This is a genomic window from Granulicella sp. L46, assembly GCF_009765785.1.
Taxonomy (GTDB): Bacteria; Acidobacteriota; Terriglobia; order Terriglobales; family Acidobacteriaceae; genus Granulicella.
On record NZ_LMUT01000012.1, the window covers coordinates 73,754 to 131,424 of the forward strand.

The 57,671-nt window shown below is 56.1% G+C and carries 53 protein-coding genes and 2 pseudogenes (1 of these 55 cut by a window edge); 29 read left to right on the top strand and 26 right to left on the bottom strand.

Going from position 1 to position 57,671, the window contains the following annotated elements:
• Positions 1-235: 235 nt before the first annotated feature.
• The 12 genes and pseudogenes from GSQ80_RS23865 to GSQ80_RS09625 all read right to left on the bottom strand — a co-directional run bounded on the left by GSQ80_RS23865 (position 236) and on the right by GSQ80_RS09625 (position 11,829).
• Positions 236-622 carry a response regulator gene (locus GSQ80_RS23865; RefSeq protein WP_158787439.1) on the bottom strand — a complete coding sequence of 129 codons (387 nt, stop codon included), beginning with the start codon at positions 620-622 and terminating at the stop codon, positions 236-238.
• 208 nt (positions 623-830) lie between these two features.
• Positions 831-3,149 carry a xanthine dehydrogenase family protein molybdopterin-binding subunit gene (locus tag GSQ80_RS09575; protein ID WP_158787440.1) on the bottom strand — a complete coding sequence of 773 codons (2,319 nt, stop codon included), beginning with the start codon at positions 3,147-3,149 and terminating at the stop codon, positions 831-833.
• 15 nt (positions 3,150-3,164) lie between these two features.
• Positions 3,165-4,148 carry a xanthine dehydrogenase family protein subunit M gene (locus GSQ80_RS09580; protein WP_158787441.1) on the bottom strand — a complete coding sequence of 328 codons (984 nt, stop codon included), beginning with the start codon at positions 4,146-4,148 and terminating at the stop codon, positions 3,165-3,167.
• A gap of 34 nt (positions 4,149-4,182) precedes the next feature.
• The gene (locus GSQ80_RS09585) at positions 4,183-4,869 is read right to left on the bottom strand and encodes a (2Fe-2S)-binding protein (RefSeq protein ID WP_158787442.1); all 687 of its coding nucleotides are present in this window, start codon (positions 4,867-4,869) and stop codon (positions 4,183-4,185) included.
• Between the two features lie 869 nt (positions 4,870-5,738).
• Positions 5,739-6,032, bottom strand: coding sequence for a putative quinol monooxygenase (locus tag GSQ80_RS09590; RefSeq protein ID WP_158787443.1), 294 nt, complete (start codon positions 6,030-6,032; stop codon positions 5,739-5,741).
• A 100-nt stretch (positions 6,033-6,132) separates the two neighbouring features.
• Complete coding sequence (locus tag GSQ80_RS09595) at positions 6,133-6,852, bottom strand: SDR family oxidoreductase (protein WP_254059688.1); 720 nt, start codon at positions 6,850-6,852, stop codon at positions 6,133-6,135.
• A 74-nt stretch (positions 6,853-6,926) separates the two neighbouring features.
• Complete coding sequence (locus tag GSQ80_RS23300; RefSeq protein WP_158787445.1) at positions 6,927-7,505, bottom strand: TetR/AcrR family transcriptional regulator; 579 nt, start codon at positions 7,503-7,505, stop codon at positions 6,927-6,929.
• A 366-nt stretch (positions 7,506-7,871) separates the two neighbouring features.
• Positions 7,872-8,915, bottom strand: a complete 1,044-nt coding sequence (locus GSQ80_RS09605) for a hypothetical protein (RefSeq protein ID WP_158787446.1) — start codon at positions 8,913-8,915, stop codon at positions 7,872-7,874.
• 3 nt (positions 8,916-8,918) lie between these two features.
• The gene (locus GSQ80_RS09610; protein ID WP_158787447.1) at positions 8,919-9,536 is read right to left on the bottom strand and encodes a PadR family transcriptional regulator; all 618 of its coding nucleotides are present in this window, start codon (positions 9,534-9,536) and stop codon (positions 8,919-8,921) included.
• 772 nt (positions 9,537-10,308) lie between these two features.
• Positions 10,309-10,713: a nitronate monooxygenase family protein gene (locus tag GSQ80_RS23025; protein WP_254059556.1), complete on the bottom strand. Its 405-nt coding sequence runs from the start codon at positions 10,711-10,713 to the stop codon at positions 10,309-10,311.
• A gap of 31 nt (positions 10,714-10,744) precedes the next feature.
• A pseudogene (locus tag GSQ80_RS23870) lies at positions 10,745-11,281 on the bottom strand (NAD(P)H-dependent flavin oxidoreductase); the annotation flags it as partial.
• A 53-nt stretch (positions 11,282-11,334) separates the two neighbouring features.
• Positions 11,335-11,829, bottom strand: a complete 495-nt coding sequence (locus GSQ80_RS09625; RefSeq protein ID WP_158787450.1) for a heme-binding protein — start codon at positions 11,827-11,829, stop codon at positions 11,335-11,337.
• A 204-nt stretch (positions 11,830-12,033) separates the two neighbouring features.
• Here GSQ80_RS09625 and GSQ80_RS09630 point away from each other — a divergent pair, with 204 nt between their 5' ends.
• Together GSQ80_RS09630 and GSQ80_RS09635 are read left to right on the top strand one after the other, a co-directional pair.
• The gene (locus tag GSQ80_RS09630) at positions 12,034-12,882 is read left to right on the top strand and encodes an enoyl-CoA hydratase/isomerase family protein (RefSeq protein ID WP_158787451.1); all 849 of its coding nucleotides are present in this window, start codon (positions 12,034-12,036) and stop codon (positions 12,880-12,882) included.
• 41 nt (positions 12,883-12,923) lie between these two features.
• Positions 12,924-13,868 carry an aldo/keto reductase gene (locus tag GSQ80_RS09635; protein WP_158787452.1) on the top strand — a complete coding sequence of 315 codons (945 nt, stop codon included), beginning with the start codon at positions 12,924-12,926 and terminating at the stop codon, positions 13,866-13,868.
• A 12-nt stretch (positions 13,869-13,880) separates the two neighbouring features.
• Here the strand turns inward: GSQ80_RS09635 and GSQ80_RS09640 are convergent, their stop codons facing one another.
• The 6 genes from GSQ80_RS09640 to GSQ80_RS09665 all read right to left on the bottom strand — a co-directional run bounded on the left by GSQ80_RS09640 (position 13,881) and on the right by GSQ80_RS09665 (position 22,897).
• Complete coding sequence (locus GSQ80_RS09640; RefSeq protein WP_158787453.1) at positions 13,881-16,646, bottom strand: PAS domain-containing sensor histidine kinase; 2,766 nt, start codon at positions 16,644-16,646, stop codon at positions 13,881-13,883.
• Between the two features lie 317 nt (positions 16,647-16,963).
• Positions 16,964-17,617 carry an alpha/beta hydrolase gene (locus GSQ80_RS09645; RefSeq protein WP_254059557.1) on the bottom strand — a complete coding sequence of 218 codons (654 nt, stop codon included), beginning with the start codon at positions 17,615-17,617 and terminating at the stop codon, positions 16,964-16,966.
• Positions 17,574-18,341: a sensor histidine kinase gene (locus GSQ80_RS09650; protein ID WP_158787454.1), complete on the bottom strand. Its 768-nt coding sequence runs from the start codon at positions 18,339-18,341 to the stop codon at positions 17,574-17,576. Before GSQ80_RS09650 ends, GSQ80_RS09645 begins: the two co-directional genes overlap by 44 nt.
• A gap of 182 nt (positions 18,342-18,523) precedes the next feature.
• Positions 18,524-18,838 (bottom strand): hypothetical protein, encoded by a 315-nt coding sequence (locus tag GSQ80_RS09655; protein ID WP_158787455.1) that lies wholly within the window; start codon positions 18,836-18,838, stop codon positions 18,524-18,526.
• Positions 18,839-19,229: 391 nt separating this feature from the next.
• Complete coding sequence (locus tag GSQ80_RS09660; protein WP_158787456.1) at positions 19,230-19,862, bottom strand: response regulator transcription factor; 633 nt, start codon at positions 19,860-19,862, stop codon at positions 19,230-19,232.
• Positions 19,863-19,864: 2 nt separating this feature from the next.
• A complete protein-coding gene (locus GSQ80_RS09665) occupies positions 19,865-22,897 on the bottom strand; it encodes a sensor histidine kinase (RefSeq protein ID WP_158787457.1) in 3,033 nt (1,010 codons plus the stop codon).
• A gap of 556 nt (positions 22,898-23,453) precedes the next feature.
• On the opposite strand from GSQ80_RS09665, the gene GSQ80_RS09670 reads away from it, so the two are divergent.
• The 7 genes and pseudogenes from GSQ80_RS09670 to GSQ80_RS09705 all read left to right on the top strand — a co-directional run bounded on the left by GSQ80_RS09670 (position 23,454) and on the right by GSQ80_RS09705 (position 29,013).
• Positions 23,454-23,828, top strand: a complete 375-nt coding sequence (locus GSQ80_RS09670; protein WP_158787458.1) for a response regulator — start codon at positions 23,454-23,456, stop codon at positions 23,826-23,828.
• Between the two features lie 82 nt (positions 23,829-23,910).
• Complete coding sequence (locus GSQ80_RS23875; RefSeq protein WP_158787459.1) at positions 23,911-24,084, top strand: LuxR C-terminal-related transcriptional regulator; 174 nt, start codon at positions 23,911-23,913, stop codon at positions 24,082-24,084.
• A gap of 1,512 nt (positions 24,085-25,596) precedes the next feature.
• A complete protein-coding gene (locus GSQ80_RS09680; protein ID WP_158788639.1) occupies positions 25,597-26,337 on the top strand; it encodes an MBL fold metallo-hydrolase in 741 nt (246 codons plus the stop codon).
• Positions 26,338-26,442: 105 nt separating this feature from the next.
• A complete protein-coding gene (locus GSQ80_RS09685; protein ID WP_158787460.1) occupies positions 26,443-27,255 on the top strand; it encodes a type 1 glutamine amidotransferase domain-containing protein in 813 nt (270 codons plus the stop codon).
• Between the two features lie 129 nt (positions 27,256-27,384).
• Positions 27,385-27,873, top strand: coding sequence for a VOC family protein (locus GSQ80_RS09690; RefSeq protein WP_254059559.1), 489 nt, complete (start codon positions 27,385-27,387; stop codon positions 27,871-27,873).
• Positions 27,874-28,028: 155 nt separating this feature from the next.
• Positions 28,029-28,765 (top strand): annotated as a pseudogene (locus tag GSQ80_RS23880) (alpha/beta hydrolase).
• Positions 28,766-28,779: 14 nt separating this feature from the next.
• On the top strand, positions 28,780-29,013 hold the full coding sequence (locus GSQ80_RS09705; protein ID WP_158787463.1) for a hypothetical protein: 234 nt from the start codon (positions 28,780-28,782) through the stop codon (positions 29,011-29,013).
• Between the two features lie 88 nt (positions 29,014-29,101).
• Here GSQ80_RS09705 and GSQ80_RS09710 read toward each other — a convergent pair whose 3' ends face one another.
• From GSQ80_RS09710 to GSQ80_RS23310, 3 genes are all read right to left on the bottom strand, one after another.
• Complete coding sequence (locus GSQ80_RS09710) at positions 29,102-29,671, bottom strand: HAD family hydrolase (RefSeq protein WP_158787464.1); 570 nt, start codon at positions 29,669-29,671, stop codon at positions 29,102-29,104.
• A gap of 90 nt (positions 29,672-29,761) precedes the next feature.
• The gene (gene egtD / locus GSQ80_RS09715; RefSeq protein WP_254059560.1) at positions 29,762-30,697 is read right to left on the bottom strand and encodes an L-histidine N(alpha)-methyltransferase; all 936 of its coding nucleotides are present in this window, start codon (positions 30,695-30,697) and stop codon (positions 29,762-29,764) included.
• A 73-nt stretch (positions 30,698-30,770) separates the two neighbouring features.
• A complete protein-coding gene (locus tag GSQ80_RS23310) occupies positions 30,771-31,481 on the bottom strand; it encodes an SUMF1/EgtB/PvdO family nonheme iron enzyme (protein ID WP_254059561.1) in 711 nt (236 codons plus the stop codon).
• A gap of 906 nt (positions 31,482-32,387) precedes the next feature.
• Between GSQ80_RS23310 and GSQ80_RS09725 the strand changes: the two genes are divergently transcribed.
• Positions 32,388-33,332, top strand: coding sequence for an aldo/keto reductase (locus GSQ80_RS09725; RefSeq protein ID WP_158787466.1), 945 nt, complete (start codon positions 32,388-32,390; stop codon positions 33,330-33,332).
• A 63-nt stretch (positions 33,333-33,395) separates the two neighbouring features.
• Here GSQ80_RS09725 and GSQ80_RS23885 read toward each other — a convergent pair whose 3' ends face one another.
• Both GSQ80_RS23885 and GSQ80_RS09730 read right to left on the bottom strand, forming a co-directional pair.
• Positions 33,396-33,617: an ATP-binding protein gene (locus GSQ80_RS23885; protein WP_371315701.1), complete on the bottom strand. Its 222-nt coding sequence runs from the start codon at positions 33,615-33,617 to the stop codon at positions 33,396-33,398.
• Positions 33,618-33,656: 39 nt separating this feature from the next.
• Positions 33,657-34,355: an RNA polymerase sigma factor gene (locus GSQ80_RS09730; RefSeq protein WP_158787467.1), complete on the bottom strand. Its 699-nt coding sequence runs from the start codon at positions 34,353-34,355 to the stop codon at positions 33,657-33,659.
• 262 nt (positions 34,356-34,617) lie between these two features.
• Here GSQ80_RS09730 and GSQ80_RS09735 point away from each other — a divergent pair, with 262 nt between their 5' ends.
• The 4 genes from GSQ80_RS09735 to GSQ80_RS09750 all read left to right on the top strand — a co-directional run bounded on the left by GSQ80_RS09735 (position 34,618) and on the right by GSQ80_RS09750 (position 41,593).
• Positions 34,618-36,042: a TolC family protein gene (locus GSQ80_RS09735; protein ID WP_158787468.1), complete on the top strand. Its 1,425-nt coding sequence runs from the start codon at positions 34,618-34,620 to the stop codon at positions 36,040-36,042.
• Between the two features lie 24 nt (positions 36,043-36,066).
• Positions 36,067-37,362, top strand: coding sequence for an HlyD family secretion protein (locus GSQ80_RS09740; protein ID WP_158787469.1), 1,296 nt, complete (start codon positions 36,067-36,069; stop codon positions 37,360-37,362).
• A 39-nt stretch (positions 37,363-37,401) separates the two neighbouring features.
• Positions 37,402-38,973 (top strand): DHA2 family efflux MFS transporter permease subunit, encoded by a 1,572-nt coding sequence (locus GSQ80_RS09745; RefSeq protein ID WP_216850250.1) that lies wholly within the window; start codon positions 37,402-37,404, stop codon positions 38,971-38,973.
• Between the two features lie 109 nt (positions 38,974-39,082).
• The gene (locus GSQ80_RS09750; RefSeq protein WP_158787471.1) at positions 39,083-41,593 is read left to right on the top strand and encodes a glycogen/starch/alpha-glucan phosphorylase; all 2,511 of its coding nucleotides are present in this window, start codon (positions 39,083-39,085) and stop codon (positions 41,591-41,593) included.
• A 20-nt stretch (positions 41,594-41,613) separates the two neighbouring features.
• Here GSQ80_RS09750 and GSQ80_RS09755 read toward each other — a convergent pair whose 3' ends face one another.
• Complete coding sequence (locus tag GSQ80_RS09755; protein WP_158787472.1) at positions 41,614-42,000, bottom strand: DoxX family protein; 387 nt, start codon at positions 41,998-42,000, stop codon at positions 41,614-41,616.
• A gap of 289 nt (positions 42,001-42,289) precedes the next feature.
• Between GSQ80_RS09755 and GSQ80_RS09760 the strand changes: the two genes are divergently transcribed.
• The 3 genes from GSQ80_RS09760 to GSQ80_RS09770 all read left to right on the top strand — a co-directional run bounded on the left by GSQ80_RS09760 (position 42,290) and on the right by GSQ80_RS09770 (position 43,897).
• Complete coding sequence (locus GSQ80_RS09760) at positions 42,290-42,496, top strand: hypothetical protein (protein ID WP_158787473.1); 207 nt, start codon at positions 42,290-42,292, stop codon at positions 42,494-42,496.
• Between the two features lie 104 nt (positions 42,497-42,600).
• The gene (locus GSQ80_RS09765; RefSeq protein ID WP_158787474.1) at positions 42,601-43,506 is read left to right on the top strand and encodes an NADP-dependent oxidoreductase; all 906 of its coding nucleotides are present in this window, start codon (positions 42,601-42,603) and stop codon (positions 43,504-43,506) included.
• A 94-nt stretch (positions 43,507-43,600) separates the two neighbouring features.
• Complete coding sequence (locus GSQ80_RS09770; protein ID WP_254059689.1) at positions 43,601-43,897, top strand: UBP-type zinc finger domain-containing protein; 297 nt, start codon at positions 43,601-43,603, stop codon at positions 43,895-43,897.
• An 89-nt stretch (positions 43,898-43,986) separates the two neighbouring features.
• Here GSQ80_RS09770 and GSQ80_RS09775 read toward each other — a convergent pair whose 3' ends face one another.
• Positions 43,987-44,862 (bottom strand): N-acyl homoserine lactonase family protein, encoded by an 876-nt coding sequence (locus GSQ80_RS09775; RefSeq protein WP_216850252.1) that lies wholly within the window; start codon positions 44,860-44,862, stop codon positions 43,987-43,989.
• A 275-nt stretch (positions 44,863-45,137) separates the two neighbouring features.
• On the opposite strand from GSQ80_RS09775, the gene GSQ80_RS09780 reads away from it, so the two are divergent.
• A complete protein-coding gene (locus GSQ80_RS09780; protein WP_254059562.1) occupies positions 45,138-45,740 on the top strand; it encodes a cytochrome P460 family protein in 603 nt (200 codons plus the stop codon).
• A gap of 87 nt (positions 45,741-45,827) precedes the next feature.
• Positions 45,828-46,454 carry a DNA-3-methyladenine glycosylase gene (locus GSQ80_RS09785; RefSeq protein WP_158787476.1) on the top strand — a complete coding sequence of 209 codons (627 nt, stop codon included), beginning with the start codon at positions 45,828-45,830 and terminating at the stop codon, positions 46,452-46,454.
• Between the two features lie 27 nt (positions 46,455-46,481).
• On the opposite strand, the gene glgX is transcribed toward GSQ80_RS09785, so the two are convergent.
• Entirely contained in the window at positions 46,482-48,527 is a 2,046-nt protein-coding gene (gene glgX / locus GSQ80_RS09790; RefSeq protein WP_158787477.1) for a glycogen debranching protein GlgX, read from the bottom strand.
• A 524-nt stretch (positions 48,528-49,051) separates the two neighbouring features.
• On the opposite strand from glgX, the gene GSQ80_RS09795 reads away from it, so the two are divergent.
• The 10 genes from GSQ80_RS09795 to GSQ80_RS09840 form a co-directional block, all read left to right on the top strand.
• The gene (locus GSQ80_RS09795) at positions 49,052-49,960 is read left to right on the top strand and encodes a class II fructose-bisphosphate aldolase (RefSeq protein WP_158787478.1); all 909 of its coding nucleotides are present in this window, start codon (positions 49,052-49,054) and stop codon (positions 49,958-49,960) included.
• A gap of 69 nt (positions 49,961-50,029) precedes the next feature.
• Complete coding sequence (locus GSQ80_RS09800; protein ID WP_158787479.1) at positions 50,030-50,257, top strand: hypothetical protein; 228 nt, start codon at positions 50,030-50,032, stop codon at positions 50,255-50,257.
• A gap of 82 nt (positions 50,258-50,339) precedes the next feature.
• Positions 50,340-50,888 carry a YceI family protein gene (locus GSQ80_RS09805; RefSeq protein ID WP_158787480.1) on the top strand — a complete coding sequence of 183 codons (549 nt, stop codon included), beginning with the start codon at positions 50,340-50,342 and terminating at the stop codon, positions 50,886-50,888.
• 45 nt (positions 50,889-50,933) lie between these two features.
• A complete protein-coding gene (locus GSQ80_RS09810) occupies positions 50,934-51,086 on the top strand; it encodes a hypothetical protein (protein WP_158787481.1) in 153 nt (50 codons plus the stop codon).
• Positions 51,087-51,184: 98 nt separating this feature from the next.
• Positions 51,185-52,063 carry an enoyl-CoA hydratase/isomerase family protein gene (locus GSQ80_RS09815; protein ID WP_158787482.1) on the top strand — a complete coding sequence of 293 codons (879 nt, stop codon included), beginning with the start codon at positions 51,185-51,187 and terminating at the stop codon, positions 52,061-52,063.
• A 104-nt stretch (positions 52,064-52,167) separates the two neighbouring features.
• Positions 52,168-53,847, top strand: coding sequence for an FAD-dependent oxidoreductase (locus GSQ80_RS09820; RefSeq protein WP_158787483.1), 1,680 nt, complete (start codon positions 52,168-52,170; stop codon positions 53,845-53,847).
• Between the two features lie 147 nt (positions 53,848-53,994).
• Complete coding sequence (locus GSQ80_RS09825; RefSeq protein ID WP_254059563.1) at positions 53,995-55,263, top strand: MFS transporter; 1,269 nt, start codon at positions 53,995-53,997, stop codon at positions 55,261-55,263.
• A gap of 400 nt (positions 55,264-55,663) precedes the next feature.
• The gene (locus GSQ80_RS09830) at positions 55,664-56,386 is read left to right on the top strand and encodes an SDR family NAD(P)-dependent oxidoreductase (RefSeq protein WP_158787484.1); all 723 of its coding nucleotides are present in this window, start codon (positions 55,664-55,666) and stop codon (positions 56,384-56,386) included.
• Entirely contained in the window at positions 56,380-56,880 is a 501-nt protein-coding gene (locus tag GSQ80_RS09835; RefSeq protein WP_158787485.1) for a RidA family protein, read from the top strand. The genes GSQ80_RS09830 and GSQ80_RS09835 overlap by 7 nt, the downstream gene beginning before the upstream one ends.
• Before the next feature lie 130 nt (positions 56,881-57,010).
• On the top strand, positions 57,011-57,671 hold the 5' portion of the coding sequence (locus tag GSQ80_RS09840) for an alpha/beta fold hydrolase (RefSeq protein ID WP_158787486.1). It continues 203 nt past the right edge of the window; 661 of the gene's 864 nt are visible here — the first part of the coding sequence; the start codon lies at positions 57,011-57,013; its stop codon lies beyond the right edge, outside the window.

The window sequence follows — 57,671 nt, forward strand, 5'->3', positions numbered from 1 at the left end:
ACGCCTTTGTTATTGGACATGGTGTTCTCCTTTTTTTTGACCTGTGCTTCTTCAGGCACATACATATGAGTAGACCAGTCGGTCTATAGATTCAGACTTTCTATCTTTTTCTCAGGAGTCCAGGGCAACTCATTGTGCATAGCTCTTTCTAGTCCATTCCCGTCCGGCAACTTCCTCTCTAAGTATGTCGTCTGATATTTCTACTTAGGGGGACACAGAATGCAGATCAACGGTGTCAGCTGCACTTTCCATCACATGGGGATACGCACATCAGAAAAGAGGCCGGGGGAGCGCTACAGCCAGATGTTCGGGATGGCGTAGCGCCAAGTTCGAATGCGTCGATCGTAACTTCTTCACCCAGCGCTCCCGAAAGAATGATGACGGGGATATCCGGACGGATGCTCCTTGCGAGTTTCAACGCGGACAGGCCATCGAAGGATGGACGGGAGGAATCCGCGAAAATCAAATCAGCAGTGTCCTTTTCAAGGAACGCCAAAAATGCGGGCTGACTATCGACCCTCGTGAACTCGCAGGAAATGCCATCTGCCTCAAACGACTTGTGGAATATCTCAGTGTCGCGAGGGTCGTCTGCCAGGTGAAGAATCTGCAATGGTTGGCGCATGCTCACTTTCTGAAGGATTGCCGGGAAACGGCGTCGATGATTGCGCCGACGCCAGGATCCTCGAATGCGTTGAAGGATGAAGAAGAACGAAAGTTGGATTTTATATAGAAACGGGCATTGATGGAGAACGGCGACAGGGCACGTCCGGTGGCTTCACCCCATCCTTTGAGCGCCCACATGCCGTCGGGCTGGTGTAGAGGCGTGCGTGTTATGTGTCACGACGGTTAGTAGAGGCCGCTAGCAAATCCTCGATACGGACGGGTAGCTCGCGGACGCGGACACCGGTGGCGTGATAGACGGCGGCGGTGATGGCTGGAGCTACTCCGGCGAGGCCGATCTCGCCGATGCCCCGGGCGCCGTAGGAACCCATAAGGGGGTCGGGGATGTCGAGGAAGTGGACGCCGATCAGGGGTGCATCGGCGCTGGTGGGGACTATGTAGTCGGCGAAGTTGGAGTTGATGGGAGCGCCGTTGCGGGGGTCGTAGACGGTCTGCTCGAAGAGGGTCATGCCGACGCCCATGACAGCGGCACCGGCGCACTGGTTGGTGGCGGCGCTGCGGTTGATGATGCGGCCTCCGTCGATAACGGTGACGATCCGGCTGACGCGGAGGTGCGCGATGCCGGGATCCCACTGGACTTCGGCGAACTGCGCTCCAAAAGAATGCATCGAGTATTTGGCGGCGTTGGGGTTGCCGGTGGATTTGCCTTCGCCGCGAGCGCTGGCGAGGTTGGCGGCGCGAAGAATGTCGCCGAACGGAGTTCCTGAAGAAGAAGGCTGGGTCTTGACGTGGACACGGCCGTCCGTGAGCGTGAGGGTATTGTCGTCCAAGCCATTGAAGGGAGAGTTGGGCACGTGGACGGCGATGGCGAGGAGATTCTTTACGGCCGCCTCCACACCGTCGACGATGGAGGGCAATACGCTGGCGGTAGCGGTAGAACCTCCGGACATTGGGCCTGGGGGGAGAGAGCTGTCGCCGAGAATGACGTCGACTTTGTTGATGGGAATGCCGGTCTTGTCGGAGACGACCTGTGCAATGACGGTGTAGGTGCCGGTGCCAATGTCCTGAGTAGCGGAGCTAACGCGCGCCGTGCCGTCTGGAAGCAAGGCGACGGAGCATTGCGAGGGGCCGCGCCCGGCACCCCAGGAGGCGCAGGCAACACCCCAGCCGAGGATGAGATCGCCGTCCCGCATGGAGCCTACTTGCGGGGTGCGCCTGGACCAGCCGAATTTCTCGGAGCCTAGCTGGAGGCATTCTTTGAGGTGGCGCGAGGAGAAGGGCTTACCACTCTCCTCGTCGGTGAGGGTGTCGAGCCCAAGGCGGAGCTGTACGGGATCCATGTTGAGCTTAATGGCGAGCTCGTCCATGGCGGACTCGATGGCAAAGAGGCCGGGGACGGCGCCGGGGCCGCGCATGGGTGTGGGGGTGCCAACGTTGCGGCGGACGAGGCCCGAACTGACACGGAGGTTCGCGGTGCTGTAGAGGAAGGGCGTGGCTTCGCCGCAGTTCTCGCGTATGTCGTCGAACTGGGAGGTGTGGTTGAGGTAGTCCTGCGAGAGGGAGAGGAGTTTACCGTCGGGGGTGGCGCCGAGGCGCACGTGTTGCTGGGTGCGGGGGCGGTGTCCAACGTCCGAGAACATCATCTTGCGGGAGACGACCAGCTTGACGGGACGGTTGAGCTGACGTGCCGCGACGGCGCATAGGGCAGAGTGGGGCCAGGGGAAAAGCTTGCCGCCGAAGCCGGAGCCGATGTAGCGGGAGATGATCTCGATATTTTCCGGTGGAAGTCCGAGAACCTCGGACATGACGCTGTGGTGGTTGACGACGCCCTGGGAACTCTCGTAGAGGGTGACGCGCGGGCCACGCCAGACGGCAGTGGTGGCGTGCATCTCCATGGGATTGTGGGTTTCGACGGGGGTGCTATAGGTGTAGTCGATCTTGACGGGTGCGGACGCGAAGGCAGCGTCGGGATCGCCGCGATGGCTCTGGATGTGCGGGCCACCGGGAGCTCCGATCGCGGGCATGGGATCGGAAAGGTTGGTGCTGACGTTGGATTTTTCAGCGACGTACTGGACGCGCACCGCGGCAGCCGCGGCGTTGGCCTGTGCGAAGGTTTCAGCGACCACGACGGCGACGTATTGCCCCCAATAGCTGACGATGTTGTCCGAGAGCGGCGGGCGGTTCTCGCTGGCGCGGCCGCTACCCGGGCCGTTGCGATAGATGCCGCTGACATTTCCGTGATGGAGGACGAGGACAACGCCCGGAAGTTTTTCGGCGGCAGAGGCGTCGATGGATCGGATCTTGCCGTTCGCGATCGTGGAACAGACAGGGACGGCGTAGACCATGCGCGGGAAGTTGTAGTCGCCGGCGTACATCGCGGTACCGGTGGTCTTGAGCGGGCCGTCGATGCGCGGAACGTTGGAGCCGATGATGGCGGAGGGGTCAGTCTCAACGGATTTCTGCGGCGGCGCGGCTTTGCCATTTCCTTGGGCGGCATCAATGAACGCAATATATTCGCTGAAGTGCATGGGTCTCTCCGGGAACTAAGCGGACTTGGTAGCGAGGGTGAGGGCGCGGACGAGGCAGCGCTGGGACAGGTCGACTTTGAATGCGTTTTCGGATTGCGGGTGCGCTTCGCGAATGGCTTCCTGCGCGGCGTGGCGGAAGGTAGCGAGGTCGACCGAGTGGCCCTCCAGCGCACGTTCCGCTTCGAGCGAGCGCCAGGGCTTGGTGCCGACGCCGCCAAGCGCTACGCGCGCGAAGGTGATGCGATTGCCCTGGGTGCCAAGCTGGACGGCGGCGGAAGCCAGGGCGAATTCGTAGGCTTCACGGTCGCGAAGCTTGAGATAGACGCTGCGAATGCCGGCGCGCGGCGGAGGGAGGGTGACACCGGTGATGAGGTCGCCAGGCTGGAGGACGGTCTCGATCTGCGGCGTGGTGCCGGGCACCACGTAGAAGTCGTGGATGGCGATGTCGCGCTTGCCCGATGGGCCCTGCACGTGGATGGTGGCTTCGAGAGCGGTGAGCGCAACATTCTGGTCGGAGGGGTTGGTGGCGATGCAATCCTTGCTGGTGCCGAGAATGGCGAGGTTGCGATTGAAGCCCTCGATCGCGGAGCAGCCGGAGCCGGGTTCGCGCTTGTTGCAGGGGAAGGCCGTGTCGCGGAAGTACACACAGCGGGTGCGCTGCAGTAGGTTCCCGGCGGTGCTGGCCATGTTGCGAAGCTGCGGGCTGGCGCCGGAGAGGATGGCCTGCGAGAGGACCGGGTAGTCGCGCAGGACGGTGGGGTGGTGGGTCGCTTCGGAGTTACGCGAGAGTGCGCCGAGGTGGAGGCCACCGCCGGGCGTGGGGGTGATGGCAGAGAGCTGGAGCTCGTTGATGTCGATGAGCGTAGAGGGCCGCTCGACGTCAAGTTTCATCATGTCGATGAGGTTGGTGCCGCCGGCGACGAAGCGGGCGGCGGCGCCTGCGTGGGCGTGGATGGCCTGCTCGGGGGTGGTGGCGCGGGTGAATTGGAAAGGCTGCATGTCGGGAGCTCCGGGGAGGCAAAGGGTTCGCGGATTAGGACTGGTGGCGGACTTGTTGCACAGCGGCGACGATGTTGGGGTAGGCTCCGCAGCGGCAGATGTTGCCGTACATGGCGTGCTTGACGTCGTCGTCGGTTGGGCCGACGGGTTCTTTGAGGACAGCGACAGCCGACATGATCTGGCCGGAAGTGCAGTAGCCGCACTGGTATCCGTCGTGCTGGATGAAGGCGGCCTGCATGGGGTGCAAGTGATCCGGCTGGCCGATGCCTTCGATCGTGGTGATCTGGTCATTGGGGTGCATGACCGCGAAGGACAGGCAGGAGTTTACGCGGCGACCGTTGACGTGGACGGTACAAGCTCCGCATTGGCCGTGGTCGCATCCCTTCTTCGTGCCGGGGAGATTGAGGTTCTCGCGCAGGCAGTCGAGCAGGGTGGTGCGCGGATCGAGGTTTAGCTTGTGGGGTTGGCCATTAACGTTCAGGGTTAAGGGAACGGTTCCAGCGGAAGCCTCAGTCGCCGGCTCCTGAATAGCGGAGGGCGTGAGAGTGGCGGAGGCGAGTACAGGCGCGGTGGTGGCGGCGATCCCCGCGGCTCCCAGATGGGAGAGGAACGAACGACGACTTACCCGGCCGAGAAGCGAGCTAGCTTGTTGCTTTGGGCTGGCGGGGTCGGCGGCCGTTGCCTCCTCTGTATCATCCAACGCTACGGTTTCTTTCGCCATGGTTACCTCTTCGGGTGGGATTTGGATGTTGGATGCGGCTGCCGTGGAGCGATTGCGCCCCTGGTAATAGGACGCGCGGCGACGCCGGGAAGTCGCAGGAGGCTGGTTTGGGCTACTTGGTGCGGTCGTTTAGTTGGTTGAGGGTGTGCTTGAGTGCGTGAAGCTTCTGGCCCGACCTCGGACATCTTTTTATCCCTTGGAATAGAAGCTGCAACGCCGCGATTAAAGGTTGCTGTTGTCGCCTCAGCTGTTGTCCCAGAAGCAAGAGGGAAGAGGAGGTACGCCAAAAGGCTGTGGGGACTTTTGTGGGTACAGTCCTTCAAAATGACGGGTTACACCGAGTAATGCTGATGCTCGTGGAAATCCGATGGTTCCGATAAGTCTTGTCTTTGGAGTGATGTATAACACCATTGAACAATGGTGGGAAAGGCAAATCCTGAGCTGTTAGCCGAAGGGTTGTAGGTTCGAATCCTACCTCAGGAGCCAACAACATCGTGAGAATCAATAAGTTATAAGGGTCACCTGAGAGGTGGCCTTCTTCGTTTTGCTCCGGGGGCTCTTTTGGTGGCTGTTGGGATTGAGATGGCCTAGGAATATTTTCGGGGGCGCCAGATCCAGGACGCATCTGCAAGCCAATTCGGGGCAGACGGATTCTTAGACTAACGACAGTGACCTGCTCATAGAAAGACATCTTTCCAGACAGTTCGCGGATGGCTTCCGGCTTGCCGGCCGCTCGCGGCTGGCAGTAACTTCCTACAGGCCGACTTAGCGGTAGTGATCTGAGAGCCTTTAGGCTCGAGTGCTGCAACGTAGGAGACGAGCCTGCCTCAGATATCTGAGGCAGGCTGAAAACGGCATGCGCATTTACGCTATTTTGTTGCGAGGAGGTCGGCCATGTTGATCTGTGGTTTCTCGGCAAAGAGTTCCTCTGCATTTGCGAAAAGTGCTTTAGCAACTTCGCCCGTAAGGTGGGCGTCGCGTCCATCCTCGTCAGCGAAAGTATCGAAGATACCGAAGCTTGTTGGACCTGTCTGGAAGGCAAACCAAGTCGAAGTTCCGACTTCTTGCAGAACAAGTGGCCGAGCAGATTTCAAGAATGAGGCGACTTTCTGCTCTTTGCCTGGCTTCGCCTCAAGGATTGCCAAAATGCCGAATCGATCCATAGGTATTTCTCCTTCTTATTGCTTTCTACTTGAAAACTTGTAGGGACACACCGCTGCCGTGTGCAAACAGAGTATCTGCCAATCGAACGGCGAGTGAGTGCTACAGGCTCGCCATGCCGCCGTCTACGAACAATTCGATTCCAGTCACGTAGGAAGACTCGCTCGAAAGAAGGAACAGTGCTGCCTTCGCGATGTCATCCACGTGTCCGATCCGCTTGAGTGGATTTCTCTGAATCATGTCAGCGGCAAAACCTTGAACCACTTCTGCCGGCAAACCAAGTTTCCCGAAGATCGGCGTTTCAATTGGTCCAGGGCTGATCGTGTTGACGCGGACCTTCGGAGCCAACTCAGACGCAAGGCTGCGTCCGAAAGACCGGAGCGCGGCTTTGGTGGCGGAGTAGACACTTGCGTTGGATTCCGCGATGCTCGTCACCATCGACGCCGTGAACAGAATGGCCCCGCCGTCAACCATAAGCGGAGCTCCGTGCTTCGCTGTGAAGTATGCGCCGCGCACATTGACGTTGAACTGCTCATCGAACATTTCTGCAGATGATTGATCCATCGGGGCAAACTTCGCCACACCGGCATTCACGAAGAGCGCGTCGATCTTCTTGTAACGCTCCTCGATGGTCTTGAAGAGTTGCTCGACTGCTTTGAGATCGCTGGTATCGGCGGCAATCACATCCGCGCCAGCGCCCAATGTCTTCTTAGCCAGCTCGAGTGTTTCCGGATTGCGGCCGGTCACGATGACCTTCGCGCCCTCTTTGAGGAAGAGTTGCGCTGTGGCGAGACCGATGCCTGTGGTTCCACCCGTAATCACTGCAATTTTGTTATCTAGCTTTCCCAATGTGTTCGTCCTTTCTGGAACGAGCGTTCAAGTTTAGAGCAAATGAATTAGCGCAGCGCCGCCAAGGTGACGGACACTACGTTATCGATCATTGCTTTTGTGGGTCGTGTCTTCGCCATCAGGCGGAGACCGAAAAACGCATTGACCAGGAACTGCGCCAACGCAGAAACAGACGATGAACTTTTGAGCTCGCGAGACTCTTTCGCTTGCAGCAGACAGCGCTCGAATACGCCTTCCATTCCGTCACGCCCGATCCGGATTCTTTCTCCAACTTCCTCATCCGAACTAGCCAGTTCCGCAGCAGAGTTCGCGGCAAAACATCCGCGAGCGTCGCAGACCGTCTGCGATGCGCAGCCCTCAAAGATTTCTCGGATAAGCGGCAAACCGCCTTTCGGATGCCTGCTCATGAGGCCGAAAAGCTGATGACCCTCCAGCACCTGATAGCGCATCAAGCTTTGCATGAAAATCTCGTGCTTCGATCCGAATGTATCGTAGAGGCTCTGGCGCTGGACGCCCGTGGCGTCTACGAGTTCCTGGATCGACGTGGCTTCGTAGCCTCGCTCCCAAAACAGGTGCATGGCGGCATCGAGAGCCTGTTCCTGATCGAACTCTTTTGTACGCGCCATGGAACCGTTATACGGTTTCTGGAACGACTGGTCAAGTATGGGCGAGGCGAATCGACCGAATACGTTGGCTCGCGATAGGTCCTGGGAAACGCGCCAGTGTCCGCTTATACTGCTCCCCTCGATTAGATTCCAGGACACTGGCCGACACCTCGGTACTAATCCGAACCTCAACGAGCGATTTATCGCGAATTGAATAAGCGACGGAGCAAAAGGCACAACGTCGTAGTTGCTCAAAACCTGTTTTGCGGGATTTAGTTGAGCGGCCTTGATCACTTGGAAAGGTGGATGGCGCCCCGTGCATGAGTCAGAGAATCCCGACGCACAAACTCGCTTCGGTTTGAATCGCGGGGAAAGTAGTCACAAGCCCTACGTGTGATCGGCGGCCTCTCGTCGCCAGACCTTTCTCGCCAGTAGCACCAGCCCCACGACTGCCAACAATTGGAAGACGAATTTTGCGACAAGGTCGAGGTGAGTCCAGCCGGCGGCGTTGGCATCGCCCAGCGCCATGCTTCCAAGAACGGCCCCAAAGGAGATCGCCCAACGGTGCACGTCACGCCAACCGCGTGCGGTCGACCAGCAGCGAATGAGCGCAAACGACAAGAGCGCCCAGACAACACCGACGCTGATCGGAACCCAAACCGCAAAGCCGTGGCGGGAAACGAAGAGCAGGCCGATGAGCCAGAACCATGGTGTGCTCAAGACGAAGGCGGCCACTCCAGCAAGCAACGGACGTGGGGGCTGGCGGGAAGTGACCTGGCCGGAATGGCCGTGACCGCGCAATAGCCACGCCAAGGCGATGAGAATCGCTATCAACGCGATGCCCACCACGATCGCGAGCATCGGGAGATGGTAGGGGGCCGCATGAAGTTTTGGGCGCGCCTTCTGGGTCCAGCCGAACCAGGCAATGCGGCAGCCCACCAGGAGTGCGATGCAAGTGGCGATCAAGCCGCGATTGCGGAGCCAGGGCTGTTCGCGGCGATCGGGAAAAAAGAGCTCCGTGACCTGCACCGGTACCAGGACGACCCATACACTTTCAAATCCGAGCATGAAGAGAAAATAGAGCCAGTTCACGCCGTAGCAGCGGCCAAAGCTGGCATCCACTCCCGGGAACGGGAGTGGAGCGATTGAAGTTTGCTGGATGAGAAATTCTTCCGCGACTGAGAGAGCGAGGCCAAGCATCAGCAGGCTTGTCGCACCGCCGCGCCAGCGACGAACCAATTCGCGGCAGAGCAGCGCGCCGCAACCCCACACCATCACCTCAGGGATCAAAACGAAAAGGAAGCTGAGGCGCGTGGATCCGCTTAACACCTCTGCGATGAACGGCGCCAGGATGAGCAGGGTCCAGATGGCCCCCCGGTAGCGCGGGTTGGAATTGGACGGTGAGTTCGGACTATGGACTTCGAGCCGCATGGATTATTCCTCCAGATGCCCGGCCGCTGTTGCGCTGGTGCGGGAATCTCGAACAGCTGTTTTGAAATCCCAACTGAATGTTTCGTCTCGCATCTCAGCGATGAGGTTGCGAACCCATGTGAGTTCGGCCTTGAGCATCGCGACGAGGTATTCGCTTTCGACGAGATTGATTCGCGCAACACGCTGGGTTACAGCGGCCACCGAACTGCTGAATGCAGTGATTTGTTCCTCGAGATGATGGCAGCGCTCTTCGAGGCGCGGAATCGCTTCTGCAGGCGTCAGATGAACGAGGAAACTCATCGCCGCCATGAATTCAGAAGATTCGCGCTGCGGAACTGCGACGATCTGGCGGAGGGCGCAAATGAATTCTTTGCGGCCGGCAGGCGTAATCGCGTAGGTAGTGCGCTCAGGGCGTCGGCCATTGCGGCTGGTGTCTTTCGCAAGGATAAGTTCGGCGCGCATGAGGCGTCCGATGGCGTGGTACAGCGAACCCTTTTTCAGTGCAAGAATTTCGTCCTTGTGGCGTTCGCTGAGCAGGCTCTGCATCTGGTAAGGATGCATAGGGGCTTCGCGCAGCAGAGCTAGGACGGCGATTTCCCAGATTCCGAATTTCTTCGTCATATAGTTCACATGAACTATATCGAATGATGTAACCGGGAGCAAGTGTGAATTGTGTCGGACGGAGAGGACCACGAGTTATCGGCAAGGAAACAAGTTGCATCATGAGCCCGACTTATCGTGGTTTAGGTCGGTAGGCTCCTGAAAGTCGGGTTAGCGTCAGCAATCCGTTGATTCCCCAATCACCCCGATTGCGACGATAGCCATCGGTTGAGCGGGAATCGAGGCATCTGGGTGCAGCACAGAAACCTCTGCCGAACCCCGGGCACGGGATTCCCCTCGCCATGCCGACATCTCGGTACTAATCCGGACCTCGATGAGTGCGCTGACGATTTAGCATGACCCGACATGGGACGGATAAGCGTCATACACTTTGTCGTTTCCAAGACCACGTTTTGGGGGAGTGCTGCCCGAACAACTGGCTCGCGGCGTAAGCCGGAAATCTCTAATCCTTCGGGGGTATTGCCAACGCGGCAGGCTGGACGGAAAGAAGCTCCTGCGTCGGACTTTGCGTGGTACTGTGGAAGCCAGTTTCCGGGTTAGATATGTAACCACCTCAGGACGCGCGCATGGACAAGAAAGACGAAACCGCGGAACGATTGTTTTGGGAAGCGGTTGGCTTGCCGCGCGATCGGCGAACGGCTTTCCTGGTCACGCCTGTGCGGGCGAACCTGCTCTGCGTCGGGTCGTAGAAGATCTGCTGGATTCGAACGATCGGCTCAGCGGCTTCCTCAGTGAGCCTGCTTACGCGCAGGCAGGCGACGGGGTGAGGGCGTCACAGACCGTGGTGCTGGCCGCCGGTGTGCGCCTGGATGGGGTAAGGAAGAACCGTAAGGTTGGCCGTCTCTAATTCATCCATCAAGCGATTTCTGATTGCTCGCGCGAGTCCGCCGGTAAAGGTCTTGGTGAGATCTGTATATGCGCCGTTGCGGCCGAAGAGAGCGGCTCGATGCTGCGCGCTGGCTCCGGATTCATCACACGCGAGGAAGGCCGTTCCGATTTGTACGGCTTCGGCGCCGAGCGCGAATGCTGCCACCATGCCTCTGGCATCGGCAATGCCGCCGGCTGCGATCACGGGAGTTCGAACGGCATCGACCACTTGAGGAATGAGAGAAATTCCTCCGGTTAGAGATCGCTCGGGAGGAACGGATGAAAGAGCCGCGATGGCCGCCAGCTTCAAATCCGGAAGCGACGATAAGATCGACCTTTGCAGCATCGAGGGCCATGGCCTCTTCGGGTGTCGTCGCCGTCCCCATCGTAACGATACCGAGGTGTTTGCATTCGTCGAGGATTTCCCTCGGAGGAACTCCAAGAATGAAACTGAAAACCGCTGGCTTGGATTCAAAGACGGCGCGAATCTGCTCGTCGAAATTTTGTGGTTTGAACTCTGGTGCCGCGGGCGGGTCTACACCGAGTTCGACGTAATATCGGCTGAGGGCGGCGACGCTTTCCTTGATGGTTTTGCGCGAAACGCTCTCGGCGCCATCGTCCGCCATCGATAGCCAGAGGTTGATGGCAAATGGTTTCTTCGTTAGCGCTTTGATCTCGCTTACGATATCTTTGATTGCTGCGCCGGACTGTCCGTGAGCACCATACGATCCAAGACCGCCTGCGTTGGAAACGACGGCAGCGAGCAGTTGGGTTGAGAATCCACCCAACGCTCCCTGAATGATTGGATACTCGATGCCGAGGAGAGCAGTTGCTCTTGTGGATGTCCAACGCGGGGCGGGTTCGTTCGCGGCATTCATTCTGTATCTCCCCTGAGATTTTAGATCCCGCTGCGAGACCAACTGTCTCTGCGTTACGAGATGACAGCCGCGCCTGCTTTGCTGACGACTTCGTCCTGGGAATCTGTGCCTCCCGAACAGCCGACTGCGCCGATGATTACACCTTGATCAATCAGTGGAATGCCACCTCTGGATGCAATGATTCCGTCGAACGCGAGCAGGTAGTTGAGGTGCATGAGTTGAACACCGTCTTCGAAGATTTTCGTCGGACGCCGAAAGGTCGCAGATGCGCGCGCCTTGTGCTCTGCAATCTTGATCGAGGCAAGCATTGCGCCGTCCATGCGTTGAAAGGCAACAAGGTTGCCGCCGGAATCGGCCACAGCTACATTCATCTTCCAATTCCTCTTCTTCGCCTCTGCCACAGCGGCGCTGATGACTGCCTGGGCACGGTCCAACGATATCGGCAGGCCGTAGGGGACGTCGAAGGGGATTTCGTTCGGGATGGCATCGAGGGGGTTCATTTCAACTGGCTGCGCTTCCGTGGACACTGCTGTTTTCTGGTTTGGCATGCGTCGTCCTTTCAGTTCTCAATCACATCGCAATCAGAGCAGGAGAGCACGGACGGAACAATCAGACGAAGGTATTGCCAACACCATCGTCCAATAGCGCAGGCCAAGGGGTTCTGGCAAATTGGATGCATTGCGAACTGGCCGACGGCAACGACATCCCCGATCAACCGATTTCAGTGACTAATAAATACAACGGAGAATCTTATGACAACTTTGATTGCACCCACAGAAACTGCACAGATTCGCCTGACGAAGCAGACACCCGCCTACTGGCGTGTCACGATCGACAATCCGCCGATCAACGTCATGGGACCGGAGATGGTCAAGCAGTTCCAGAAAGTCATCCAAGCTCTTGAAGCTGACGAGCAGGTTAGGGTCGTGGTGTTCGACAGCGCCGTCGACGCATACTTTCTGAACCACTCCGATTTTCTGGCCAAGCTTGAGGATTTGACCTCGCTGCCGGAAGGGCCTACAGGTCTGACCCCATGGCCGGACTTTCTCGTGCGTCTGACCCGCTTGCCGGTGGTCTCCATCGCTCTTATCCGCGGCCGTGCGACGGGTAATGGTAGCGAGATTACGCTTGCCTGCGACATGAGCTTTGCGAGTCGCGAGAAGACGATCATTTCGCAATGGGAAGTTGGCGTGGGAATGGTCGCCGGTGGCGGTCCAATGGCGCGGCTGCCTCAACTGATTGGCAGGAACCGCGCCCTCGAGGTGCTGCTGAGTTCGGAGGATCTGAGGGCAGATCAGGCTGAAGCGTACGGCTACATTAATCGCGCGCTGCCCGACGCTGATCTGGATGCGTTTGTGGAATCGCTCGCGAATCGGATTGCCAGGTTCGACAAGTGGGCGATCACCCAAACCAAGCGCCTGGTCAACACCAGCCTGCCGCCGGACGTCGAGCTCGGAGCGGGATGGGATGCGTGTATTGCTTCGCTCGGACGACCTGCCGCGCAGGAGGGAATCAAGGCGCTGATCGCGCGCGGCTTCCACAAGCCTGGAGACGTAGAGGATCGGCTCGGATACTATTTGGGTGAACTCGCCGCGCAATAAGTCGGAAGCCGTGGATTGGCAGATAGTACTGAGGAGACATCGTGATTGCATCTTCTGATTTGCGGACTATGAGGATATCGCTGAACCACGGAGCCGGCCAGATGCCGGCTCTTGGTTTTGGCACCCTGATCCCTGATCCAGCTGAAACGAAGCGCGCCACAACAGACGCGCTGGAAGCAGGATTCCGGCACTTCGATTGTGCAGAGCGATACCGGAACGAGAGCGCGGTAGGTGAGGCCTTGCAGGCAGGACTTGCTGCCGGGAGGCTTACTCGCGAGGAGCTCTTCGTCACCACAAAATTGTGGAACACGAATCACCGGCCCGACCGCGTCGAACCCGCTTTCGAGGCAAGTCTTGGGAGACTTGGACTCACGTATCTGGATCTCTATCTCATCCATACGCCGTTTGCGTTTCAGCCGGGAGACAATCAAGATCCGCGGGACCAAAACGGCAATGTCATTTACGATTCGGGCGTGACATTGGTCGAGACCTGGAGGGCGTTGGAGAGTCTTGTGGATGGTGGCAAGTGCCGGGCCATCGGATTGTCTGACATCACGTTGAAGAAACTATTGCCTGTTTATGAAGCGGCGAGAATAAAGCCGGCCGTGATTCAGGTTGAAGCGCATCCGTATCTTCCCGAGACGGAGCTTCTAGAATTCTGTAAAGAGAAGGATATTGTGCTCCTGGCTTTTGCGCCCCTGGGTCATGGAGCGAGACCTGGACCGCTCGAAGATCCAGTGATCACCGCGATCGCGACGCGGGTCGGAAAGACGCCTGCACAGGTGTTGTTGGCTTGGGCGGTACAACGCGGCACCGCCTTGCTTACGACTCCCCGGACAGCGGACCGCGCGAAAGAGAATTTCAACATCTCCGCGCTTCCACAAGAGGCGCTGGAGGAGATTAATCGCATCCAGATCAGGCAGAGGCTCAATGACGTTGTGAATACTGGCAGCCCGGGTTTCATTCCGCGAGTGAACCCAGCTTGAAAATCAACGCGGCTACTGAGAGTCGTGGCAGCAGGGAATTGAGAAGGCAAATGTAGAGCCCGGGCCGTCGTTTCTGGCCGCCCATAGTTGGCCATGATGCGCCTCGACAATCGAGCGACTCACGGAGAGACCTATACCCATTCCTTCTTCTTTGGTCGTAAAGAATGACTGAAAAAGCCGGTGCTTCATTTCGGGATCAAAGCCGACTCCGGAATCCTGTATCGAAACGCGAACAAGATCTCCATCCGCGTCCGTATGGATGATCAGTTGTCTTGGCCTGTCATCCACTATTGTCATGGCGTCTGATGCATTGCGAAGCAGGTTGAGAATGACCTGTTGTAGTTGAACGCGATCTCCCATGACGCGGGGTAGATTTTCACTGAAGCGAAGCTGCAGAGCCACTCCGTCCTTCTGCAACTCGCCCAACAGGAGTGCGACCACCTCTCGAGTGGCTTCATTCATGTCCACCGATTCGGGGTTGATCTGTTTCGTGCTGTAGAGCGTTCGCAGTCGAGTGATTACGTCTGTGGCACGATGTCCATCGCGAATTGTGCGTTGCGTCGTTTCTCGCGCCCCGTCGACATTCGGAGGATCGCTGTTCAACATGCGGAGACAGGTGCCTGCGTTGTTGATTATTCCCGACAGCGGCTGGCTCACTTCGTGCGCGATCGAAGCGGTCAATTGGCCCATGGTCATTACCCGCATCATTCTGGCGAGTTCTGATTGTGTGTTGCGTAGCTCTTCCTGGGCCTGCTTCCAATCATGCATGTCCACCACAGTGCCGTGCCACTTCAAAATGTGGCCATCATCATCGTGTAGAGGAAGCGCGCTTGTTACACACCAGCGATACGTTTGATCGGCAGCATGAATCGTACGAACTTCAACCCGGTAGGGCGTGCCACTCTCGACACAAGACTTCCATGTCTCCGCTGCAGGCCCGACATCGTCGGGATACAGAAGTTTCATCCAGCCGTCGCTCATAATGTCTTTGTGGGAAAAGCCGGTGTATTGGAGCAAGCGACCATTGCAGTAATCGATGGCACCATCCGGCGTCGCACTCCAAAGCATCTCCGGTATGGTCTCCGTTACCTGCAGCAGGTTGAGTTCACGTAGACGCAGCGCTTCCTCCGCTCGCTTGCGGTCGTCGATATCGGTGTTAGTGCCGTACCATTTGACGATGTTGCCTGCGTCGTCGCGCAAGGGGTTGGCACGGAACAGGAACCATCGATACACCCCATCGAAGCGGCGCATGCGTGCTTCCACGTCAACATCGGTGCCGGAAACCATTGCCGCTTGCCAGTAATTCAAAAGCCTTTTCGCGTCCTCCGTATGAATCGCAGCAGCCCAACCCCACCCGGCGCCTTCTTCCGCAGACATGCCGGTATAATCGAGCCAACGTTGATTGAGAAACTCAACGAAGCCGTCCGGACCGGTAGACCATGCAAGCATCGGAATCGTATTGATAATCAGATCGAGGTTGCGGGTGCCTGCTTGTACTGCCTCTTCGGCACGCTTCCGGTCTTCGATGTCGACGATGAGACAGTACCAGCGGATGATTGCGCCTTGCGTGTCCTTCACAGGAAGAGTGTGAAACTGAAACCAGCGATATACCCCGTCGGCACAACGATAACGGACTTCAATGTCGTAGGGAGTTCCGGTCGTCATGGCGTGTGTGAATTTCGCGATCACACGCGGAAGATCTTCTGGATGGACCGAACCGTTATCGCCTTCCCACATGTTCAATTGCTCAACCGTCATGCCGAAGTATTCGGTAAGTGGCTGATTGGCAAGCTCGATCAGACCCGCCGGATTTAGCGTACATACCTGCCCGGGGATGCTGTTGAGAATCTGACGCAGCTCTTCCTCGCTTGCTCGCAACTTTTCGGCACGCTTCTGGTCGTCGATGTCGGTGGTCGTGCCGACGTATTTGAGGACGTTTCCCTGGGAGTCGCGCAAGACCACAGCTTGATTCAGGTGCCAGCGATATAACCCGTCTTGAGCGCGGAGAGACCGGGTTTCGATCGCGAAACCCTGTCCCGACTGCACAGCCTCCCAAAAACTTTTGCCTGCCCTCTCTCGATCTTCAGGGTGGATCGCAGTCATCCAGGCCTCGGGATGCGAGCGGACGAAGTCGAGGGTTTGGCCGGAGAACTCGAGCCAGACTCGATTCACGAAATCCGGTGTCCCATCAGGCGTGAGGGTCCAGGCAGACACAGGAAGATGCTGCAGTATTCCAACCTGGATTTCCATCTCGCTGTTAGTTTCGACAAGCTCCCTTGTGCGTTCCGCGACTCGGAGATCGACTTCACTTGCAGACCGCTTTTGCTCATCCACGCGTAGTGCGTGCAGCAAACCGATGGCCGCTTGATTCGCCGCTACACTTAGGACAAGCCTTTCGGTCTGTTCGGGAAAGCCTGATCTGCCGGATCCGGCAACGATGAGTCCAACCTCGCCTTCTGCTCCCATTTGCAGAGGGAAGATCGATACCTCCTTATCCCCCAGAGTTACCGAGGACTTGGTAATCCGTCGCTGCACACCTTCGCCAAACAACGGGTCCAGAGCCTGGCGAATTTGCTTTGGACTATGACTCGCGCCATAAGACTGAGCGGTTTTGAGCGCCTCGATCGGGATGCCGATGGAACCAATTCTGACTTGCACATACAGGAAGTCGAGATCGAGCATTCCTACCAGAGCATCGAGAAAAGTTTCAACGACTCGACCCGGTTCGCTACCGCTCCAAAGAGCTGGCAGAGCAAGCGCGCTTACCAGATCGTTCATGGAACGCTGTAGGCGTTGGACTTCAATAGCGGGATCGGAAGGGTAATTGTGCATGCTTGTATGCCGCAATCAAACCCTTGGCCAGAAAGGGTCTGCAGGATTGGAAGAACCGTCGGGACAAATCCTATTCTACTGTCCATTTTCCATCTCCAGGCAGCAATTCACCGGAAAACCGCCACCAGCAGGCCTCCTCGAGGTCAGACCAGAAAGGTAGAGGTCGAGTTGGAACACTCCAGCGATACCGTGCCTATGCGCGCCGGTGAAGAAAGCGCAATCGGTGAATTGCCTTCATCACGTCCAATGTGAACAGGATTTGTTCAATAGCCGTCAACATCCACGACGGCCTGGGCAAAGTCAGTCGGGGCTTCCTGACGTAGGTTGTGGCCGATGCTGCCTGTGATGATTCGATGAGCATACTTGCCAGAGAATCTATTGGCATAGGCACTAGCTTGCCGATGCGGTGCGCCATTGGCATCACCTTCCAGGGTGATGGTGGGCACGGCGATGACGGGACTCGCGGCTAGTCGCTTTTCCAACTCGTTATACTCCGGCTCTCCTTCAGCCACAGCCTGCCGCCAGCGGTAGTTGTGGATCACGATTTTGACGTGATCCGGATTATCGAAGGATGCCGCGCTGCGATCGAATGTGGCATTGTCGAAGTTCCATCCCGGCGATGCGAGCTGCCAGATGAGCTTCGCAAAGTCACGCCGATATTTCTCGTACCCCGCCTCGCCGCGTTCGGTGGCAAAGTAAAACTGATACCACCACTGGAGTTCAGCCTTCGGAGGCAAGGGCACTTTGCCGGCGGCCTGGCTACCGATCAGATAACCGCTCACGGAGACGAGAGCCTTGCAGCGTTCGGTCAGCCTGATGGTGATGGCTTTACGTCTCTTAAAATCAGGCGGTTCTGCTACAGGATCTGAATGTTCAAACTGATTGCAACGCGTGATGCCGTCGCAACTCTTCGGCATTCCTGGAAAAGCATGGAATTGAGAATGAAAATGTGGCTCCGGGGCCGTCGTTTGGCATTGCCCATAGATGACCGCTGAAGCGCTCCACGATAGACCTGCAGATGGACAGCCCGATGCCCATGCCGCTACTCTTCGTGGTGTAGAACGCTTCGAAGAGCATCGCGGTGGCTTGAGCGTCGAACCCGATCCCGGAGTCTACAACGGTCAAGCGAACATGGCCATGTTCGTCGAGTCCGGTTCTAATCAGCAACAGCCTTGGACGGTCTTCGACATCTTTCATCGCCTCCGATCCGTTTCGAAGCAGATTTAGAATGACCTGCTGAAGTTGCCCACGCAAACCTGAGACAGGCGGGAGACCGTCTGTAAGTTCCAACTGAAGGACTACGTGGTTTCGCTGCAACTCGTCCCATGTCAGTGCGATGACGTCTCGCGCGGCATCATTCAGATTCACGGGTTCGGTCAGGGTGTCATTGTTGGCGAAGAGTGCGCGGAGTTGTGTGACGACTTCAGCGGCGCGGTTGCCGTCGCGGATCGTGCGTCGTGCCGTTTCGAGTGCGCCGTGAATGTTAGGAGGATCAAGCGCCAACATCCGCAAGCAGGTGCTTGCATTGGTGATGATCCCCGATAGCGGTTGATTGACTTCGTGTGCAATCGACGCAGCTAACAATCCAAGTTTTGCAGCGTTTATCGAGGTCTGGGGCAACGAACTTGCAAGCAGATTCATGTCTCACTCCCTGTTTCGTTACTGATCGCTGCAGAAAAGATAGTGGAACTCTTTTATGCTTGTGCCGATTCTCAATGAATGCGGTGAGCGCGCGAAACCCCAGATAGAGTCGTGTGCGAACTGGATCGAGTTTGCGGCAGGCCCGTTTCGAGTCGGCAAAATCTCGCAGGCTGAAGGTGGACTTAATCTTCGAGATCGATTCTCTTCCATCCGAAGAGCCACGCATCCAATGACCACGCTCCGGGTCCTACGAGAGCCAGCCCCGCGCCGATGGTGGCCGATAGAACAGCAGGGCAAACACCTGTGTGTTGAGCGCGAGCGCACCATATGGTCAGCACCATCACCAGAAACCCTGCGATGGGCGTCCAGAGCCCTATGGTTACCAGCGCACCGACAACAATAGTGAGAATGTTGAGGACTCCTAACTCAATGGCCTGGCTAGCTTGGAATTTCACGACTCCGTTTGCGATGAGGGAGATGCCCAAAGCCAACCGCATCAGCAAGAGTCCTGTGCCGGGTAAGCCGCGGGCGAAGGTAGAGAATAAACGATGCAAATGAACCTCTGACCGAAGGTACTGTTTTGTAGCGCTCGCGAGATACCCTCGAAAGAGTTCGGGGAAGACTCTTTCGAGCAGGCTAGAGCATCCGGCTCTCAAAAGAGCCATCCTGTCCTTACGGCGCAACTACAGAAGCCGTGGCGCAACTCGGCTCCCTTGGCGGACTTTGCGTTAAAGATTGTGCTTTTCCCAATGGGGCTTCGCTGCCCGCTGCGGCTTCGGAGAGAGTTGCGCCCGTGGCAGGAGTACCTTAGCCCAAGGGTCGGGAAGAAATGTGCCGGTTCCGCCACGGCATCTTTCCAGTAAATGGCAAGGTGCCCGAGGTCCGTGGCTAAAGCTCTATGATTCCACGCTTCAGTCCGATCGTCGCGGCGTGGGTCCGATCGTTTGCATTTAGCTTGGACAAAATGTTTTTCACCCGGCCTTTGACCGTCTCCTCGGTGATCGAGAGACGGTCGGCGATCTGCTTATTGGCGTTGCCCGCGGCGATCAGCCGCAGCACGTCCACTTCACCCTGGGTCAGCGCATCATCTGTCGCATGCTGTGCGATCTCGAAAGATGCCTCAGGCGATAAGGCCTTTCTGCCGGAGTGAACAGCCCGGATCGTATCCAGCAATTCTTTGTGGAGGAGGTTCTTGAGCAGGTAGGCGTGGGCGCCTGCCTTCAAGGCTCGCAACACCTGGACATCGCCGGTATAGGTGGTTAGCACAATGAGTTTGGCTTCGGGAAACTCACCACGAATGGCGATGACGGCGTCGAGGCCATTCATCTCAGGCATCTGGATGTCCATGAGGGTGATGTCTGGGCGATGGGTGCGGTACTGCTGGATCGCTTCCCGTCCATTGCACCCTTCGGCGACAAGCAGCATGTCCGGCTGGTCGGACAGAAGTCCCTTTATCCCGCCGCGAAAAATGGGATGATCGTCGACCGAGAGGATGCGAATTGGAACGGAAACGTCGTTCATTGTTAGCTCCGCGAAAAGAATGACCTGAGCGAAGCGGAGCGTCTTGCATAAGCGCTTGCGGCCGGTATCTTCAATTCAATTTCGGTACCGGAGCCCGTCTCACTCCATATTTCAAAAGTTCCTCCGATAAGTTTGGCCCGTTCGCGCATCCCGCGCAGGCCCCAGTGTCCGGGTGCGTATTCCTTGTCGAGAATGCTGTTGTCGATGCCTTTACCGTCGTCGCGGATTCGCAGTCGCAAGTAGTCGAGGTCGTAACGTATCTCCACCTCGATTCGTCGGGCTCCAGCATGCCGGATCGCGTTTCGAAGCGCTTCGGCCGCGATGCGATACGCCTCATCGCGGACCATGGGATTCAGGCTCTTCGGGGTGCCTTCTGCCTGTACCCGAAAATCGAGAGAACTCCTGCCGGACGGATGGTCAAGCAGTTCTTTGGCAAATTTTCCGATCGACTCGGCGATATCGGTGTTCAGGAATCCAACGGAGCGCAACTCATGGACCGCATCTCTGCCTTCGGTGATTGCGTTGGATCCCTCTTCGATCACGCCGTCGATTCGCGTCTTGGCTTCCTCTGGCCGTGACGGAAGCAGGTTCGAGACCGTTTGAAAACGAAGAAGCAGACCGTTGAAGCTTTGTAATAAAGTATCGTGCAACTCTCGTGCGATTCTGGTCCGTTCATTCACGCGCGCATCCAGAGCGAGGCTGAACTGACGCTGGACTTGCCTGAGGCGAAGTCGATAGATACCCCACAAGGTCGCGAGAGAGGCGGCAATGCAGGCCGCTCGAAACCAGGTGGTCTGATAGTACGCCGGCGGGATCAGGAAGGTGAATTGGTCCCCTTCAGTGTTCCAAACGCCATCGTTATTGGAGGCGATGACGTGAAACGTATACCTGCCTGGCGCGAGATTAGTATAAAAAGCCTGTCTGCGGGCCCCCGCCTCCTGCCAATCGGTTTCGAGACCTTCAAGCTTGTAACGAAAGAGAACACGCTCGGGAACGGATAGACTGAGCGCGGTATAATTGAGTTCTAGGTTTCCGCTGTGCGGGAGTCTGGTCAGGGATCTGATTGCAGGAAAGCTCCTCTGGTTTGAGATGACTGACTCGATCACGACCGGCGGTGGGATACGGTTGCGAGATTTTGCGAGGTTGATCGGGTCGATCCATGCAACGCCCTTGGTAGTTGCAAACCAAAGTACACCTAGCCTTGACTCGATGGCTGAGGGTTCTGGCCAGCGCTCGGATGCGAAGCCTGGGAGACCGTCCAACACGCCGAACCGTTCGGCTGTCGCAGTGTACTGTGGATCCTTCAGCCAGCGTTGCAATTCGTCAGCAGGAACTCTGGTCACTCCCATCGGACCATTGAGCCAAAGATCCCCCGCCTCGGTTTCAATAAGACCGGTCACGCCACCTGGATCGGAGTTTCCCTTCCAGCGCAACAGGCGGAAGTTGCCCTTAGACAAGAGAAGTACGCCTCCCGAACCACCCATCCAAATGTGTTCGCCATGCACTGCAACAACGGCGACCGAGACATTGTCCGATCCGTCCGGGAACGAATACCGATGATAATTTTTGCCATCCCACTGAACTACGTTGTTCGAGAATGCGAACCAAATGTTGCCGTAGTCGTCACCGCTCATAGCTCCAATGACACCAGGCTTCCTGCCTAGCTTAGCTCCCATCTTGATCCATTCTTTGTCTACAAGATGATAGGACTCCGGAATTAAGGTAGTCATCCAAAGTTCCTTGTTGCGATCCACGGCGATATCTGTCGCGGCTTGCTCATCATTTTGTGGAAAATCGACCGGAATGGGCCTGTTCGGCGTCACTCTCCAAAGACGCTTGTCGCCAAAACCAGAAGACCAAATGGTCCCATCAAATGCTCGTCGGATCACAAGGCAATTGTGTGTCTCTGGAAACGATTGCGTATGTCCGTCAGCGAACACGTGAGTTAATGGAACGCTGCGGCTCCCTACCCACAGACTGTTTTGATCGCCCGCGGCGATGGCGAACTGGTAGTCCGCAGAAGTCTGAATTTCAACGGTAGAGAATGCGTTACGACGAAACTGGTCCAGGCCCGAATTGGTGCCGACCCACAGATTTCCTTCTCGATCAAACGTAAGATCCCAGATTACATTGGAGGTTAGACCTTGCTTCAGGTCGAATGTCTCGGCATCAGTGGATTTGACCGGCTCGTCGATAGCATATCGATCGACGTTTCGGAAATGTTGCAAACCGTTCTTAGAAGTAGTCCACAGGGAGCCATCTGGACCAAAGGCAAAGTTGTAAACGTTTGTCAGAATCTTGCCAGTTGTCTTTCGCTCATTTGAAGATGTCCCAGGTTCCGCTCGTTCGGATATCCGACGCAAACCACGATCGTCCGAAAGCCAGACTGAACCGTCTGGTGCAGCCTTTAAAAACGAAAACTGACCCTCCACTCCTTTGCCGTGTGAGCTTTGTTGAAAGTTTTTCCGACCATGGAGTAGAAAGAAGACCTCGCCTGTTGCCCATTTGACCCACAGAGTTTGGGCTCCGTCCATAAGAATCGCGCGCGGGAAGCCCTTAGGGAATGCCGGCTCATTCGTAACCGGCTCGCAACGTCCATCTTTCAGGCGGAAGACGCCTCTTGAAGACTGAACCCACAGAACTCCGCTCGAATCTTCCGCTATGCCTCCGGTTCTGCTTGGTGGTGTGCATCTCCGGTCAGGGAATGCTTTCACGTGGTTGTCCTTCCAAAGGAGCAAGCCTTTGGAGCGCGTAACAAACCATAGGTCTCCGGAGGCGGACACGAAGACGGAATCGAGATCTGCGTTATGGATCTGATGGTCCGTTGCATCACCCGCTGACTGAAAGCGAACTCCGTCAAAACGGAAAATTCCCTTTGAAGTCGTAAGCCACATAAAACCATTGGGTGCCTGCTGGAGCGCAAATACCGCCCCAAGTCCATCGTCGAGTGGCCAAGCTTTGTGGTGATAGTCCCTAAGTACGGCCTCAAGCGACCACGCCTTGACTCCAGATTGAGCCATCACGGCGACTGCCACGATTAATCCGAGGATCAGGCGGTGGGCGGATCGGCATGGCGCGGAAACACACTGAAGCAATTAAATTCTCCTGCCCTGCAATAGCGCCCATTTCTCAACTTTTCAAGGGAACCTAAAGAAACAGTAATCAACCGCCGGCCTACCGTTCTTCCGGTGTCGGGCCGACTGTTTTAGGCAGTCACCGATTCAATCCCTTTTCGTTCGTTTGTCTTAACTGACAATAGACTGCGTTCGAGGACCGGCACCATTATGCTTTGGTATTGGTTTTAGGCAATGATTTATTTCGAGAGACGGTACGGCTCGCCGAGTCCGAGATAGGGAACGCTGCTGATGGGTCGCGAGAGCGATTGCGTCTCATATAGCGATACCCGCTACGAAAGTATTATCGACACGGGCATGACTCTTAGCGGATCATATTGCTATTAAGCAGCGGCAAGAAAGGTCCCTGTGCAGGACGAGTTCAGTTGTGTTGCTACGCGCTGTCCGCGTTGATTTGGGAAATTGACTCGATTGGCGTATTTGTTTTCAATGGCATGCAGAGCGTGGTGAGGGACATATGAAGAACAAACGCTCACTCATCTCTGTGGTTGATGACGATGAATCAGTACGCGAGTCGCTGCCAGATTTGCTGGGGGAGTTTGGGTTTGCTACCCAGACGTTCTCGTCCGCGGAAGAGTTTCTTGCGTCTGACTTCCTTGACCAAACCGACTGTTTAATCCTGGATATCGCCATGCCGGGAATGACCGGACCAGAGCTGCAACGCGAATTGGCGATCCGCCGGCGAAATGTTCCTATCATTTTCATTACCGCGCAAAGAGAGGAAGCGCTTCGGCCGCGTTTGCTCAAATTGGGGGCCGTCGAATGCCTGCTGAAACCCTTTAACGAGACGGATCTTCTTCAGGCACTCGACACCGTATTTAAGACAGACTGAACGACTTGCAACTTGCTCGACAGAGACAGGAACGCTTCGAGATTGTTACGCATCGCTTACGCCTCGCGAAAAGGAGGTCCTGGTGCTGGTTGTTTCTGGACTTTCGAACAAACAGGTCGGCGCTGAGTTGGGTATAAGTGAGATCACCGTGAAGGCCCACCGTGGCAGGGTGATGCAAAAGATGCAAGCCGAGTCTCTCCCCGGCCTGGTAAAAATGGCGACAAGGCTTCGGTTAACGCCGGCGCATAGGGCCTGACGCTTTCGCGGCGATTGCTTCCCGCTTGCCCACTTCTTCGCTAAGCTTTGCCCCGATTAGCGGTCGCTGCTCATGACTTCCAGCTTTGAAGTACGTGTGCCTCGTGAGCTCTCGAACAAGGTCAGAAACGCGCACTTCAAAATGGCGAATGAGATAGCGCTGAGAACAATGTTAATCATCGGGCCATACTCTGTGTGGCGGCTTGAGCGTGCTCAGCGTATGTATGCAGGCACACTGATCCGCACCGTTTAGCGGGCATTCCAACAGCTATTCTCATGCTGAGAACATAGGCTCGACGTCTGCAGCAGATCGGTGGTCGCGCTCTTCAACCGAGTCTTTGAAGTTGCATGTCAGCCGAGGAGACGCAGCTTATCCGATCGCTGCAGACATTTTTTTGTAATACTTTTGGTGATACTTTGTACCGGGATTCAGTGCGTTGAGCTGCGATGCCATGCGAAGGTCAATGTTCTTGCAAACGGTTCGTTTACAGGGCTTTATGCAGTGAGTATGCGAGAGCTTCCGACCTCCTGCAACTGTGGAAACTTCGGACTTAAAATCCGCTGAGGGTCCGCATCTTTAGGTGGCAATGTCACCGCCCGTGTAAGGCGGCAAGGCTCTCGCGCCAGTCGCCCGAATAGTCGAACGGGGGCACTTGCTCACTCTCAGTAAACCAAAAACTGGTGAACGCGGCAACGTTGGGTGGCTTGAACCAATGAGCTTTCCCATCAGCGTCCACGGCCCACCAATGAGCGGTGTTCGGAGCGGCTTTCCAGTCAACACCGTCGTGCATATATAGCCCCTTGGTGACGATAGCACCTAAGTATTCGGGCAGACACTCTGCACAGAGACGAAGTTTCCTCCCTCCTTCCAGCCGTTGGCTTCGCGCAGGTGCGCCGAAGACCATTAGGCGCGAGGCGGTCCAGCTCCAAGCGCCGGGTGCAGCTCCGATTCACATATCAGACGACGTTTTCTTAAATGCCGGTTCCCCAAGCGGTCCCGTAACGACTGACCGCCCTGAACACGCGCCCCGTCGTGACTGATGCAGTGGTCAGCCCCCCGTCAACCGGTTCCTTTACCCAGCTTGGCATGGGCACGGTCCGTACATGATTGCCCTTGCAGACAAGGTCAACGATAGCCCAGTGACCTTGCCGGACCTGAACATCTTCTCTTCGCAAAGCCGACAACTCGGCTCAGCGGAGACCGCAACCAAGCAAGATCGATAGCATAGCGACGTCTCGGAGGTTGCGTAGGCCTACCGATACTTTGGTGTGGATCGATACGTTCGTCCAATGGATTTGTCGTCGCGCTTCTGTGAACCTTGCCTTAGATCGTTGCCCGGTCTGGCTTCGAAGGGAGTAACCGATGGACAGTACAAATGGATTGCAACAAACCCCGAGCGCGACTGAGGGTGTCCCGGCGAACGCCCTTAGTGTGAATGTGTTTACTGCCCCAGACAAAGCCATGGTGGGCTAGCGGCCAAGGCCATTCGGCGAAGCTCTCAGGTTTAACCCGATCACTTCGACGTTCATCTTCGGTGAACATGATGCGGTGCTGGTAGACGCCATGATGACGGTGGCTGAGGCCGAGGCTCTCGACGATTGGGTCGCCCTGCACAACCGCAACCTTGAAACGATCTACATTACGCACGCCCACTTCGATCACTTCTACGGGCTTCGCATCCTGCTCGACCGTTTTCCGGGTGCTCGAGCGATCACGACCCCCGGTGCGATGAAGGCTATGCAGATGTCGTTCACTCCCGCGGTGGAGCGGTTGGCGCGCCAGATGTTTCCTGGGCAGATACCCACCAAATTAATTGCGCATGAGGCTTATGGGGGCGACACCTTCACTCTTGAAGGCTACGAATTGCAGATACTGCAGCAGGGCAGCACCGATAGCCCGGATTCGACGTCTCTCTATGTTCCGTCGATCGGCCTGATCGTCGCCGGCGATGTTGTCTACAACCAGTGCCACATGTGCGTCGGCGACACCACGCCCGAGGGCCGACAGAATTGGATCGCGGACCTTGATGGGATGGCAGCGCTGAACCCGTCGATGGTAGTCGCCGGCCATAAGAAGCCGGGCGCTCCGGATTCTGCGGTGACGATCCAGGAGACAAAGCGCTACCTGGAGAACTTCGATCGACTGAAGAAGACTGAGGCACCCGACCAAGAACTCTTCGATCGGATGACGACGCTCTACCCGCGTTGGGTCGCCAATCAGTCGTGGCTGATGTTTGGATTTCCAGGTGCATGACTCACATGAAGCGCGGTAGCGGGTCATTGCAGTTTGGTTAGTCCGCAGAAGAAGAGTGAACTCAGCTTTTGGATAACAGAATTCAATTCAAAAAGGAGAGCAACAATGGCATCGAAAGGAAAAATCTTAGCGTTAGTGTCTAGCGGTCGCGGCTTTCCCTTGAAGGATGGCAAGATTTACAAGGGAGCGGGCTACTACCTCAATGAACTAACGGTCCCGACTCGCGCTCTGATGAAGGAGGGCTACGAAATAACCTTCGCCAACCCCAGAGGCAACACGCCCCAACCGGATGTGAATTCGGAGACCGTCGATTTCTTTGGCGGGGACGCGGCAAAGCTCCAGGACTATCTGCTATTTCGAGATGGCCTGATGGAGCTGAGAGATCCTGTTCGCATCGCGGATGTCATCGCCTCGGGACTGGATCAATACGACGCTGTATTCGTCCCTGGCGGGCATGGCCCGATGATCGATCTTCTGGATGACCCCGATGCCGGGATCGTGCTCAGGCACTTCCACGAAACTTCCAAGCCTACGGCCGTGCTGTGCCATGGCCCGATTTCACTGCTCTCGGCTCTTCCGAATTCGTGGGAGTTCGTCGCAGCGCTGGCTGCAGGCGATGTCGCTGGAGCGCGAGCCAAGGCTCAGGGCTGGATCTATGCCGGATATAAGATGACTATCTTCTCGACGGCGGAAGAGCAACAGCGGGAGCCGCTTGAGATTGGGGGAAAGGTTCTTTTCTACCCGGACTTCGCCTTGAGCACGGCCGGCGGCGACGTGAGTGTGCTCGCTCCATGGAAGAGCTATGTCCTTCAGGATCGCGAGTTGATCTCTGGTCAAAATCCGTTTTCGGATGAAGCGGTTCTGAAAGTTCTGCTATCGGTACTCAATGAGAAGAAGAAGGTTGCAGCCGCAGCTTGAGAATCGGGGCCACCCGGAAGCGGCGATGTTGCGGATGGCGATCGCAAACGATACGAGAATGGGGCCGTTAGTTTCGCCTGCTATTGTTTGCCTTAACTTTGCCGGGATTATCGATACCGGCGAATCTGCATGAGCCTGAGACGAGGATTTATTGGAGTTGGAGACGTCACAATGGACAGCGTAGAAGTCGCACAGAAGAGTTATGAGATGCCCCCGCGGGACGGGATCAGCATCGCGCATTTTCTCACCGTGAAAGACATCGAGCGTGCAGCTCGCTACTACGAAAAGGTTTTCGGAGCTAGCATTTTGAGCCTGGGCGATGGTAACGCGCCGGGATACCTTCAACTCGCGAATATCTGGATGATTTTGAACGTAGGCGGTGGTCCTACGCCGGACAAGCCGACAGTATCGCTTAGCGTGCCTGATCCGGATCATCTCAGCAGCTTTATGAACTTCCGGGTTGCGGATATTCAAGCGTGTTACGAGTTATGGAAGGGGCGAGGGGCCGAGTTCATCACGGAGCCGATACCCAAGTATGGCGAGATTCGTTGCTACATTCGCGACCCTGACGGGTACATCATCGAGGTTGGACAGAGCACGGATCAAACGTACGGGTAGGACTGCGGTAGTGACTCCGTGCTTCGGCGCTTAGCTGAGACATCGGTGTCACCCGCGGCCGAGGTTTCGGCAGCGCGGTCGGGCAGGTGTGCCGACGAGGAGAAAGGGATGAAGTTCCCGAAAAGATACGGCAGGGTTTACTCGTGGCTATCGCGATGACTGTGTCCGGACTCAGCAGTAGAGGTTTGGCCCAGGCGAATTCTCCGCGCGGGGTCAGAAATATCGTCCTGGTTCACGGCGCGTGGGCAGATGGATCGTGCTGGAGTCGAGTGATTGCGGTGCTCCAAGCGAAGGGGTTTCATGTGGTGGCTGTGCAGAATCCTCTGACCTCGCTGGCCGCTGACGTAGCGGCGACGAAGCGCATCATCGCATTGCAGGACGGCCCAGTGATCCTAGTAGGACATTCTTACGCCGGCGTGGTGATTACCGAAGCCGGGAATGACGCGAAAGTATCCGGCTGGTTTACGTGGCGGCCTTTGCGCCTGGGGAAGCCGAATCCATCAATTCCGTCACCAAGCCTTACCCGCCTGCTCCGCTGGGTAGCGAGCTTCGGCTCGACGCTCAAGGCTTTCTGACAGCTACTCGAAAAGGGATTACCGAAGACATGGCACAGGATCGCCCGGAAAAGGAGCAACAGATCCTCGTGTCGACACAGGGTCAGACTGCGGCGGCTGATTTCGGAGCCGTGGTGACCACACCGGCGTGGAAGAGTAAGCCTTCGTGGGCTGTGATTGCCGGTAACGAGCGGGCGATTCCGCCGCAACTGGAGAAAGACGAAGTGGCGACGATGAGGGCAACTTCAATCCCCGCGCAGTCTAATCATCTGGTCATGATGTCTCATCCGCGTGAAGTGGCGGAGATGATCGAGCAAGCAGCGGCGAAAGCGAATTAGAGGCTTAGAGAACAATGAAAATCGAAGTTGCAGAATTGGATAAAATGCAACGCAGCTACCAGTCGGCAGTCGAGGAGTGGATCGATGCCATACGAAAGGAAGAAATGCTGGCGTTGGTGAACCATTCCGAGGCGGAGATTGATACCTGGGAAGCCGCTTATTTCGCGGAGGCAAACGCCGGCGACAAGGCAAAGGCCGCGAAGAAAGCCTACGAAGATGCGCTGCGCGATGAGTTTTTCAACTTCTAGTCGCCGTTTCTTCTGGGCGAACTCCTCTGGTGAGGGATGTCGTATCCATCGCCGACTGCAAACCGGGGCTACTCATAGTGGTATCCGTCTAGGCCAGGGCTTGAGGGACAGCCTCCTCCCAACGACCTTGCGCTTTCAGGATGAGCTCTACCACTTCGCGGGCGGCCCCCCTTCCACCCTGCCGCAGTGTCGTGAAGTGACAGACGTCCTTCAGTTCCGACGCGCCGTTGGCGACGCAAACTGCCAGTCCTACGCGGCGGGCGATTGGAACATCGGGAAGATCGTCTCCCAGATAGGCGACCTCTTCGGGGAGGACGCCAGCCCGCTGCAGGCAATCCTCAAATGCTGCAACTTTTCTTGCTTGACCCAGATAGACAAAGTCAACCTTTAGCTCGGCAGCCCGTTTGGATACGGCTGGTGAGGAACGGCCAGTGATGAAGCCGGTTTTGATCCCCATCGTATGGGCCAGGGACAGCCCCTGACCGTCATGCGCGTCAAAGACTTTCATCTCGCTGACCACAGGGTCAGGTCCGTCCGTTGTCGTTGACGAGATCAGGCAGACGCCACCGTCGGTGAGTGTCCCGTCGACGTCCATCAGGAACAGCTTGACCTTGCGTGCGCGAGACAATACATCGGAGGAGGCGAGGTCCATCGGCATGCGAAGGCTCCAGCACTGAAATGGGTACTCTCGTTTGATGCTCGACACAGGCAATACGAGTCGGAGTGCTGCTGGCCTTTGCGCTTCTGCTCATTCGCAGGTGTGACTCAGCGTTAAGGCGTACCACTGGCGCGCGTCTTTCCAGGTCATTTGAGGTGCGAAGCCCGAGTCAAACAGAAGTGCCCTGATCGTTTCGTCCGTAAATTTATAGCTGTTCTCGGTATGAATGGTCTCACCAGTTCGAAAGTCGAGTTTGAGCCCGGCGGCCGGAATCTGGATCGCTTGACTACGGGTGCTTTCGAGATGCATCTCGATGCGGGACTCGAATGAATTCCAGCGCGCGCAATGGCGAAAGCCAGAAAGATCGAAGTCGGCATCGAGCTCCCTGTTAAGGCGATTCAGAATGTTCAAGTTGAACGCCGCCGTTACACCCTGGCTATCCTGGTAGGCCGCGATCAAGGACGACTCGTCTTTTACGAGATCCGTCCCAAGAAGGAACGCGTCCTGTCTGGTTAGTTGAGAACCCAAGTTGCGGAGAATGGTTCGCGATTCTGTTGGGGTGAAGTTCCCGATGCTTGTACCAAGATATAGAGCCAGGGTAGAGCCTTCGAATTCTTCGAGTTGCGGGGGAGAGTCGACGTAATTTACTACCATTGGCTCGATGAGCACTTCGGGAAAGGAATTCTGAATGTTCGTGCAGGCTAGGTCCAGGGCATCCCCCGAGACGTCCAGGGGCATGTAAACCACGTCGAGGTGCAGGCGTGTTGCAGCGGCCAACAACAGGCAAGTCTTTGAAGCGGAGCCTGCGCCGAGCTCGACGACTCGCAAGGGCTGGGAACCGTCCGTCACGGACGCCACGATGGCATTAGCATGCCGGCTCAGCAGCGAGCGTTCGGTACGAGTGGGATAGTACTCCGGGAGGTCCGTAATCTGCTCGAAGAGACGGGAGCCCAAGTCGTCATAGAGTATCCAGGGTTTGAGCGTGCGCGGCCGAGAGCGGAGGCCGTCCAGCACCTCGCGGATCAATTCGGTACGTGCGTCGATGAGAGGTTGGCTGCCGAGGTCGAATAGTGGAGAGAGAGTCGTCATGGGGTTGCCCTCACTTTGCCAAACGGATACCGCTAAACTGCCATCGTGCGGCGGGGGGGAAGAAATTGCGATAGGTGGCGCGGATATGGTCTGCGGGTGTAACGCAGGAACCACCTCTCAAGATCATCTGAGATGACATGAACTTAGCGTTGTATTCGCCCAGGGCGCCCACCGGCGGCTTGTAGCCTGGGTAGCCGGTGTAAGCGCTCGCTGTCCATTCCCAGGTATCGCCAAACAACTGTTCGATGTCACCTGTGCCGTTCGCTGTGCCCGGATGGAGCCGCTCCGCTTCGAGGAAGGTTCCTTCTACGGGCAAGTGGCCGGCAACGGACTCCCACTCAGCTTCGGTTGGGAGACGGCAAGAGCGCCACTTCGCAAAAGCATCCGCCTCGAAAAAGCTGACGTGGCAAACGGCAGTGTCGAGCAAGTCGGACAGGCCATGCCATCCTCTGAGAGTGAAGACTCTCCAGCCGGTAGGATCACTGGGGTGGCGATCCCAATAGAGCGGTGCCTGCCAGCAGAAATGTCGCACCGTCTCCCATCCGTCGGATAGCCAAAGGTCTGACCGCGTATATCCTCCGTCGATCATGAACTCGAGATACTCGCGGCAGGTGGCGCTACGGTTGGCCATCTGAAAGGGCTGCAAGTACACCCAGTGGCACGGAGTTTCATTGTCGAAGCAAAAGTCCAGAGGCTGGTTTTTTTTCGGCGACCGTCCCATTTTAGTGAGTCCCCCTCGAAGTCGAACCAGCGAATGTCCTGCGCGTGATCGGCTAGACCTTTCGGCAACAAGCCGGGCTGGTATATCGGGCGGAGTGGATTCGTGAAAAACGCTTGTTTGATGTCTGTAAGCGCCAGTTCCTGGTGTTGCTGTTCGTGGCTCAGGCCCAGGACAATGCGCCTGATCACTTCTGCCTCGACTGAATCTAGGAGCAGTTGCTCTATCCCGCGATCCACGTGCACGCGGAACGCCTCGATCTCTGCAAGTGAAGGACGAGAGAAAGAGGACCGAAGTTTTTTCTCAGGGATTTCTTCGCCCAGCGTCACGTAGTAGCTATTAAAAAGACCCTGGAACTCTTCGCGGAAGGGTTTGTACTTTGGGAGGAAGGGACGCAGCACAAAGGTTTCGAAGAACCATGTCGTGTGGGCTTGGTGCCACTTGACAGGGCTGGCATCAGCGCATGATTGGACCATCTGGTCCTCCGCGGATAAGGCTGCCACTAGAGAACCCGTCATGGATCTCACAGCGTTATAGTTTGATCTGAGATCAGCGTTGGCGTGATCGGGGATGATTGAATTGTCGCTCCCGGCAAGAGTGAGCCGCGCGCAATGACCGTCGACGGCAAAGCGCTTGGCCGAAGGTGTCGTTGTTTCAGCTTGAATGCTATTCATCCATTCCTCCCGTACTTTTTTAGTAAGCCGGGAGAGGAAAGAGAAAACAATTGGACGATGGTATGCACGATACTTTGGTATCGACACTTCCTGGCTTGGTGGTTGGACTCCATACAAGGTAGTGGTCGATACCTTCGTCCAATAGATGTGGGCGAACGCTTCTGGCCTAATGACAAGACTGGTGTTGATGTCCGCACCCTTGAATCGCTGGGTGAGATTCCTGCGGAGGGAATTGATGATTACATCTTCTGATTTTCGGAATGCGAGATTGCCGCTTATGCATGGAGTCGGCCAAATCCCTGTACTGGGGTTTGGTACGTTGATCCCCGATGCGGCGGAGACGATACGTGCTTCCAAGGACGCGCTTGAGGCTGGATTCCGACACTTCGATTGTGCGGAGCGCTATGGCAACGAGCACGAGGTCGGCAAAGCACTGGAAGCAGGGCTGGACGCTAAAGAGGTAAACCGCGAGGAGCTGTTTATCACAACAAAGCTTTGGAATACGAATCATCGACCGGAGCGTGTCCTGCCGGCGTTTGAAGCGAGCCTCGGGAGGCTTGGACTTACCTACCTGGATCTCTATCTCATTCACACGCCCTTTGCGTTTCAACCGGGGGACAACCAGGACCCTCGGGATCAAAAAGGAAATGTTCTCTACGACCCAAGCGTTACCCTGCTCGACACATGGAGGGCGATGGAGGGTCTCGTCGACGGTGGAAGGTGCAGAGCCATTGGGTTGTCTGACATCACCTTGGAGAAATTGCGGCCCATCTATGAATTGGCGCGGATCAAACCTGCCGTAGTGCAGGTTGAGTCGCATCCCTATCTTCCAGAGAATGAGCTTCTGGAGTTTTGTAAGGAGAAGGGAATCGTATTCCTGGCGTTCGCTCCGTTAGGCCACGGAGTAAGGCCGGGGCCGATTGAAGACCCAATAGTTAGGGCAATCGCTACGCGGGTTGGGAAAACTCCCGCACAGGTATTGTTGGCCTGGGCGGTCCAGCGGGGGACAGCATTGCTTACTACCCCCAGGAGTGCTGAGCGCGCGAGGGAAAACTTTGACATCTCCGCTCTTCCAGAGGACGCATTTGACGAGGTCAATCACATTCAGACTAGGCAAAGACTGAATGACGTGGTGAATACGGGCACGCCAGGCTTCATCCCACGTGCCAAGTCGGCTTGAAGTGCGGACAACTGAGTGGCAGATGTCGCTTGATTCCCTTGGCGCCTGCATCGCGCCGTACGGCTACGCTTCGGCGACTTCGCACGAGGAGCAGGGAATCGACAATTCAAAGGAGGCTCCTGGACCCTCGTTGCGCGTTGCGCTTAAACGTCCACGAAAACGCTCTATGATCAATCTGCAAACGTACAGTCCGACACCCATACCGGTACTTTTCGTGAAAAAGAACGGCTCGGACAGCAATTCGGTAGCCGAGTGATTGAGCCTGTACCCTCCGCCAGATCCCACGTAGGCCCGCGGTCGCCGGGATAAAGTACCGTATCGAATTCACCCGGCGTCGATCCGGCTTTGGAGTTGCGGCACTGATGCGCGCAGCGCTTTCTTCGCGCGCATCAAACGGGATTTTGCCGCCCCGACCGTTATACCGAGGGTTTTTGCTACCTCACGTGTTGAGCAATCCTTCGCAAGGTAAAGCTCAGTCACAGACCGGAAAGACCATGGCAAATGCAATATCGCGCCACGAAGTGATTCTTGCGCCTGGCGCTCGGCGTAGAGAAACTCAGGAGTCGGGGAAAGATCAGGTAGCTCCTGCAAGACGAGGCTCTCGGTTGAACTGGGGGTTTTGCCTTCGAGGTTGTGTGTGTGCCTGCGTCTCTTTCGGAGGACCATCAGCGCCGAATTGATTGCAATTCGTGTCAGCCAGGTCGAGAAAGCGCAATCGTTCCGAAACTCTCCTATGTTGATAAATGCCTTGAGAAGCGAGTCTTGCAACACATCTTCGGTGTCTTCCCAATTTCGGACGATTCGGTAGATGTGGCGTTTGATTCTTTTGGAATGGCGTCGGCTTAACTCATCAAAGGCAGCGCTATTTCCCGATTTCGCGGCGAACGTTAGAAGTGCGTCCGTTGCGATTCGTGTATCGACCTTGAGGTCAGCGTGGTAGTCAAGGTTTGGTGACGTCCGCCAAGTTGCAGCGCCGATCACTGGAGAGGTGCCCGAAACAAGGTCTGCGTCGTTCTTTGGCATAGTAGCTCCTATCGATTGATGGCCTTCAACAGCGGTATTGAATCTGGATCCGGTAATGCCGGTCGGGTCACCTCGGAAACCAGAATCTGATTAGGCCATGAGCCAGGACTGGCATCCATTGGACGATGGTGTTGACCGACACCAAGGTCTCTGTCAATACCAAAGGTCAATAGCTTTGACCGTGCTGTTCTGGTGTGATTCTCGAGAAACCTGCGGAAGTGCATGTATTGCCTTCACAGCACCCTCGAGAGGTCGATCGGATATGAATCCGAAAGCTAACAATAAGGCGGCGCCAACACGACTCGTCGGATGCCTCCTCGTCGCATTCCTTCTTGTGATCTTCGGAGGGCAGATCCAAAAAATGAAGGGGCAAAATGAACAATCGGGCCGATCGCAGGCCGACGCTGCAACGTCGCATGCTGCGATTGAGGAAGGACGAAAGCTCACCCTCACCGAGGCTGTTCAACTGGCCTTGAAGCAGAATCTCGACATCCAAATTGCCAATCTTGAAACCGCGAGCAAGCAGCAGGAGCGGTTGATCGCGCGCTCGGCACTCTTACCGCAAGCTAGCTTCGAGGCGGAAGACGGCATCAATCGCCACAACCTGAGAGCCTTGCTCGGGATCCAGATTCCGATTCCCACTGTTCCTCATGCTATCGGGCCGTATCAGGCCGTCTATGTTGGCCCAACATTCTCCGCTCCGATTTTCGATCTGACGCTGATCCGCGAATTCCAGGCGAGCGGGCATCGCGTGCTGGCGAGTCGTGCAGATGAGGAGACGGTTCGTGAAGAAACTGTGCTGCTGACTGTCAGCGAATATATGGCACATCTTCGCGCGCTTGCCAACATCACTGCGGCCGAATCTCGGGTTGGATTGGCGACTCGATTGGCTCATCAGGCGGATGATCTTTTGATGGACGGTGTAGCAAGCAAGATCGATGTATCGCGTGCACAGGTCAGGCTTAGAGAGGAGGAGCAGCAGTTGATCGACGCGCAGCGCAACGCAGATACCACCGTCTATGCGCTAAAGCGAATTCTTAACGTTCCCGACATCCAGCAGATGGAATTCGCAGACGCGCAGAACTTCTCCCGGCCTGCCTCACTCGATCTGGCCAACCCGTTGGCCACGGCCCTCGCACAGCGCCCGGAACTGCGGTCTTTGGCAGAGACTATCAAGGCTACTCAACTTACGCATCAGGGCGTTATTGCACGGTCCGTGCCAAAGTTCGAGTTCACCGGATTCTGGAATGAGCAGGGTGAGACGTTCAATACGGCCACTCCTGGATATCTTTACCAGGCCAGCATGACTGTTCCTCTCTTTACTGGAGGACGCTTAAGAGCAGAACGGGAGAGCACGGCGTTAGTCGAACTGCGCACACAGAAAGAGCTCGAGCAAGAACGGAATTTGGTAACCGAGCAAGTACGCGATGGACAAGTCGAACTAGATGCTGCCGCGCATCAAGTGCAGCTTAGCCATGAGGAAGTGGAGTTGGCCAACGAAGAGATCTTACTCTCGCAAGGGCGTTTTGCGTCGGGCGTAACCGACAACATCGAAGTCACGACGGCGCAGGACTCGCTTGCCCGCGCAAACGACGCAGAGATTGGAGCACTGTTCCGCTACAACATCGCACGCGCGCAACTCGCTTACGCAATTGGCAGTGTGGAACAGATCTATAGCCATCCGTAAGACTATCCGTGAGAGGACAAGGCCATGAGTGAAGCAGTGTTAGAACAACCACACGTCCTAGATGCAGCGAGCGCGCCTGAGCCTCCAAAGGCAAGCGGGATCGCTGACAAGAGAAAGCGGTGGCTCATCGTCGGAGGTATCGCCGCTGCGCTCGTGCTCCTGTTCTTCGCCGTCAGATACATGGTCTGGTCTACGCATCATGAGACGACGGACGATGCTTATTTGGAAGGTCATCTGCACCCAATCAGTGCCCGCATCACGGACACCGTTCAGCAGGTGCTGATCGACGATAACCAAAACGTAAGCGAAGGGCAGACCCTCGTTTTTCTTGATCCAAACGACTACAAGGTGAGACTGGATCAGGCGCAGGCCGCGCTCGACGAGGCGGCGCGTCATGCTGACACCGCCGAGGCCGCAATCCGAGCGACCTCGCAGTCGGCCATTGCGCAAACCACACAGGCGCATGGATCCATTGGGGAAGCGGAGGCGTCGATTCTAGCCGCGAAAGCCGCTGCCACCGCCGCAGAGGCAGGAGTTCCGCGTGCCAACGCCCAGTTGCAGGAGGCGACGGCGACCCTGCAACGAGAGGACGCGGATCTTCATCGGTATCGGGATCTATATGCGAGGGAGCAAGTCTCGAAACAAGCGCTCGACCACCAACAGGCGAGTTACCAAGTGGCAGTAGCCTCACAGGCCGCGGCCGAGGAGCAGGTGCGACAAGCAGAGGCACAGGTTGTCGCAGAGCAGCAGGGCGTCGTTCGCACCGAGGCTCAGCTGACGAACTCGGAAGGAGGATTGCAGTCAGCGCAGGCAACTTTGCTCGAGACCCGGGTTCGTGAGGGCCAGTTTGCGACGGCGCGGGCAGCGGTCGCGCAGGCGGCTGCGGCTCTAGAGGACGCGAAGCTGCAGTTCTCTTACACGGTGATCAAGGCGCCTGTAAGCGGACGTATCGGGAGAAAGTCGGTCGAAGCTGGGCAGCGCGTACAAGTGGGGCAGCCGTTGATGGCGGTTGTAGAAGAGCAACCGTGGGTGGTCGCTAACTTCAAGGAGACACAGCTAGAGAAGATGCGCATCGGGCAGCGTGTCGAAGTTGAAATCGATACCTTTCCGAAACACAAGTTTTATGGGCAGGTGGACAGTCTCGCTCCTGGTTCTGGTAATGAATTCGCCCTACTGCCCCCGGACAATGCGACCGGCAACTTCACCAAAATCGTGCAGCGCATTCCCGTCAAGATCGTACTCGATCGGGACAGTGTGCGTGGCTATGAGAACCTGCTTTCGCCGGGCATGTCGGCGGTTGTTACGGTAGCGACGCGGTAAGGGCGAACTTCGATGGCAAGCACTTCGATAAGTCCGGCGATGAATGCAAAAACACACGAAGCTAACGATCATGTGTCGTTGAAGACGTGGATATGCGTTGCAGGGGTACTTCTTGGCTGCTTTATGGCAGTGCTAGACATTATTGTCACCAACTCTTCCCTTCGCGACATAGCGGGAACGCTTTCAGCCAGCTCGGATGAGATTTCATGGGTGCCAACGGCATATCTGGTGGCGGAGATCGTTGTGATCTCTCTGACCTCGTGGCTCTCAGCTGCTTTCTCTCTCAAGAGATATCTTCTCGTGAACTCGATTTTATTTATCGTCTTCTCTGTCTGTTGCGGTCAAACCCATTCTTTGAGTCTGATGATCCTTTTTCGCGTTCTGCAGGGTTTCACCGGCGGCGTACTGATTCCCCTTTCCTTCGACGTGATCCTCACTTATCTGCCGCCGTCAAAGAGAGCCATTGGCATGGCCATGTTCACCATTACCGCCACCTTTGCGCCGGCGCTGGGACCGCTTCTTGGCGGATGGCTAACTGACAATTACGGATGGCCATTCATTTTTTACATCAACGTCATTCCCGGAGCGCTACTGATTGCTGCGGTGTGGTTCACCATGGACATGCAGCCCATGCACCTTGGCTTGCTGAAACGAGGTGATTGGTGGGGAATCCTTACAATGGCGATCGGCCTCGCCGCTTTCGAGATTGTGCTTGAGGATGGAAATCGCAAGGACTGGTTTGGCGATCCTGGAATTGTAAAACTGGCATGGACGGCCGCAGTCTTCATTCCCGCCTTCATCCTGATTGAGCTGCGTGAAAGGGAGCCGCTGGTCGACCTACGCCTGTTTGCGCGCAGAAACTTTGGGCTTGGCAGCATCGTCAATTTGGCCCTTGGCATGGGACTTTACGGCACCGTGTTTATCCTGCCCGTGTATCTGGGGGCGGTCCATGGCTACGATGCGACCCAGATCGGAGAGGTCATCATCTTCATGGGGCTTCCGCAACTCGTTGTCATTCCGTTTATTCCGAAGCTGATGAAAGTAATTGATGCGCGAGTCATTATCGGCATCGGCATTCTTCTTTTCGGCGGCAGCGCGTTTTTCGATATTCATCTCGATTCTAATTTTGCGGGACCGCAGTTCTACATTCCGCTGATTGTCCGCGCGGTGGGCCAGCCTCTTATCATGACTCCTCTTTCTGCGATTACAACGGCCGGTATGGCGGAAGGGCGTGAAAGCGGAGCCGCGTCATCGCTCTTCAACATGATGCGGAATATAGGCGGATCCATTGGAATCGCCGGCCTATCCACGTTGCTTTCTGTAAGAGAGAGGTTTCATTCAGAACGCATCGGGGAGTCGGTCACTATCTATTCAGGTGCGTTGCGCGAGCGCTTGGTGCAATCGACAGATTACTTCACGTCTCAGGGCAGCGACACGTATTCGGCTAACATGCGCGCGATCCGCGCAGCGGGCAGTGCGGTGCAGCGTCAGGCGTTTCTGCTCGCCTACGGCGATTGTTTTCTGATACTTGGTTGTGTCTTGCTCGCCAGCGGGATGGCGCTGGTTTTTATGAAAAAGACGAGACTTTCAGGACCAGTTGGAGGCCATTGATCTGGACGATAGGATCTTTGTGAGCTTCTGCGGAGTTGGCCATCCGAAACGGTTTCGGCGCATCCCATAAGGTGGACGTGGACGATATTGAGCGAGTTGGAGGAAACAGATGCCACGAAAGAAAGTGCAGCCTTCAGCGGTCGGGGACGACGAGCAGCATGAGAAAGATACGGTAGCCCGCGAAGATCGTACTGGTACAAGCGCGGCAGGGATCGCCGGTTCGTTCCGCAATCACATGACGCATAGCGTGGGCAGGCCATTGGAGTTGTCCAACCTGGTTGATAAATATCATGCAGCGGCGCTCACCGTTCGCGATCGCTTGATGGATCAGTGGCTTGAAACAATCGTGACCTACAGACATGGAGACGTTCGCGTTCTCGCTTACTTGAGCGCCGAGTACCTTCTTGGACCTCATCTACAGAACGACTTGTTGAATCTCGATTTAGCGCAACCAGCCGAGCAGGCGCTGAAGAGTCTGGGGCTCGAACTCAACATCATCGCGAACGAGGAGCCTGAGCCCGGCCTCGGGAATGGCGGCCTGGGTCGGCTTGCCGCTTGCTTTCTCGATTCGCTATCCACGCTGGATGTACCGGTGATCGGCTACGGCCTGCGTTACGAGTTTGGCATCTTCCGGCAGGAGATTGTAGATGGCTGGCAGGTAGAGAAATCTGACAAATGGCTCCAATTTGGCAATCCTTGGGAGATCGCAGCCTCCAATTCCTATGAAGTAGGGTTCTCGGGATACACCGAAACGTACACCGACGGGAAGGGCGCAATTCGTCACAGATGGGTGCCGGGTTACAAGGTAAAGGGAATTCCATTCGACACGCCAATACCGGGCTATAGGACGCGCACGGTGAATCGCCTGAGACTGTGGAAGTCCGAAGCTGTCGATTCCTTTGACCTCAGCGTATTCAACAGCGGCGACTATGCGGGTGCCGTGCGCGCGAAGATGGAATCCGAGACGATCAGCAAGGTGCTGTACCCGCCAGACGAGAAAGAGGAAGGAAAACGCCTTAGGTTGCAACAACAGTTTTTCTTTACGTCGTGCAGCTTGCAGGACATGGTGCAACTGCACTTGGCTTTCGGAAAGCCGCTCGCAGAGTTTGATAAGAAATGGACGGTGCAATTGAACGACACGCACCCGTCGATCGGCATCCCGGAACTGATGCGCCTGCTGATGGATGAGCACGAGATGGGATGGGAAGATGCGTGGCGGGTGACGCAGTCTACCTTTGGTTACACCAATCACACGCTTCTTCCTGAGGCGCTGGAGCGGTGGTCGTTGGAGTTATTCGGGAGCCTGCTGCCGAGACATCTGGAGATCGTCTACGAAATTAATCGCAGGTTTCTGGATGATATGCGATTTCGCTTTCCCGATGATGACGCGCGGATGCGTCGCATGAGCATCATTGGAGAAGACGGCGTACGAAGCGTGCAGATGGCACACCTGGCGGTTGTGGGTAGCAAGGCCGTCAATGGCGTGGCGGAACTGCATACAAAGCTGCTGGAAGAGACGACTCTGCATGATTATTACGAGGCTTTCCCGGAGCGTTTCAGCAACAAGACAAATGGCGTCACACCCCGACGCTGGTTGATGCTCTCCAATCCGGAGCTCACTGGCTTGATCGACGAGTCGATCGGCACAGGCTGGCACAAGGATCTGTATGGCTTGAAGTCGCTCGAGCCCTTCGCCAGCGACAATGGCTTTCTGGATCGCTGGCGGAAGACACAAGAGGCTTCAAAGGGCAGGCTCGCCGCGTACATTAAGGAAACGATGTCCATTGATGTGGACCCGACATCGATGTTTGATGTGCAGGTAAAGCGGATACACGAGTACAAGCGCCAGCACTTGAATGCGCTGCACATTCTTTCGCTGTATTGCCAGATCAAGACCGGCATGATCAAGGACTTGACGCCGCGAACCTTCCTCTTCGGAGGCAAGGCAGCGCCCAGTTATACGATGGCGAAGCTAATCATCAAACTGATATGCCAAGTGGGCGAGCTGGTTAACAACGATCCCCAGGTAAAGGATTTGTTGAAGGTCATCTTCATTCCGAATTACTCAGTTTCGCTGGGACAGCGGATCTATCCCGCCGCCGATCTGTCTGAGCAAATCTCCACCGCCGGCTTCGAGGCAAGCGGCACCGGATGCATGAAGTTCATGATGAATGGGGCGGTTGCCATTGGCACGCTGGATGGCGCAAACATCGAGATTCGAAAGGAAGCTGGTGAAGAGAACTTTTTCCTGTTTGGGTTGACCGCGCCGGAGATCAGTGACCTGCAGCTGGCGGGCTATAGGCCACGCAGCTACTACGAGAAGAGTCCGCTATTACGGGAGGTACTGGACGACCTGCGGGATGGAAGATTTTCAAATGGCGATCGGGATTTGTTTGTGCCGCTGGTGAACGACCTAATGAATTACGACCGGTACTGTGTCCTGGCTGACTTCGATGCCTACGCAGCGGCGCAGCAGGAGGCCGGCAAGGCCTATGTCGACACTGGACGGTGGGGCGCGATGTCGTTATTGAATACGGCACGGTCGGGCAAATTCTCTTCGGATCGCACGATTCGGCAATATTGTGAAGACATTTGGAAGCTGCCGGTCCCAAGCCGCTGAATTCGCCGTGTCAGCGTTCCTTACTTGATCAGCACACAGTGTCCACCGTCTGTCGAGGCGATCAGCAGATTCATCAGGATAATCATCAGGTCATAGTGCCAGCCGTAGGTTTTCTCTCCCCAAAATCCTGTGTGCCAAGAGAAGATCTTCTTACTTATCGCCCCAAGCATCAGGGCAATCAACCCGAATGCCGCGAGTTGCGTGAGCACACCAAAGGCTACTCCCAAGGCACCAGCGATCTCGGCGATTCCGAGAAAAATAGTGAAGCCTTTCGACATCCCGATGCTCTTGGAGCGCGCCGCTGGATCCTTCAGATGGTTGTAGCCGCTAGTAATGAATATCAGGCCCACCATAAGGCGAAGCAGGAGCAGGTTGAGGTCGGTGAAGCTGGCGAGTTGCGGGAACATTGTGAGGTCTCCTGAGCTTTGGCTGGTCATGCTGCGCTTGCTATCAATAGTGGCACCTTGATTAGGCCTGAACCGAGATCTCGAATCTATTGGACGAACGTATCGTCCACCACCAAAGTACTAAATGGCAATCGACTCGGCGCCGTGCCCATCCTCTTCCAAGGAGGCATACGAAGGTATCGCCTATACCATTGTCCAATTGAATCGCTGAATCGCGTTGGAGTGTAATCGTTGTGCGCGGCCAATTCTGGCGATCAAATGGCCGAGGATAAGAAGGACGGAGGGAAGCGTGGACCACAATGAGGCGATCCGGAAGCTTGACCATCTGTTGATCAAAGAGGCTGGTCACGCGCAAGAGGCGGCGATCGAACTTGAAGCGCTGGTTCCGTTCCTGGTGACGGACAAATCAAGGCAGATCGCACAGCTGCAGGTGAAGGAGAGCCACAAACAAGCCAGGGAATTTCGGGAACTTGCGCAGAAGGCCAAAGAAACCTAGGCCGTGGTTGGATCGCGACCTAAGTTGACGCAACAGGAGATTGGGAACCTGTCGCGGTAGTATTGCTGCCCGGTCGCCCGACAGTAGGGGAGTGGAGGTGAAGGATGAAAGCAATTGTTGTCCATCAATATGGCGGCCCAGAAGTACTGAACTACGAGGATTACCCGGATCCGGTAGCCGGCGAGGGGGAAGTGCTGGTGCGCGTGGCTGCCGCGAGCGTGAATCCGATCGATTACAAACGACGTGCCGGTTTGACGAAAGACTTTTACCCCATCCAGTTCCCGGGTCTTATCGGAGTTGATCTCGCGGGGACCGTGGTCAACGTTGGGCCGGAAGTGAAAGACTTTACAATCGGTGACCGAGTGTTCGCTATGGCAGACAATACCTACGCAGAACTTTGCGTCGTGAGCGCAGCGGTCTTGGCGAAGATCCCCGACGGGCTTGATGTGATCCAGGCGGCGGCACTGCCGCTGGTGACGACGACCGGCAACCAACTGCTTTCAGCTACGGACGTCCAAGCGAGCCAAACGGTCTTGGTTTTGGGTGCCGCAGGAAATGTGGGGCGCTCGGCGGTATTCACTGCGAAGAATCGAGGGGCTACCGTCATCGCCGGGGTTTTGAAGAAGCAAATGGATGAGGCGAAGACCGTAGGTGCGGATCAGGTGGTTGCGACCGACGACGTCAGAGCTATCGCGAGCCTTCCGCCGCTCGATGCGGTCGCCGATACGGTGGGACGAAGCACTGCCGAAGGGCTGATGGCTAAGATCAAGCCCGGAGGAGTGTTCGCTTCTGTAATCGGGGCTCCGCAGAACGCCGCGGCATACCCAGCTGTAAAGGTCGTATTCGTCTTTTCTAAATTTGACAGGAAGACTCTTGAGTTCATGGCCGAAGCGGTGCGAGATGGCAAGCTGGTAATTCCAATCAGCGAGCAACTGCCACTCAGAGAGGCCGCGGAGGCTCAGGCTGCGGCAGAAAATGGCGCTACGGGAAAAATCTTGCTGGTAGCTTGAGTACGTGTGGGAAGCGCAAGTCTAAGGAGAGATTGGGATGAAGGAAGATCATCGTGGAGTTAATCCGGCGTCGAGGCCCAGTGGCAACGGATGTATGGAATGTCTAGCATCGCCCCAGGGTTGGTGGTTTCACCTTCGCCGGTGTGCCGAATGCGGGCACATCGGGTGCTGTGACAGCTCCCCGAGCCAGCATGCGTCGAAGCATGCGAGCGCAGATGGGCATCCGATCATAACCAGCTTTGAGCCCGGCGAAGATTGGTTCTACGACTATGAGAGCCAGACGATGATCAACGGAGTGAAATTGCTTCCACCGCACGCACATCCAAAAAGCCAGCCAACGCCTGGGCCAGCGGGAAAGGTTCCGGCGAACTGGGAATCGCTGCTGCACTAAATGCCCGATCTGGGTAGCCATCTTGAGGCTGGATCGCACTTATGAGAATCCGCGCCGATCCGCGCTATACGACAAGTGGCTAGATGCGATCATTCGTAAAATGCTGGTAGCTTCTTCTGCGCATCGCTTTGGGCCTGGTCGTGGTTAATCCATAGCTGCGCATGCTCTTTCGCGAGGATGGCCGCTATCTTGTCCATGGACTCGAGCGATGCCTGTTTGTTCCAATTGTTGGAAGGAACATAGCGATGATCGAAGCTGGTTTGGAAGTGAGCAACATCTCCGCTGAGAATCACCGGCCCGGTTTTAGGCAGCCGAACGAGTAAAGATTGATGGCCTGGCGTATGTCCGGGTGTTGAAAGCAATACAAGGCTTCCGTCGCCAAAGATATCGTAGTCGCCATCGACGAGCTTTACGGGATGGTTCTTGTTGAATGCAACGGTGTCTTGCCGGCTCCCAGCCCATTCGTACTCGACCCGTTGCACCAGCATTAGCGTGTTGGGAAACATTTCGATATTTCCGGCGTGGTCCGGATGGCTGTGGGACACTGCCATCAGCTTGATATCCGAGGGCTTCACATGGATCTCTTCGAGCTGGGCTGCCAGCGTTATTGGCTTGCGCCAGATCGGGCCTGTGCCAGGACCCCATTCGTGCAGCACGAGCTCATGATGCGGCAATTTCGCTACAGCATCATCGACACCCGTGTCCCACAGGAACCACCCTTGGGTGTGGTGGATAAGGTAGCAGTGCCCGGGAAAGCCAACGGGAATCCCGACGTTGGCTCCTGGTGTCCAACGTGATTCGTCAGGGCCGCTGCCATCGCCGCAGTCGATCACATAGAGGCGGTCTACTCCGGATTTGGCTTGCGGTTTGGACGCAGCGGAAATGCGCGTCGCGGCGATCGCAGCCAGCGCCGAGGCGGCAATCAACAGGATGAATTTGGTATTCGTTTTCATGAGTTCCTCCACACCATTCAGCCAGAACGAAATCGATGGCGCAATTGGACGAAGGTGTTTGCCATACTTTCGTATCGGCCAAGGTCCTATCCTGCCTAAGACAGGTGATTTCTATAGCAGCTCATGCCGAGGAATTGATCAACCGATGACGCTGTTCCGCATATTGGACGAAAGTATCGTCGATACCTTCGTCCAATTGTTCACTCTCCTGGTGTCTGGCTTAATCGAAGTCATCCGAGAGGCGTGTTGATTGGGTTGAGAAGACGCTTTTTGAGGGAGGAAACAATATGTGGAAGCTTGTGATGGAAATCTCGGCGCGACGAGACCAGGAGACAAGCGCGCGTGCCTTCCTGAATCGGATTGCGCGCTTCGCACCGGCTGGGACGACCGTGGCAGTTCTGGCACTTTTTGTCACGACAGCCGTTTGTGCGCAGGACAAGTACCAGTTGAAATCGCCCAGTGGGATCGCGTTCTCTGATTTTCGGGGATACGAAGATTGGGCTGACGTCTCGTCCGCACGTACCGATGAGATCCTCAAAGTGATCGTCGCCAACCCAACGATGATTACGGCCTACAAATCGGGCGTCCCCGGGGGCGGTCAAGCTTTCCCTGATGGTTCGATGATTGTGAAGCTGCAATGGACACACAAGAAGAGCACGGAGGCGCCCTTCGTTGTGGAAGTACCCGACGTGTTCAAGCAGGTCTTCGTCATGCAAAAAGACAGCAAGCGATTCCCAAAAACGGGCGGCTGGGGCTATGCGGTTTTCAACTATGACGCTGCATCGGACAAGTTCGCACCCGATCCTACAAGCCTCTCAGACTGCGGAAATGCATGCCACACGGCAGTGAAGTCGAAAGACTACATCTTCCATCCTTACCAGAAGCGTTAGACCCCGCCTAGACTGCTTAAGCGGGCAAGATGCTGGGCTTTAAGGGTTTGTAGAGGGCGCGCTTGCCGCGTAGGTAGGAGGAATTTGTTGCCGAAGACTGCTCCTATCGCTCAAGACGTGCTGCGACTATCTCGAGACAGCTTGCCAACGGATACGGCTGAGCTGGCCAGATATCTAGTTGGAAAGACGATTGTTCGCAAGATTGGGCGCAGCAGATTGAGTGGTCGTATCGTGGAGACGGAGGCCTACCCACCGGGCGATGCGAGTGGACATGCCTACCGGGGACGGACGGTTAGAACGAAATCGCTCTTCCTGGAGAGGGGTTTCGCTTATGTGTACTTCATCTATGGGACGTCGTACATGCTGAACGTGACGGCCGAGGAACCTGGGGTTGGAGCGGGAGTGTTGTTGCGTGCCATTGAGCCTCTTGATGGAATTAACATAATGGAAGGACTCCGGAAGACCACCAAGATTACCGATTTGGCCAGGGGTCCAGGGAGGCTCGCGGCTGCATTGAAAATTGATCAGCGGCTGGACGGCATTGATCTGTGTGCCGACGGTTCGCTTTGGCTTGGGGCGGCCGTTCGAGAGCCTGGTGCTATTGGCAAGTCGGTGCGAATAGGAATTTCGCGTGAGGTGGACCGGCGGCTGCGTTTCTTCGAGACGGGCAGCCAATTCGTCAGCGGCCCGTCAAAAGCGCTAAGAGGGATATAGGCCAGCGTTCCAAAGGGTGCTCTCACTTTAGCATCGGCCGGTTGCCAACAAGACGATCGATCGAGGCTGAACGATGTATGCGGATTGATCCGTCGTTTCGACCCCTTGCTCTTGAAAGTCCAACGGCGTGTCCTGAAACGTGTCGATGAGCCGGCGCCATGGTCCACAGTCGTCTGCGACTGTTGGCAGAGCGAAGGATAGAGGTTCCCAATAGGCGTTGATCATCAGGTGAAATCCACCGCCGTCCGCGAGGTAGGCGGTCGTTGCAAGGCTGTGTGAGTCAGCCGAAAGATCGGGAGCACACAGGTGTACCCCGTCCCATTGGATCTTTGCCCGCTCGACGAAGTCGGCCAGTGACAGAAAATTCCCGTTTCGATTTGCGACAAAACGCAGGCGCAATTGGATCAGCAGCTTGACGAACCTGTGGAGGTCGGCGTGCGTCTGGCACAGGCTCCAGTCGAACCAACTCAGTTCATTATTCTGGCAATACGCGTTGTTGTTGCCGAGCTGAGTCCGCCTCACTTCGTCTCCCATCATCAGCATTGGAGTTCCGACCGAGAGTAAGTTCAGCGTTACGGCGTTGCGAATCTGTCGTGCACGGAGCCGTTCGACTTCCCGATCCTCGGTGGGACCTTCTACGCCGCAGTTCCACGAATCGTTCTCGGAGGCTCCGTCGCGATTATTCTCTCCGTTCGCCTCGTTATGCTTTTCGTTGAACGAGAACAGATCATTGAGTGTGAAACCGTCATGGCAGGTCACGAAATTGATGCTTTGTTCTGGCGATTGGTACTGTTTCGTATAAATATCTGGACTGCCAAGGATCCTTTGTCTCAGATTCAGCACAGTATTTCTGTCCGACTTGAGAAAACGTCTGACATCGTCACGAAAACGTCCATTCCATTCCTTCCAGCGGTCTCCGGCGAAGGATCCCACCAGGTAGAGTCCGCCCGGATCCCACGCCTCGGCAATAAGCTTCCTGCCGGCAAGCACAGGTTCGGTATCAATTTCCCAGAGGATGGGAGCGTCGTCCGCCGGCCTGCCATGTTGATCCCGAGTGAGCACGGCGGCAAGATCGAAACGAAAGCCGTCCACATGCATCTCGGAAACCCAGTACCGGAGGCTGTCGCCGATCATCCTGCGGACAACCGAAAAGTTAGTGTTGAGCGTATTCCCCGTACCGGTGTAGTCCGCATATTGCGAGAGGTCGTCCGATAGCATGTAGTAGAACCGATTATCCAGTCCCTTAAAGGAGAGGGTAGGTCCCTCGGCGCCATTTTCAGCGGTGTGGTTGTACACCACATCGAGAATAACCTCGATGTCGGCTTTGTGTAGAGCTTTCACCATGTCACGAAACTCGTCTAGGCATTCCAGTGGGTCACTATGGGAGGAGTAACCACCGTGAGGCGCAAAGAACGACATGGGACTGTATCCCCAGTAGTTCTCTAAACCTGCAGGTGCGTCCTGGGCGTCGAATTGGAACATGGGCATCAATTCGACTGCAGTGACACCCAAATCCTTCAGATACGGAATTTTCTCGACCAGGCCGGCGTAGGTGCCTCGTTTTTCTGCGGGGACATCGGAGTTCGTATTTCGCGTAAATCCGCCGACGTGCATTTCATACAAAACAGTGCTTGAAAACGGATGATTCAGAGGGCGATCATCCTCCCAGTCGTAGATGCTCAGATCGGCGACGACGCTTTTCGCGGCGACTCCTATGTTGCCTCCGAATCTCGCGGCCGCACTCCGTTGATAGTTCTTCGTGGAGATAGCCCGAGCATACGGATCGAGGAGTATTTTCTCGGGATCGAAACGATGACCTAATTCGGGAGCGTAGGGCCCGCTCATCCTGTACCCGTACAGCTGGCCCGGCCTGATTCCTGCTAAGTGCACATGCCAGTAATGCGACGTTCGGTTCGTCCCGGGTGGGAGGGCAACGATGCGGCTTGGCTGGATTGCATCGTCCGAATCGAATAGGAGCAATTCCACGGCACTTGCATGGTAGGAGAACACGCTGAAGTTCACCCCCGTATCCGTGATACTGGCGCCGATTGGATAGGGGCTTCCGTTTTTCATCGCTTAGACCTCAATGTCCACGAGAAATATATTCCGGCCGATCGAAGGGAAGGGAACTGTGTTCCCTGGTCTGCGCTCATTCTCCCACTTCGGGGCGGGATCGGCTATGGACGTCCTGATAATCGCTACCAGATTCTGTAGCCAATCCAGAAAGCGCACATCACGAACAGCAGCATGACGGCGACAGCACCGAGAAATCCCAGTAACACCGAGTTTGGGCGCCTGTAGAAATAGTCTTCCTCGGAGGACATCGCGTAAACGTGAAACGGATATTTTGGTCTCGACGAAATTTTCATAATCTGACTCCATCCCTGGGCGAAGGCAATCTTCAAAGCCAACTTGATTAAGCTACGGGTCCAAAGTCGAATCCATTGGACGATGGTGTCGACCGATACATAGGTGTGTATCAATACCAAAGTTCAATAGATTTCGACTCATCCTTCTGGTGTGATTCTCCAAGAAGCGCGCAGGGATATTCCCACCCCTGCTATGCCCGGCAGAGCATCGCCAGGGAGGGATGAAGGATGCACTCCTTAGCAAAGTTGTTAGAACAGTCGCAGGTGAGCGGGGTAGCGATCGGGCACTTCAACGTCTCAGATCTCGTTTTGTTGAAGGCTGTCGTCTCGTCCGCACTGGAGCTGCAGGTGCCGGTGATGGTGGGTGTGTCGGAGGGAGAACGACAGTTTATTGGTACTCGACAAATCTCCGCGCTGGTTCATAGCTTGCGCGAAGAATTTGACTTCCCCATCTTTCTGAATGCGGACCATACGCACTCGCTGGAGAGTGCCATTGATGCAGTTAAGTGTGGTTTTGATGCCATCACATTCGACCGGTCTGCACTATCTTTTGAACAGAATATTTCCGAGACGCAGCAGGCAATCGAAATGCTTAAGTCGATCAATCCAAGCCTGCTTGTTGAGGGTGAGATCGGCGAGATCGGAACGGGTTCTGAGATACACGAAGAAGGCGCCTCTGAACCGAGCCCCCTCACCACGCCGGAGGAGGCGAAGCAGTACGTCACTGCTACGGGTGTTGACATACTGGCGCCCGCCGTCGGCAATCGACATGGATTAGTAATGAGCATGGTGTGGGGGACTACGAAGAAGCATCTTGACGTTGAATTGATTGCCCGAATCAAGAGCGCGGTCGGAATCCCGCTTACCCTGCATGGCGGATCGGGTACCGACGACGCAGACCTGCAAAATGCCATCACGGCAGGCATCAACATCGTCCACATCAACACCGAACTTCGAGTGGCATGGAGACGTGGCCTGGAGGAAGGTCTGTCGCAGGATATCTATCAAGTGGTCCCTTACAAGATTCTTCCGTTCGCAGTGGAGTCGGTAAAACGCGTAGTTCAGGCGCGGTTGCAATTGTTCAATGGCCGGCCCCTCGGGTTTAGAGAGAAAGCCCACGTCCAGCGAGTGGCGTAGGTTGCTCCAAGCATAAGCAGACTCGGTGGGTAGTTGCTCCCAGGCCATGCTAAGAAGGAGGAAGGATAGATGAAAGATTCTGCCGAAATAAAGCGGCTGGAGACCCAAGTGGCACTCGACCAGCAAAAGTATGACGAGATCCGACGCAAGGAGGCGGAGCTACTGGACAACATACCTCCCCATGGCTTTGGTGCGTTCCCAGCGGAACTGAAATATCGCAGCGAAAAGGAGGCACTCGAAGAGTCGATGCACGTCGACAAGCAAATGTTGGCGGGACTAAAGAGTCAGCCCGATTAGATCTACTAAACTACACACCGTGAGCGCGCTTCTCTACGAACGCGTTCGCCGTACCTGCTGTTGAAGCAATGGAGACCACTTTATGCCTGCAACTATTGCGAAGACCACTTGGAAGATCGATGCCGCTCACTCGTCAGCTGAGTTCAAGGTAAGACATATGATGATTTCCTACGTGAAGGGGGAGTTGTCAGGGGTCTCCGGCGTGCTTGAGCTTGATGACGAAAATTACAGCCGTTCCACTATCGAGGCCTCGATCCCTGTCGCGACCCTGAGAACGGGAAACGATGATCGGGATGTTCATCTGAAGGCCGCAGACTTCTTCGACGTTGAAAAGTTCCCGGTGATGACCTTCAAATCTAAGAACATCCGGTCCCTGGGCGGCAACGACTACGCGGTCGCCGGAGATCTGACAATTCGCGGCGTTACGAAATCCATCACCTTGACCGTTGCGGATGTCAGCAAACCAATCATCGACCCCTGGGGCAATGCGCGACTGGGACTTTCCTGCGCCGCCAAGATCAATCGGAAGGACTTCGGACTTCTTTGGGACACTCTGCTGGAGGCCGGCGGTGCGGTGTTGGGCGACGAAGTCACCATTACCCTGGACGTGGAGTTTACCAAGGATAAGTAGCGAATTGCTTCCGTTACTTCCGGGTCGCACTCCCCAAGACGCGGAATGGCAGACACAAACGCGTATGTGGCCGACGCTACCCTCGATAAGGATGCGGCGCCCGCAAGACTAGAATGCAAGCCGATGGTGAATTGCTTTGCCGCTACATGCCGATTGTTACGCCAGCAATACAAAGGTATCTCCAACACCATCGTCTGATTGCGCTGCTGTTCGGATTTCTGGCTGAATGAATGCATCGAAAGAACGCCGATCGCTTCTCCCTTCGAGCAGCCGGTTTCGATGGGAAGGAGCTTACGATGACAACGCTGAGCGCGCCCGCAGAGCTTGCACAGATCCGTATCACACGACGCTCCCCCGCCTACTGGCGCGTCACCATCGTGAACCCGCCGATCAACGTGATGGGACCGGAAATGGTTCGGGAGTTTCAGGAACTCATCACGGCCATCGAGGCGGACGAGCAACTCAAGGTAGTGGTGTTCGATAGCGCGGTCGACGAGTACTTCCTGAACCACTCTGATTTCAAGGCGAAGTTGGAGGATCTGACTTCAATGCCTGCCGGTAGCACCGGGCTGCCTCCGTGGCCGGACTTCCTCGTGCGCCTGACCCGCACCCCGGTCGTCTCGATTGCCCTTATCCGGGGCCGTGCGACTGGAAACGGTAGTGAGATTACGCTCGCATGCGACATGAGTTTTGCCAGCACAGATAAGACCATCATTTCGCAATGGGAGGTTGGCGTCGGGATGGTTGCCGGCGGTGGCCCCATGGCGAGGCTGCCGAGGCTGATCGGTCGAAACCGCGCTCTCGAGGTCCTGTTAAGTTCGGAAGACTTAAGCGCCGATCAAGCCGAAGCCTATGGCTACATCAACCGCGCTTTACCCGACGCCGATCTCGATGCGTTCGTCGAGGCACTCGCGAGCCGAATCTCCCGGTTCGACAAATGGGCGATCGCGAATACCAAACGTCTTGTGAACACCAGCCTGCCGCCGGACGTTGAACTCGGTGCCGGGTGGGATGCCTGTATCGAATCTCTGGGGAGATCCGCAGCCCAAGACGGGATTAAGGCGCTGACCACCCGCGGCTTCCAAAAACCAGGAGACGTCGAGAATCGGCTTGGGTACTACCTAGGTCAGCTCGCGTCCCGAGGGAAGAGCGAGTCCAAAAAATCGGCGGAGTGACCAGTAGAGATTGGCAGAATACGTAAAGACCAGCTTGGTCTCAACTTCAGTGCCGGGGCTAGTCGGCGTACAAGACGGAGACGTACTAAGCGAGGAATTCCGAAATGTCTTCGACCATGGTCCCGAGTGCCCTTAACCCTGCCACCGAAATGTATCCTCTCTTGACGGGTTCACAGATTGCACGCGTGCGGGCCTTCGCACGGCAAAGGAGCGTCGAGGCAGGGGAGATTCTGTATCGGCCTGGGGATGTGGCGGTGCCCGTTTTTCTTTTGCTGTCGGCCTGCATGGAGGTTGTGCAGCCGGATGGAGAAGGCGAAAAGCCCATAGGGACATTGCAACCGAGGATGTTCACCGGGGAAGCCGGAATGATCGGGGGGCAGCGGTGTGTCGCGCTCGGTCGCGTTACTCGACCGGGAGAGGTGCTGGAAATCTCTCATGAGGATGTCCGCGGGTTGGTAGCCAGGGACGCCGAGCTTGGAGAGATAATGCTCCGCGCTTTCATACTCCGCAGACTTAATCTCATTACACAACAACTGGGCAACGTCATCGTTATCGGATCGCGTCATTCTGTAAATACGATGCGCTTGAGAGAGTTCCTTGGCCGGAATGGTCATCCCTATACCTACGTCGACCTTGACACAGACGTTGCGTCACAGCGGATGCTCGATCGCCTTTCAATCACCGTCGAAGAAGTCCCGATTGTCATTTGCAACAATAAGGCCGTTCTTCGCAATCCTACGACACTTGAACTCGCAGAGTGCCTCGGACTGAATGACGACGTGGAGCGCGGCTTGCTACGCGACTTGATCATTGTGGGTGCGGGCCCCGCGGGCCTGGCTGCTGCTGTGTATGCGGCATCGGAAGGAGTGGACCTTTTGCTTGTCGAAAATCACGCCCCCGGCGGGCAGGCCGGTTCGAGTTCGAGAATCGAAAATTATTTGGGATTTCCCACAGGAATTTCTGGCCAGGAACTCGCCTCCAGGGCGATAACCCAGGCGCAAAAATTTGGAGCGAAGATGGCTGTTGCCCGTTCCATCGTCGAATTGAAGTGTGACCGGCGCCCATACGAGCTCGTGATGGAGGATGGGAGCACGCTGTTCGCGCGAACGATTGTGATCGCGACGGGAGCCTGCTACAAGAAGCCGAACCTGTTTCGACTTGAGCAATTCGAGGGACGTGGCGTTCATTATGGAGCAACGACCATTGAGGGGCAGCTGTGCCTCGACGAAGACGTCGTGGTGGTGGGAGGAGGCAACTCCGCAGGACAGGCTGCGGTGTTCCTTTCGCAGACGGCGCGGAAAGTTTATATGCTCGTGCGATCAAAAGACTTATCGCAATCCATGTCGCGCTATCTCATTCAGCGGATAGAAGGGAATCCCGCTATTGAATTGCTCTGTGAGACAGAGCTTACGGGGCTATGCGGCGACCGTTCTCTTGAAAAGGTTTCCTGGATAAACAAAAGGACAAACCAGAGTTCATGGCTTCCAATGCGCCATATTTTTATCATGACAGGCGCGTCGCCCAATACCGAATGGCTTCGCGGCCGGGTGGCGCTAGATAAGAATGGGTTCATTCTCACAGGGCGGGATTTGCCGCTTTCGCTCTCAAGCGAGATGAGTCCTGCGTGGCCACTAAAGCGCGCACCCCAATCGTTTGAGAGCAGCCTCCCCGGCGTTTTCGCGGTGGGAGATGTGCGCGCGGGAAGCATGAAGCGAGTGGCGTCCGCTGTTGGTGAAGGAGCGATTTCAATTAGCTTCGTTCACCGCGCTCTGTCGGAGCCATAGCGGACGGCGGACGCACAACGTGCTAACTTTGGGCCAGGTTCTGGTGTCAATTCGCGGGCTCGTCATCATGAGGACGCAACAACTTCCGGGTGCAAGAAGGAAGGCGACACCAATCCGCACGCTTCTGGGAGTGTCTGAGGACAGAAGTTGATTTCGTCTCCACCGAGTTCCGCGAAGACACACGGCCGCTGGGTGCTTGCGGCGACGATCCTGGCCTCAAGCATGGCTTTTATCGATGGGACTGTTGTCAATGTTGCCCTTCCAGCCTTGCAGGCGAATCTGCATGCAACGGCGAATTCATTGCAATGGGTCGTCGAGTCCTATGCGCTCTTTCTGGCTGCACTACTGCTTCTGGGAGGCTCGGCCGGGGACCTCTATGGTCGACGAAGGTGTTTTGTGTTCGGCGTGCTCGTCTTCGCAGCTGGATCGATCTGCTGTGGTTTCGCGCCTACGATTGGTATGTTGATCGCCGCTCGCGCTTTCCAGGGAGTTGGAGCTGCCTTCATGGTTCCAGGCAGCCTAGCCATCGTCAGTGCCTCGTTCCCGGCGAGTGAAAGCGGTACGGCGATCGGAACCTGGTCTGGTTTTACCGCGATCACGGCCGCTGTCGGTCCAGTGTTCGGAGGCTGGCTAGTGCAGCATGCTTCGTGGCGCTGGGTCTTCTTCATCAATGTTCCGGTGGCGGCCGCTGTCGTGTGGCTGGCGCAATCTCACATTCGCGAGAGCCGCGACGAGCAATCAAATAGCGAAATCGATTGGCTCGGTGCCATTCTCGTGACTTCGGGATTGGGCGCAGTCACGTTCTCTCTTATACAGGCGTCCGCCGACCGAACCGCAGCTCGCTGGTGCGGACTGCTCGGCGTCGCGTTGATTGCTACATTTGTGTTGGTGGAGTTCCGTTCTGCCTCACCGATGATCTCGCCGATTTTATTTGGGTCGAGAGACTTCACGGGAACTAATTTGCTTACACTGATGCTTTACGGCGCCCTGGGAGGAGTACTGTACTTTTTACCTCTCGAGCTGATCCAGGTCCAGTACTATTCGGCCACCGAGGCAGGCGCATCCTTGCTTCCGCTGATTTTGCTAATCTCGCTATTTTCCCGTTGGTCTGGCGGGTTGATTGCGAGATTTGTTGCCAGATTGCCCCTGACGTTCGGATCCCTTATCGCGGCCGCGGGATTTCTGCTGATGCTTTGGTGTGGCCTTCCTGCACCGTATTGGACCAACGTGTTTCCCGGAGTATTGACTCTGGGAGTGGGGTTAGCGGTTACCGTCGCACCGTTGACCACCCGCGGTGATGCAATCTCTCCCGGCTGCGGAGGCTGGTGTCGCTTCGGGAGTCAACAATGCTGTCTCGCGAATCGCCTCACTCCTTACGGTCGCCGTATTTGGATTCGTTCTGGCAGCGGGGTTTAATCGCTCCTTGAACGGAGCCATCGAACAGATGGTTTTGTCGTCCGCAAACCGTGAAGCCCTCGCTCGAGAGAGGGCGAAACTCGCCGGTGCAGAGATTGAAGATCCTGAATTGAGACGGGCCCTCGATGTGGCGTTCGTCGTTGGATTTCATGAGGTCCTTTGGATTTCTGCGGTCCTGGCAATGCTGGGCGCTTGCTCCGCACAGATGCTCACAGCTAAAGGTGCAGCGAGCCCGTCAGCGCAGACTACTTGATGACCGTCATCATTAGTCTGATCACTACCCAGATGGACACAAAGGTATTGTTCAATACCTTCGTCCAATTGTTGGTTTGCCAGGATTCTGGTGTGATCTCTTTATGCCGCAAGGTCCCATGGAGCGCGCATCAGAAGGAGAACGACATTGGCAAACAAAAAAACTGTAATTGTTACGGGCGCCTCGCAGGGAATCGGTGCAGCTGTCGTGCAAGCGTTCCTTGACCACGATTATCAGGTTGTCGCAACTTCGCGTAACGTGACCAAGGCGCAGTTAGTGCCATCATCAAACCTTGCGCTCGTGGATGGAGACATTGGCAAGGAGGCGACCGCGGAGAAAGTCACGAAGACTGCTTTAGCTAAGTTTGGCTCGATTGATCATGTGGTCAATAACGCCGGCATCTTCTCGGTAAAGCCGTTCACGGAGTACACCGCTGAAGAATTTCAGAGTTTCGTCTCCACGAATCTGGAGGGGTTCATCTTCATCACCCAACTCGCGGTGAAGCAGATCCTGGCGCAGGGCACTGGAGGCAGTGTCACGACCATCACGACGTCGCTGGTCGAGAATCCGATCGCCGGCCTTACGGCGTCGATCCCGATGATTACGAAGGGCGGCCTCGAAGCGGTTACGCGCAGCCTGGCAAGCGAGTACGCCAAGGAAAACATTCGTTTCAACGCAGTTGCGCCTGGTGTCGTCGATACGCCTCTTCATGCGAAAACCCCGAAGGACTTCATGAAGACGCTTTCACCCATGGGCATCGTTTCCGATTCCGCAGATATTGCGGAGGCCGTCCTATATCTGACCGAAGCCCGTCATATTACAGGGGAGGTGCTGCACGTGGACGGCGGTGCGCACGCGGGCCGGTGGTAGGGCACTCAGGGCTGCAGCAGAGAAGCGCTCAACAGCGGTTGCTGGATTTGGGCATTCACTTGCCGGCCGCACCCACGCCTTTGGGCACCTACGTGGAGGCGTTACAAACCGGCAACCTTTTGTTCCTGAGCGGGATGCTCCCGGTGGTCGACCATAAAGCAAAGTATGTTGGTCGGCTGGGAAAGGAACTCGACGCAGAGGCGGGACGCGATGCTGTTTATACAGCTGCGCTAGGTGCGCTAGCCGTTGCGCAAGAGTTTTTGGGCTCGCTCGATCGAATTACGCGTGTCGTACGACTCGGAGTGTTTCTTGCGACCGTCGGAGATTTCTTTGATCAGCCTCGTGTAGCGGATGGTGCATCGGACCTCTTCCGCGACGTCTTTGGGATTGAGAAGGCGTCGGTCAGGACAGTGCTGGGAGTTGCCAGCCTTCCCTTGGGAATGCCGGTCGCACTCGAGATCATCTTCGAGGTGAAAGCGGCGGAGAGTCTATGAAGAGAGTATCTGTCTCCGGAGGTGAGCGATGTATCTCTTGAGATGTTTCCGTCGGTCACGATGCTCGCCGATAGTCTGTATGGCGTTAATGCTGAACCTCACGCTGCAGGCACAACGAAAGGAAGATTCAATGACATACCCGGTTAACTACCGCGCGGTACGGGTCGACGGGCTATCAATCTTTTACAGGGAAGCCGGGCCTAAAGCTGCGCCGACCATCCTTTTGCTACATGGGCTTCCATCGTCGTCGCGAATGTTCGAGCCTTTACTAACGCGGCTCGCAGATAACTACCACCTGGTGGCCCCGGACTATCCAGGCTTTGGACACAGCGCGTGGCCTGATCCAAAACAATTCGACTACACGTTCGATCATATTGCTTCGGTGATGACTGACTTCACGCAGGCACTGGGTCTGTCCCACTACACGCTGTATATGCAGGATTATGGCGGACCGGTTGGATTTCGTATGGCACTCGCCCACCCCGAAACGGTCCAGGCTCTGATCGTCCAGGACGCCGTCGCGCACAACGAAGGTCTGGGATCGAACTGGACGACGCGGCGGGCATTTTGGGCGAATCGGCCTGCGAATGAAGAAGCGTTGCGTATAAACCTGTTATCGCTGCCAACCACAAAGACTCGCCACATCGGCGACGACCCCAACACTGAGCTTTATGACCCTGATCTTTGGACTGACGAGTATGCGTTCTTGAGTGCCCCAGCGCAGGCTCAGATTCAGAGCGACCTCTTTTATGACTACCGGACAAATGTCGAAGCCTATCCACGGTGGCAGG

What these genes read in the sequence shown, in the direction of transcription:
- GSQ80_RS23865 (WP_158787439.1), bottom strand. Translation starts at nt 622, where the DNA reads ATGCGCCAACCATTGCAGATTCTTCACCTGGCAGACGACCCTCGCGAC.
- GSQ80_RS09575 (WP_158787440.1), bottom strand. Translation starts at nt 3,149, where the DNA reads ATGCACTTCAGCGAATATATTGCGTTCATTGATGCCGCCCAAGGAAAT.
- GSQ80_RS09580 (WP_158787441.1), bottom strand. Translation starts at nt 4,148, where the DNA reads ATGCAGCCTTTCCAATTCACCCGCGCCACCACCCCCGAGCAGGCCATC.
- GSQ80_RS09585 (WP_158787442.1), bottom strand. Translation starts at nt 4,869, where the DNA reads ATGGCGAAAGAAACCGTAGCGTTGGATGATACAGAGGAGGCAACGGCC.
- GSQ80_RS09590 (WP_158787443.1), bottom strand. Translation starts at nt 6,032, where the DNA reads ATGGATCGATTCGGCATTTTGGCAATCCTTGAGGCGAAGCCAGGCAAA.
- GSQ80_RS23300 (WP_158787445.1), bottom strand. Translation starts at nt 7,505, where the DNA reads ATGGCGCGTACAAAAGAGTTCGATCAGGAACAGGCTCTCGATGCCGCC.
- GSQ80_RS09605 (WP_158787446.1), bottom strand. Translation starts at nt 8,915, where the DNA reads ATGCGGCTCGAAGTCCATAGTCCGAACTCACCGTCCAATTCCAACCCG.
- GSQ80_RS09610 (WP_158787447.1), bottom strand. Translation starts at nt 9,536, where the DNA reads ATGACGAAGAAATTCGGAATCTGGGAAATCGCCGTCCTAGCTCTGCTG.
- GSQ80_RS09625 (WP_158787450.1), bottom strand. Translation starts at nt 11,829, where the DNA reads ATGCCAAACCAGAAAACAGCAGTGTCCACGGAAGCGCAGCCAGTTGAA.
- GSQ80_RS09630 (WP_158787451.1), top strand. Translation starts at nt 12,034, where the DNA reads ATGACAACTTTGATTGCACCCACAGAAACTGCACAGATTCGCCTGACG.
- GSQ80_RS09640 (WP_158787453.1), bottom strand. Translation starts at nt 16,646, where the DNA reads ATGAACGATCTGGTAAGCGCGCTTGCTCTGCCAGCTCTTTGGAGCGGT.
- GSQ80_RS09645 (WP_254059557.1), bottom strand. Translation starts at nt 17,617, where the DNA reads ATGCCGAAGAGTTGCGACGGCATCACGCGTTGCAATCAGTTTGAACAT.
- GSQ80_RS09650 (WP_158787454.1), bottom strand. Translation starts at nt 18,341, where the DNA reads ATGAATCTGCTTGCAAGTTCGTTGCCCCAGACCTCGATAAACGCTGCA.
- GSQ80_RS09655 (WP_158787455.1), bottom strand. Translation starts at nt 18,838, where the DNA reads ATGCGGTTGGCTTTGGGCATCTCCCTCATCGCAAACGGAGTCGTGAAA.
- GSQ80_RS09660 (WP_158787456.1), bottom strand. Translation starts at nt 19,862, where the DNA reads ATGAACGACGTTTCCGTTCCAATTCGCATCCTCTCGGTCGACGATCAT.
- GSQ80_RS09670 (WP_158787458.1), top strand. Translation starts at nt 23,454, where the DNA reads ATGAAGAACAAACGCTCACTCATCTCTGTGGTTGATGACGATGAATCA.
- GSQ80_RS09685 (WP_158787460.1), top strand. Translation starts at nt 26,443, where the DNA reads ATGGCATCGAAAGGAAAAATCTTAGCGTTAGTGTCTAGCGGTCGCGGC.
- GSQ80_RS09690 (WP_254059559.1), top strand. Translation starts at nt 27,385, where the DNA reads ATGAGCCTGAGACGAGGATTTATTGGAGTTGGAGACGTCACAATGGAC.
- GSQ80_RS09705 (WP_158787463.1), top strand. Translation starts at nt 28,780, where the DNA reads ATGAAAATCGAAGTTGCAGAATTGGATAAAATGCAACGCAGCTACCAG.
- GSQ80_RS09710 (WP_158787464.1), bottom strand. Translation starts at nt 29,671, where the DNA reads ATGCCGATGGACCTCGCCTCCTCCGATGTATTGTCTCGCGCACGCAAG.
- GSQ80_RS23310 (WP_254059561.1), bottom strand. Translation starts at nt 31,481, where the DNA reads ATGGGACGGTCGCCGAAAAAAAACCAGCCTCTGGACTTTTGCTTCGAC.
- GSQ80_RS09725 (WP_158787466.1), top strand. Translation starts at nt 32,388, where the DNA reads ATGATTACATCTTCTGATTTTCGGAATGCGAGATTGCCGCTTATGCAT.
- GSQ80_RS09730 (WP_158787467.1), bottom strand. Translation starts at nt 34,355, where the DNA reads ATGCCAAAGAACGACGCAGACCTTGTTTCGGGCACCTCTCCAGTGATC.
- GSQ80_RS09735 (WP_158787468.1), top strand. Translation starts at nt 34,618, where the DNA reads ATGAATCCGAAAGCTAACAATAAGGCGGCGCCAACACGACTCGTCGGA.
- GSQ80_RS09740 (WP_158787469.1), top strand. Translation starts at nt 36,067, where the DNA reads ATGAGTGAAGCAGTGTTAGAACAACCACACGTCCTAGATGCAGCGAGC.
- GSQ80_RS09745 (WP_216850250.1), top strand. Translation starts at nt 37,402, where the DNA reads ATGAATGCAAAAACACACGAAGCTAACGATCATGTGTCGTTGAAGACG.
- GSQ80_RS09750 (WP_158787471.1), top strand. Translation starts at nt 39,083, where the DNA reads ATGCCACGAAAGAAAGTGCAGCCTTCAGCGGTCGGGGACGACGAGCAG.
- GSQ80_RS09755 (WP_158787472.1), bottom strand. Translation starts at nt 42,000, where the DNA reads ATGTTCCCGCAACTCGCCAGCTTCACCGACCTCAACCTGCTCCTGCTT.
- GSQ80_RS09765 (WP_158787474.1), top strand. Translation starts at nt 42,601, where the DNA reads ATGAAAGCAATTGTTGTCCATCAATATGGCGGCCCAGAAGTACTGAAC.
- GSQ80_RS09770 (WP_254059689.1), top strand. Translation starts at nt 43,601, where the DNA reads ATGGAATGTCTAGCATCGCCCCAGGGTTGGTGGTTTCACCTTCGCCGG.
- GSQ80_RS09780 (WP_254059562.1), top strand. Translation starts at nt 45,138, where the DNA reads ATGTGGAAGCTTGTGATGGAAATCTCGGCGCGACGAGACCAGGAGACA.
- glgX (WP_158787477.1), bottom strand. Translation starts at nt 48,527, where the DNA reads ATGAAAAACGGAAGCCCCTATCCAATCGGCGCCAGTATCACGGATACG.
- GSQ80_RS09795 (WP_158787478.1), top strand. Translation starts at nt 49,052, where the DNA reads ATGCACTCCTTAGCAAAGTTGTTAGAACAGTCGCAGGTGAGCGGGGTA.
- GSQ80_RS09800 (WP_158787479.1), top strand. Translation starts at nt 50,030, where the DNA reads ATGAAAGATTCTGCCGAAATAAAGCGGCTGGAGACCCAAGTGGCACTC.
- GSQ80_RS09805 (WP_158787480.1), top strand. Translation starts at nt 50,340, where the DNA reads ATGCCTGCAACTATTGCGAAGACCACTTGGAAGATCGATGCCGCTCAC.
- GSQ80_RS09810 (WP_158787481.1), top strand. Translation starts at nt 50,934, where the DNA reads ATGGCAGACACAAACGCGTATGTGGCCGACGCTACCCTCGATAAGGAT.
- GSQ80_RS09815 (WP_158787482.1), top strand. Translation starts at nt 51,185, where the DNA reads ATGACAACGCTGAGCGCGCCCGCAGAGCTTGCACAGATCCGTATCACA.
- GSQ80_RS09820 (WP_158787483.1), top strand. Translation starts at nt 52,168, where the DNA reads ATGTCTTCGACCATGGTCCCGAGTGCCCTTAACCCTGCCACCGAAATG.